This is a genomic window from Bradyrhizobium sp. HKCCYLRH3099, from assembly GCF_051167855.1.
Taxonomy (GTDB): domain Bacteria; phylum Pseudomonadota; class Alphaproteobacteria; order Rhizobiales; family Xanthobacteraceae; genus Bradyrhizobium.
Genome location: NZ_JBNPTW010000003.1, coordinates 170,229 through 227,899 on the forward strand (window position 1 = coordinate 170,229; position 57,671 = coordinate 227,899).

The window sequence follows — 57,671 nt, forward strand, 5'->3', positions numbered from 1 at the left end:
GGAATCCGGCTTCGTGTTCTGCTGCTTCAATCAGGCCTACAAGTTCACGCCCGACGTGTTCGACATCTGGTGCCGGCTGCTTTCTGAGACACCGGACAGCGTGCTGTGGCTGCTCGCCTCGGATCAGGCACAGGGCAATCTGCGCGGCGAGGCGCTACGCCGCGGCGTGTCGCCGGACCGCCTGGTGTTCGCACCAGAGCTCGATCAGGAGGCGCATCTCCGCCGGCTGCAGCTGGCTGATCTGGTGCTGGATACCGCGCCGTACGGCGCGCACACCACGGCGAGCGATGCGCTCTGGGCGGGCGTGCCGATCCTCACCTGCGCGGGGGATACGCTGGCGTCGCGGGTGGCGGGCAGCCTGCTGCATGCGGTCGGCCTGTCCGAGCTGATTGCGTCCGACGAAGCGGATTACGTCGCGGTCGCGCTGACGCTTGCGGCCGAGCCCGACCTGCTGCAGGCAGCCAAGGCGAGGCTTCGGCGCAACCGCCTGGTCGCCCCCTTGTTCGATGCGCCGGCCTTCGCCAGATCGCTCGAGGATCTCTACGCGCAGATGTGGGACCGGCGGCGCCGCGGCGTCGGCCATGCGGCGATCTGGGCCGCCGCGACGCCACGCCAATGACGCTGCCGGTCCGTTACTCCGGCGCCGTTACTCGGGAGCCATTACTCGGGAGCCATGCGGGCTGCGGCGAGCAGGCCGATGAGCACGGTGAGCGCGCCGACGCTCATGGCGTTGATGGAGACCAGCGAGGCGTAGTTGGTTTCGGCGACGCGCATCAAGGGCTCGCCGAGATGGGCGTCGACGACCAGATAGCAGACGAACGGCAATCCCAGCAGCGGCAACGACTGCAGCCGTTCCTCGGGGCGAAACAACAGCGCGCCGAGCAGGGCACAGGGAATGAGGAATAGCTCGACGCCGCTGTGAATGCCGAACAGCTTGACGGAAAACACCGTGTTGCCGGTGCCGGTGAGGACCATCAGGGCGCGGCCGGCGAACGGATCGCGGCGTGCGAGCACGGGCACGCCGGCGAACAGCGGCAACGTCAGGAGCGTGAGCCAGGCGGGCCAGGCCGCGGTGCCGGCGATCGCATGCAGATAGAGCGGATAGAACGGCTGGTTGGAGACGATGACCAGCGCGACCTTGGCGGCAATGTCGGATAGCGGATCGTCAGTCGTCGCATAGGCCTGGACGGCGGCCAGCCAGCGCCGGAACATATCAATCATTCACTCGACCTCGACTCCCCTGATCGATCCTGCTGATCGACCTTGCGCCAGCCGCTCATGAAACGCGCGCATGCGGCGGGCGGATCAGCCGGCGCCGTTCCCGGCGCTGGTCCTTTGGGTCACGCATTCAGCGCCGTGCGGATCATGCGGGCGAGATCGGCACTTTGATAGGGCTTGGTCAAGAGCAGCACGCCGGCATCGAGGCGGCCGTGGTGCACGATGGCGTTTTCCGTATAGCCCGAGGTGTACAGCACCTTGAGGTTCGGCCGCCGCTTGAGCGCCTCGATTGCGAGCTGCCGGCCGTTCATGCCGCCGGGCATGATGATGTCGGTGAACAGCAGGTCGATGCGGACGGGGCTGTCGATCAGCGCCAGCGCCTCGTCGGCCTTGCTGGCGGCGAGCGTGGTGTAGCCGAGCCGCTTGATCTGGGCGATCACATATTCGCGCACCAGGGAGTCGTCTTCCACGATCAGGATGGATTCGTCGCCGCGCTCCATGCCGGCCATGCTGATGTCTGCCAGCGCTGCGTCGGCGTCACGGTTGGCTTGCGGCAGATACAGCTTCACCGAGGTGCCGTGCCCCGGCTCGCTGTAGATCTTGATATGGCCGTTGGACTGCTTGACGAAGCCGTAGACCATGCTCAGCCCGAGGCCCACGCCCTTGCCGACATCCTTGGTGGTGAAGAACGGCTCGAACACCTTGTCCAGCAGGTTGGCCGGAATGCCGACGCCGGTGTCGCTGACCGCGATCATCACGTAGTTGCCGGGGATCACCTCCGGATTCATCCGCGCATAGGCGTCGTCGAGCAGCACGTTCTTGGTTTCGAGCGTGAGCTTGCCGCCCTCGGGCATGGCGTCGCGCGCGTTCAGCGCGAGGTTGAGGATCGCGGTCGAGAGCTGGCTGGGATCGATCATGGCCGGCGCCGAATCGTGCGCCAGCATGGATTCGATCTCGATCTGCTCGCCGAGCGTCCGCCGCAGCAGGCGGGCGGTGTCGACCACCATGCCGTTGATGTCGACGCTGCGCGGCTGCAGCGGCTGGCGCCGCGCGAACGCCAGCAGGTGCTTGGTCAGGTCCGCGCCGCGCGCCGCCGCGGAGTTGATCAGGCTGGTGATTTGCACCAGTTGCGGACGGTCCTTCACGGCCTCGGCGAGGATCTCGATCGTGCCCGTGATCACGGTGAGGATATTGTTGAAATCGTGCGCGACACCGCCGGTGAGCTGGCCGATCGCCTCCATCTTCTGCGCTTGCCGCACCTGCGCCTCGGTGGCCTCGATCTCCTGGAAGCGCTTGACCATCGCTTCCGCGGTGCGGCGCTGCCGCGTCTCCTCCTCGAGCTGGGCGTAGGCCTGCTTCAGGTCGGCGCGGGACGGCATCGTCAGGACCCGCGGCAGCATCAGCAGCAGCGCGGACGCAATGCCGGCGGACATGAAGGCGAGAAAACCCTTGGTTGTCGCCTCCAGCACATAGGCCGGCACCCAGATCGTGAGAACCTCGATCAGCCGTGTCAGGCCGCAGATCGACACCCACAGCGCGAACGCCCAGAAGATGTAGCTGAACTGAAAGTCGCGGCGGCGATAGACGATGTAGGCCAGGACGAAGGCGATGGCGAAGAAGGCGAAGGAAATGAGCAGGTCGGAGACCGCGTTCACCCAGATCAGCTCAGGCGTCCACAGCAGGCACTCACCAATCGGCGTGAGCTTCGACATGTCCCAAATCCCCAAACGTGCGGCCGCGTCGTCCCCGCGATCCGGCAAGTTCCCTTAGCAGATCATCCAATTTCAGTTGAGCACACAAGCGTGCTGACTGCCGCAAATCGTCCGGCCGGTAGGTTCACACCTTGAAGGTGAGCGACGGCGAACCCGTGCACCCGGCCCGACGAGGCCGCCAGGGGTGTTGACGGCGTGTACCGAATGGTACAGTATAGGCTATACGGTACAATGGAGATATCCGATGAGTGTGCTCGCCCCGCCCTTCACCCTGCAGACCGCCACCCAGAAGGTGAGGATGGCCGAGGACGGCTGGAACAGCCGCGACCCTGAGCGGGTGTCGAAGGTCTATACGCCGGACAGCCGCTGGCGGAATCGCGCCGAGTTCGTCAACGGCCGCGCCGAGATCGTTGCCTTCCTCACCCGCAAATGGGCGAAGGAGCTCGACTATCGCCTGATCAAGGAGATCTGGGCCTACACTGACAATCGGATTGCGGTGCGCTTCGCCTATGAGTGGCATGACGACAGCGGCAACTGGTTCCGCTCCTACGGCAACGAGAACTGGGAGTTCGACGGCGAAGGCCTGATGCAACGGCGCTACGCCTGCATCAACGATCTCCCGATCAAGGAGGCTGACCGCAAATTCCACTGGCCGCTCGGACGGCGCCCGGACGATCATCCCGGCCTGTCCGACCTGGGGCTCTGAGCGCGCGCCATGCGGACGCTCAACGAGCGCGCCGATGTCGTGCCGCTGATCGCCGAGGTGTTCCGCGAGTTCGGCTTCGAGGGCACCTCGCTCAGCCGCATCACCGAGAGGACGGGCCTCGGCAAGGGCAGCCTGTATCATTTCTTCCCGGGCGGGAAGGATGAGATGGCGCGCGCCGTGCTGGCGCATGTCGACGGCTGGTTCGAGCGCGAGATCTATGCGCCGCTGCGCGACGGTCCGCCCGACGACGCCGTCGCGCAGATGTGGCGGGGTGTCGACGACTACTTCCGGTCCGGCCGCCGGGTGTGCCTCGTCGGCGCCTTCGCGCTCGACGAGACGCGCGATCGCTTTGCGGCCGACATCGCCAGCTATTTCACGCGCTGGATCGCAAGCTTGCGCGATGCGCTGATGCGCGCCGGCTGGCCGGCCGACCAGGCCGTCGATGGTGCCGAGGAGGTGGTGCTCGGCATTCAGGGGGCCCTGGTGCTGGCCCGCGCGACCGCCGACGAAGCCGTGTTCGGCCGCGCGCTGGCGCGGTTCCGGCACCGCCTGCAACAGCTCCCTCGCTGACCCCCGGGGAACTGCCTCCTCAAGCGGCACCGCGCGGGCTGAAATATCGGCGCGCCGCGCCCGTGAAATCGTGGTTGTGTTGGGCGCAACGTCCCGAGCAGCGGCGACATCGAGGGAGGTCCGGCATGAATGGGTTAGGCGGTCTCAACAAATCCGATCACGGCGTGGTCATCGGCCTGGTGCAGCTCCAGTTGCCGGTCGTCGTGACCAAGGACGATCTCGCGCGGCAGACCGAGAAGATCGTCTGGATGGTCGGCAAGGCCCGACGCAATCTCGGCACCATGGACCTCGTGGTGTTCCCGGAATACTCGCTGCACGGCCTGTCGATGGACACCAATCCGGAGATTATGTGCCGGCTCGACGGGCCGGAGGTCGCGGCATTCAAGCAGGCCTGCATCGACAACAGGATCTGGGGCTGCTTCTCGATCATGGAGTACAACCCGGACGGCAATCCCTATAATTCCGGCCTGATCATCGACGATCACGGCGACATCAAGCTGTACTATCGCAAGCTGCATCCGTGGATTCCGGTCGAGCCGTGGGAGCCCGGCGATCTCGGCATTCCCGTGATCGAGGGGCCGCGCGGCGCCAAGATCGCACTCATCATCTGCCATGACGGCATGTTCCCGGAGATGGCGCGCGAATGCGCCTACAAGGGCGCCGAGATCATGATCCGCACCGCCGGCTATACCGCGCCGATTCGTGAGAGCTGGCGCTTCACCAACCAGGCCAATGCGTTCCAGAACCTGATGGTGACCGCCAATGTCTGCATGTGCGGCTCCGACGGCTCGTTCGATTCCATGGGCGAGGGCATGATCGTCAATTTCGACGGCAGCATTCTCGCGCATGGCACCACCGGCCGCGTCGACGAGATCATCACCGCCGAAGTGCGCCCGGACCTGGTGCGCGAGGCGCGCATCGGCTGGGGCGTCGAGAACAACATCTACCAGCTCTGGCATCGCGGCTATGTCGCGGTGAAGGGCGGTGCGATGGATTGCCCCTACACCTTCATGCAGGACATGGTCGCGGGCACCTACCGGCTGCCGTGGGAAGATCAGGTCAAGATCACCGACGGCACCTCCTGCGGCTTCCCGGCGCCGACCCGCGTGTTCGGCAAGATGGCCAAGGCGGCGGAGTAGAAGGGCCCAGGTCGACTGCACATCGACAATGAGCATGTTGCTGGTGGATTGGGGAACGTCGGCGCGGCGATGTCGGTGTGCTCCCTCTCCCCGTTCTTCACGGGGAGAGGGTTGGGGTGAGGGGCGCCGCGCGCACCACCCATGCGGACAGCCCCTTGCGCGATGCAATGACCCTGTTCGTGTGGGAGGACCTGCGGCTTGACAGGGTGATGATCCGCCAATTATTTTACACTTAAAATAATTGGCGGACAGGTCCATCATGAGTGCATCGGCCAAGGTGATCCCGCGCGACTGGCTCGACTGGCCGTTCTTCGAGCCGAAGCATCGAGCGCTGTGCGAAAGGCTCGACGGCTTCGTCGCCTCCGGCCAGCTCGACGATGTCGATCATGGCGATGTCGACACGGCCTGCCGCAAGATCGTGCGTGCGCTCGGTTCGGCCGGGTTGCTCGACAGCGCCGTGGTGGCGCCCGACGCGGATGCCGGCGCCATCGACTCGCGCGCGATCTGCCTGTCGCGCGAGACGCTCGCTTATGCCGACGGACTCGCCGACTTCGCCTTCGCCATGCAGGGCCTCGGCTCCGGCGCGATCGCGCTCGGCGGTTCGCCGGAGCTGCGCGCCAGCGTGCTGCCCAAGGTGCGCTCGGGTGAATGGCTCGCCGCTTTCGCGCTCTCCGAGAAGGAGGCGGGCTCGGATGTCGCCGCGATGGCCTGCGCCGCGCGGCTCGACGGCGACGCCTATGTGCTGGACGGCGAGAAGACCTGGATCTCCAATGGCGGCATCGCCGACGTCTACACGCTGTTCGCCCGCACCGGCGAGGCGCCCGGCGCGCGCGGCATCTCCGCCTTCGTCGTCTTCCCCGACGATCCCGGCTTCTCCATCGCCGAGCGCATCGAGGTGATCGCGCCGCATCCGCTGGCGACCCTGCGGCTGCAGAACTGCCGCATCCCGGCGAGCCGGCTGCTCGGCGCGCCCGGCGGCGGCTTCAAGCTGGCGATGCAGACGCTCGACATCTTCCGCGCGTCGGTGGCCGCCGCAGCACTCGGCTTCGGCCGCCGCGCGCTCGACGAGTCGCTGGCGCATGCCTCGAGCCGCAAGATGTTCGGTGGCGCGCTGGCCGACCTGCAGATGACGCAGGCGGCGTTCGGCGAGATGGCGACGGAGACCGACGCGGCCGCCTTGCTGACCTATCGCGCGGCCTGGCGGCGCGACGTGCAGAAGCTTGCGACCACGCGCGAGGCCGCGATGGCCAAGCTTGCGGCGACCGAGACCGCACAGCGCGTCATCGATCGTGCCCTGCAGATGTTCGGCGGCCGCGGCGTGCGCAAGGGCGAGATCGTCGAAAGCCTGTACCGGGAGATTCGCGCGCTGCGGATCTACGAGGGTGCAACCGAGGTGCAGAAGCTCATCGTCGCGCGCGAGCTGCAGAAGTCGCGCACAGGGCGCGTGCGCGACTGAGGCTCTGCCGCGGGCCACGCGATCTCTCTGTGCTGCGCCAGATTGCCGCATTCGATCGTTTTCGATCGAACTAATAACGTGCATTGCGCGATCTCATTTGCTGTTTTGCCTCGTGCATCCGGCGTGAATGCACGCGAGCACGCGTATGACCGTCGTTTGGATCACCCGGGAAACTCCGGGGGACCAGGAATTCCCGATTGATTTTAGTGAATCTCTAAGTCCGTCCTCGCAACGATGCCGCCGTCTTGTTCCGGTGGAGAGTTGTTCGTGTCCGAGGACGTGAAGTCGAAAGAGTCCGTAAAACTACCGGCCGACTGCAGTATTTCAGCGATCCGCGAAGTTCACGAGCTGATCCGCGATGCGTTCGGACAGCACGCTGCGCTCGAGATCGATGGCTCCTGCGTCGACCGCGCCGACGTGACGTCGATCCAGCTCCTGATCTCCACCGCCAAGACCGGTCGCGAGCAGGGACGCGCGGTCGCGCTCACCGCGCCGTCCCAGGTGCTGTGCAACGTCATCCGGCGCGCCGGTCTTGCGGACGGCGATCATCATTTCACCAGCCAGATCGAATCGCGCTGATGACCCGCTCTCCGACCTCCCACAGCGGTACGCAGCCATGAGCAGGCCGGATTGGACCGAGTCGTTCCGGCAGGAAGCCGCCGAGCTGCTCGACACGCTCGAAGGAGCGCTGCTGGATCTGTGCGATCAGCCCGATGATCGCGAACTCGTCGACTGCGCCTTCCGTGCCCTGCATACGATCAAGGGCTCGGGCTCGATGTTCGGCTTCGAGCGGGTCGCGGCGTTCACGCATGAATTCGAGACGGCGTTCGACAGGGTGCGCCGGGGAGAGATCACGCCGACGCGCGATCTGATCTCCGTGGCGCTCGCGGCAAAGGACTATATCCGTTCGCTTGTCCAGTCGCCCGACAGCACCGATGACATCATCGGCGACGGCATTCTCGACGATCTCAGGCGCTTCGTGGCGCCGACCGGCGCGCCGGCCGAGACGCAGCCTGCGGCCGTCGCCGCCGTTACAGCCGAGCCTGCAGCACAGGCCGGCTGGCGCCTGCAGCTCGAATTCGAGCACCACATCCTCCGCAACGGCTCCAATCCGCTGCACTTCCTCGACGACCTGAGCAAGCTCGGTCCCTGTTTCGCGGTGGCGCTGACCGATGCCGTTCCGCTGCTCGACGAGCTGCAGCCCGAGGATTGCTATCTCAAATGGGACGTAACGCTGCATTCGACATGCAGCCGCGAGATCATCGACGACATCTTCATGTTCGTCGCCGAGGAGATGAAGCTTACGGCGACGCCGCTGTCGCTCAATGAGTTGCCGCCCGCGGCCGGGTCGACCGTTGCCGCGCCGCCGCTCCAGCCGGCCGCGCCCGAGACACTGACCGAGACACTGACCGAGACGCTGACCGAGGCGCCGGCCGCCGCTGCGACGCCGCGCCAGAGCTCAAGCGAGAGCCAGGATCAGGAGCGCGGCGCGGAGCGGCGCCGTGACGAGCCGAAGCGCAGCGACGCCAGCGGCAATGCGACCGTGCGTGTGCAGGCGCGGCGCCTCGACGAGATGATGGACCGCGTCGGCGAATTGGTGATCGCGCAGGCGCGGCTGAGCCAGCTTGCCGCCACGAGTTCAGACGTCTCGATCAAGCTGATCGCCGAGGAGATCGAGCGCCTCGCCGCGAGCCTGCGCGATACCACGATGGGCGCGCGCATGGTGCCGATCGGCTCGCTGTTCGGCCGTTTCCGCCGCCTGGTCCACGATCTCTCGCGCGATCTCGCCAAGCCGGTCGATTTCGTGACGTCGGGCGAGGACACCGAGCTCGACAAGACCATGATCGAATGTCTCGCCGATCCGCTGGTGCATCTGATCCGCAACGCGATCGACCACGGCATCGAGCAGACGGCCGCGCGCGCCGCCGCCGGCAAGACCGAGAGGGGCCGCATCGAGCTGCACGCCGTGCACTCCGGCGCGCAGGTGCTGGTGACGGTGCGCGACAATGGCGGCGGGCTCAATACCGCGCGCATCCGCGCCAAGGCGGAAGAGCAGGGGCTGATCGCGCCGGGCGCGGCGCTGTCGGACGCCGACATCCACCAGTTCATGTTCCATCCGGGATTCTCGACCGCACAGACCATCTCGGCGCTGTCCGGTCGCGGCGTCGGCATGGACGTGGTCAAGCGCACCATCGAGACGATGCGCGGCACCATCGATCTTGCGACACGGCAGGGCGAGGGCACCACGGTGACGCTGCGCCTGCCGCTGACGCTCGCGATCATCGAAGGCCTCATGATCCGGGTCGGCGACGCCCGCTACATCATTCCGCTGTCGGCGGTCGAGGAATGCGTCGAACTCACCGCCGCCGACCAGCGCGCGCGCGGCCGCCACTTCCTCAACATCCGTGGCGATCTCGTGCCGTATTTGATGTTGCGCGACATCCTGCATGCGCGCGGCGCGCCGGACGACTATCAGAAGACGATCATCGTCTCGACGGGCGAGTCCCGCGTCGGCCTGGTCGCCGACCAGATCATCGGCAGCCACCAGACCGTCATCAAGTCGCTCTCCAAGCTGCACTCCGACGTCACGATCTTCTCCGGCGCGACCATCCTCGGCGACGGCACGGCCGCGCTGATCCTCGACGTGCCGCAACTGGTCGGGCTCGCCCAGACGCATGCCGACAAGCATCATCTCAACGAGGCCGCCTGATGGGACCGCACGCCGAGCAAGCCGCCGCCGCGACGATCGACGCCGCCGTCCAGGTCGTCATGATCGGGCTCGGCGACGAGAAGTTCGCGCTCGATGCCGCGATCGTGCGCGAGATCATCGATCCCGTGCCGGCGACGCAGGTCGCGGGCGCAAGGCCCTTCGTGCCGAGTATCATCAATGTCCGCGGCAACATCGTCCCGCTCGCCGATCTCAGGCTGCGCTTCGGCATGCCGGTGACGGAGGCGTCGGGCGACACCCGCATCGTGGTGATCGAGGTCCTGGTCGAGGACGAGCCGGTCCTGGTCGGCGTCATCGCCGACAAGGTCTACGAGGTCACCGAGATCTTCCACGCCGATACGCAGCAGACGCCGCGCGTCGGCGTGAACTGGAAGCCGGAATTCATCCGCTGCATCACCAAGTGGCGCGACGAGTTCGTCATCGTACCGAACATGGAACGCATTCTGAATTAGTCAGACCAGACTTCCGAGGGGCAATTATGAGATTCACGGTCAAGGCCAAACTGGCGGCATCGTTCGGTGTCGTGATCCTGCTGTCGATGATCGCGGGCGCGGTCGGCTACATGAAGCTGTCGGACACGATCGCGACGACGGAGACCATCGTCGCGGCCGCGGGTCGCCTGGAAAAGGCGATGGAGCTGCAGACGGGGCTGCTGCTTCAGGTCCGCGCCGAGAAGAACGCGCTGCTGACCACGACGGACGCAGAGTTCGACCGCTTCACGGCGGAGATCGCGACGCTGCGCGCGACGATGATCAAGACCAAGGACGAGATTCATGCAGGCGCGACCGAGCAAGGGCGGAAACTCATCGATCAGGTGACGGCCCAATATGCCGGCATGATGGCCGCGCAGGATGAGGGACTGAAGATCGGCCGGACCGATCGCACCAAGGGCGCGGCCCAGTCGATGACGGATGTGCGCAAGGCGGTCGGACAGACTACCACCGCGCTGAACGACTATGTGCACTACGTCCAGGGGCTGATGTCGCAGCGCGCCGAGCAGGCCAGGGCTGACGGCGCCCGCGCCCAGCTGCTGCTGATCAGCCTCCTCGGCGTAGCGCTGCTGCTCGGCGTTTTCGCCGCGCTGTGGATCGCGATCAACATCAGCCGCGGTCTTTCCCGCGCCGTCGGTCTCGCCGAAGCGGTGGCGATCGGCGACCTCAGCCAGACGATCTCGCACAAGAGCAATGACGAGGTCGGCGACCTCATCAATTCGCTCAACACGATGACGACGAATCTGAAAACCATGGCGATGGTGGCCGACGAGATCGCCAACGGCAATCTCGTCATCGAGGCCAAGCGCCAGTCCGACAAGGACACGCTCGGCATGGCGCTGGAGCGCATGGTCGAGAAGCTGCGCCAGATCGTCTCGGAGGCGCTGACCGCGGCGCAGAACGTGTCGGCGGGCAGCCAGGAACTGTCGGCCAGCGCCGAGCAGCTCTCGCAGGGCGCGACCGAGCAGGCGTCGTCGGCCGAGGAGGCATCGTCGTCGATGGAGGAGATGGCGGCGAACGTCAAGCAGAACGCCGAGAACGCCAGCCAGACCGAGAAGATCGCGGCGCAGTCCGCCAAGGATGCGGAGGCCAGCGGCACCGCGGTCGGCCGCGCCGTCGAGGCGATGCAGACCATCGCCGGCAAGATCACGATCGTGCAGGAGATCGCGCGGCAGACCGACCTGCTGGCGCTCAACGCCGCGGTCGAAGCGGCGCGTGCGGGCGAACACGGCAAGGGCTTTGCGGTGGTCGCCTCCGAGGTGCGCAAGCTCGCCGAGCGCAGCCAGGCGGCGGCGACCGAGATCGGCCAGCTGTCGAGCGAGACCCTCAAGGTAGCGCAGGACGCGGGCGGAATGCTGGCGAAGCTGGTGCCGGACATCAAGCGCACCGCCGAGCTCGTGCTCGAGATCACGGTGGCCTGCCGCGAGCAGGACGTCGGCGCGGCGCAGATCAACCAGGCGATCCAGCAGCTCGACCAGGTCGGCCAGCAGAACGCCAGCGCCTCCGAGCAGGTGTCGGCGACATCCGAGGAACTCGCGGCGCAGGCCGATCAGCTGCAGGCGACGATCGCCTTCTTCCGCATCGACCACCGCGCGAGCGACGTCGAGGACGCGCCGATCGACGCGGCCGTGACCCAGTTGCGCAGCAAGGCCGCGAGCATGGCGGCCGCCGATCGCGGCGCCAAGAAGCCGATGCCGAAGGCCAAGCCCGCGCGCGCGGTCAAGGCGGCCGGCGGCGGCGGCTTTTCCTTCAGCCTCGAGGATGGCGAGGACGACCGCGACGAAGACTTCCGGCGTTGAGCCTGACGGCACGGTGGCGCGCGCCGGTCCCCGGCGGCGCCAGGAAGGAGCAGGGCAGAGCATGGCCGACACGTCTCAATATCTCACGCTTGGTCTTGCCGGCGAAACGTTCGGCATCAGCATCCGCAACGTCCGCGAGATCCTCGACATGAGGCCGATCTCGCGGCTGCCGCATGCGCCGCATTTCCTGCTCGGCATGATCGACGTACGCGGCAGCGGCTATCCGATCGTCGACCTCCGGCTCAAGCTCGACCTGCCGAGCGTCGCGGCGACCGAAGCGACGCGGATCATCATCCTCGACGTGCCGGTCGGCAATCGGCTGGTCGGCGTCGGCTTCGTCGCCGATTGCGTGTTCGAGGTCACCGATATCGACGAATCCACCGTCGAGCCGGTCCCCGAGGTCGGCGGCCGCTGGACGTCCGACTACATCTCCGGCATCGGGCGCAAGGGAGACAAGTTCGTCGTGCTGTTCGACCTCGCCAAGCTGATGGCCCATACCGGCCTGCCGGCCGCAGCCAACCCCGGTGGTCATGCCCCAGCCGCAGCTTAACCCTGCCTGGGCGAGCGCCTTTGTCGGCGGAACGCTCTCGGAGCCGCATTTTCGCGCGCTCGCGCAACTGATCGAAGCCCAGGTTGGGATCAAGATTGCACAGGGCAAGCGCTTCATGCTGGAAGGCCGGCTGCTCAAGCGCGTGCGCGCGCTCGGCCTGTCGGACATCAGCGAATATGTCGATGCGCTGTTCGACGGGGACCAGTTCGAGGACGAGCTGATCCACCTGATCGACGTCGTCACCACCAACAAGACCGACTTTTTCCGCGAGCCTGCGCATTTCGATTTCATGCGCCAGATTGCGGTGCCCGAGCTGATCAAGCAGCGCGGCGGCGCCGATCGCGTGCACAAGCTGAAGGTGTGGAGTGCCGCGGCCTCGATGGGGATGGAAGCCTATACGATGGCGATCGTGCTGGACGACATGGTCCGCAGCGGCGCCAAGATCGACTTCCGGATCCTCGGCACCGACATCTCCAATCCGGTGCTGCGCATGGCGCAGAAGGCGATCTACGACATCGAGGCACTGAAGCCCGTGCCGGAGCCGATGGCCAAGCGCTACTTCCTGCGCTCGCGCGAGCCGGCGCGCGCCGAGTGCCGCGTGGTCCCTGAGCTGCGCAGCCGCGTCAGTTTCCAGCGCATGAACCTGATGTCGCCGACCTATCCGGTCGATCGCGACGTCGACATCATCTTCTGCCGCAACGTGCTCATCTATTTCGACAAGCCGACCCAGCGCAAGGTCGTCACCCAGCTGTGCTCGCATCTGCGGCCGGGCGGCTATCTGATGGTCGGTCATTCCGAATCGATGGTTCACAATGTCGTCCCTGGTCTCACGCAGGTCCGACCGACGATCTTCAGGGTCTAGGAGGGGCAAACGCATGATCAGTCAGAAGGTGCGTGTTCTGATCGTCGACGATTCCGCGTCGGTCCGGCAGGTCATGACGACGATCCTCAGTGAGGATCCCGACATCGAGGTCATGGGAGCGGCGGCCGATCCGTTCGCCGCGGCCCGCCGGCTCGAGAAGGAATTGCCCGACGTCATCGTGCTCGACATCGAGATGCCGAAGATGGATGGCCTGACCTTCCTGCGCAAGATCATGGCGCAGCGGCCGATCCCCGTCGTGATCTGCTCGGCTGCAACGGAGAAGGGATCGCAGCTTGCCTTCGAGGCGCTCGAGGCGGGCGCGGTCGACATCGTGCCCAAGCCGCGCGTCGATACGCGCCAATCGCTGGTGGAGGCGTCGGGGCGGCTGCGCGATGCGGTGAAGTCCGCGGCGCGCGCCCGCGTCAAGCAGCGCACCGCGCGCCCCCTGGTCGTCGAGAAGAAGCTGACCGCCGATGCGATGCTGCCGCCGCCGGTGGAGACCCGCGCGCGGCCGAAGACCGAGCGCATCGTCTGCATCGGCGCCTCGACGGGCGGCACCGAGGCGCTCGCCGAGGTGCTCATGGCTCTGCCTGCCGACAGTCCTGGCATCCTGGTGGTGCAACACATGCCGCCCGGCTTCACCCTGGCGTTTGCGCGCCGGCTCGACGGGCTCTGCGCCATCAATGTCAAGGAGGCCGAGGACGGCGAGACCGTGCAGGCCGGCTGCGCCTATATCGCGCCCGGCGCCCGCCACATGCTGCTGCAGCGATCAGGTTTACGCTATCACATCGCGATCAAGGACGGGCCGCCGGTCTCGCGCCACCGTCCTTCGGTCGACGTGCTGTTCCGCTCCGCCGCGCAATATGCCGGCCGCAACGCGCTCGGGGTGATCATGACCGGCATGGGCGACGATGGTGCCCGGGGCCTTCTGGAGATGCGTAAGCTCGGCGCCGCCACGCGCGCGCAGAACGAGGAAAGCTGCGTCGTGTTCGGCATGCCGAAGGAAGCGATCGCCTTGGGCGCCGCCGAGAAGGTCGTGGCGCTCGATCAGATCCCGCGTGAGATCGTGCTGTGGCACCAGGCGGCGCACACGGCCGCGGCGGAGTAGTGCGGCGCCAGCGTCCGTCGATCCGGCTCAGCGCCGTTTCTTAACCGGTCCCCGCGGGGTCGGCTTGGACCGCTCGGGATCGGTGAAGCCGCGCGAGAACTTATCATAGAGATCGTCCAAGGACCGCACACCGAACGCGATGTCGGGCCGCTCGCTGTCCGCGCGCGAGGACGAGCTCTTCGAGGTGATGCGAAAACTCGGCAACTCCGAGAGAGACGACGGGACGGAGCTCTCGCGCACCGTCGGCTTCTTCGTGCTGTCAGACATCGAGGCTCGCCTCTTCGAATATGGTGGCTTCCAGCGCCTTGCGCCGGATCAACCAGCCCAGCACGTCATCATACGCCTCCAGCTCACCTTCCGGAAGGGCCAGCAATGGCCGGCTGTCGGGCGACGGATCGAGCTTTGGCGGCTCCGATGCGATGCTGGTGCTCTCGTTCTGGAACACCAGGAGGTGGCCCTCCTTCCGCTCGGGAGATTGCATGATGATGAGCGCCCAATCCTCCTGCTCCGGCCCGTCGAGCAGGCTTGCCGCCTCGGCGAGCAGGCGGCGCCCGAAGCCGAGCGCCGCCAACGCGGCGAGGAACAACCAGCGTGGTGCATAACCGTCATCCGGCGACGAGAAGCCCAATACGCAGATCCTGCTCCACTGAGCCAGACTCATGTTGGCGAGGTTGCGCTGAAACAGGTTGCCGGGAGACTCCTCTGCCGCGGCGCAGACGATATCGGCATAGCTCGGCGGCTCGACCAGCGATGACGCCGAGATCAGATGCTTGAAGACCCGGTCCCGCCAGACGCTCCAGAGTTGCGGGCGGCGATAGGCTTCGATGGCCGGTGTGCTGTTTGTCAGACCCTGGCTGAGTGTCTTCAGGTTTGCCGACCAATCCTTCACCGACTGGACGTCATCTGTCAGTGCTGGGCCCTGCGGGTCCGCCGGGCGGCCGGTGATCGCATCGAGCATGATGACGAACGTGTCCGACTGCTGAAAGAACGCCTGGAGATCGACATAGCGCGCAACGGCCTTGAGAGCGACGCGGAGCGGCATCAGCTCGGGGCTTCCGGACGGGCGCGCGTCGGCTGACACCTGGCAGGCCAGGCGGAACAGCGCCGCGAGCTTGATGCCGTTCTGTCGGGCAAAGCCGATGACGGCTCCGATCAGCGGAAGATCCTTCGCCATTCCGTCATAGGGCCGGTCGAATTTGCTGGCATCGTCGAGCCGCCGCTTGGCCCGATCGAGTTCGGCTACGTCGACCGTCGCTGGGAGAATCTGCAGCGTGATCAGATCCTGGATGTCCATTCCGTGCGTGCCCAGCGCCGCGGTGAGCGCACTGAGGAATTCCAGTGGATCGTCGATCTGCTTCTTGATCGCCGTCGGCAGTCCTGCAGCGGCGAGCGCACTCCGCAGCTTGTCGCGGACGACGACCTCTTCGCCATACATGTCGTAGATGAACTTGTACTCGCGCGTGTCTCCGATGCGCTCGATCAGGTTCGGCTGCGGGATGATCGCGGCCATGTCCGAGCGGCCATCCTTCGACAGCTCATCCTTCAGCTCGACGCAGTCGCAAACCAGTTCGGCAAAGGCTGCGACGCTGCGATCGATCAGGTCGAGGTCGAGGGGGCCGACGCCGCTGCGAAGCAGGCGCTGCTCGGCGGTTTCGCCTTCGCGTGCCGCCGGAGCTCCGCTCCGTTCGAGCAGGCAATCGACGATCGCGGCCCGGTCGAGCTTGACTTTCGCCTGCTTCTTTTCCCAGGCGCGTGACAACAGGTAGAGGGCGTCGATCGCCAATTGCATGAAGCGCGGCTCCGCCTCGATCCGCTGCCGGATGCCGTCGCGCTTGAGGATCAGTCCGATGGCCAACTGGATGCTGGCCGCGAACGTGTATTCGAGCCGCTTCAGATCCGCAGGCGTCCGCCGCAGCCGTCCGTCGACGTCGCACTGCTCCGCCAGCTCGCGCAGAACCTCGGCCATGTTCAGCTTGGACCGGTGCAGCACGAACAGCCCGAAGATCGCGCGTGCCGCTTCGTCCGGCAGATCCTGCTGCGACGCCGGCACCCAGATGGTGATGGCGCGCAGGAATTCCACGAAACGGTCGGGATGCGGAAGAATGAACAGGAAATGGCTGAAATAGGTGTGCTCGACCGGAAACGCCTCGCGCTCGACCTTGTCCATCAGCGCGTCATAATACTTGCGGTCGGTCAGGAAGCAGAAGCATCCGAAATCGGTCGTCAAATGCTTCAGATTCTTGATCAGGGTCGAAATCGAGGTTGCCGCATCGTCCAGCTTGTCGAGCTCGTCGAGCATGAAGACCGGTGCCAGGCCGGCTTCGCGGACGCGCTCGATCACGACAGGAAGGTCGCGTTCGAGCGATTGCTTGTCGCGATTGCGGACGAAAGTGTAGTCGATCGACCGCTCGGACTTGGCGGTGCGCTTGCTCGTCCAATTCAGCGTCAGCGTGCCGAGCAGCCATGCGCCGAGACCGAGCACGATCGCCGCCGGCGCACCCAGGGTGTCCACGCTCAGCGCGCCGACGCCGGCGCCGACCGCGAGGCCCGCGACCTTGTTGATCGCGTCCTTGAAGACAGCCTCGTTCTTGACGTCGAAGCTGCGCTCGCGCGACTGGCTTTCCTTGTCGGTCTGCGTCGATTTGACCGTGCCAGAGCACACCTCGAAGGCCTGCGCCGCGGTGGCCAGTGCGACGATCTCGCGGATGCCGCGGTCGTTGAGCCCGGCCTTGGCCAGCGCGGCTCCGACGTCGTAAGGCCACAACACGCCGGCATCGACCCGGCCCAGCCGGCGATAGAAGGCGCGGAGCGTGCCCGGGCGGGGAACGTTGTCGAGCTCGAGCGTAAACTGACCGGCGAGCTCCAGATAGTCGGCGACCTGCGCGCGGGGCGTGCCGGCCTGCTCGGCCTGATAGATCTCGTCTCTCGCATGGTTGGTGAAGGACCGCCCGAACTCCGCGGCGAGTGCGCGATAGAGCGCGACCGTGATCTGTTCGAGCGCCGTCACCGTCAGGTCGGGCGCGGCCGGCGCAGGCTGTTCAGGTGCGGCGGGCTCACCGCCGCCCTCCGCCATCTGCGCTCCGCCGGTCGTGATCTCGATCGTGACCTCGGGCTTGGTCTTTGTCTTGCTCTTGGCGCCGGGCTTGGTCTCGGAATTATTCGGCGCGGTGGACTTGTCTGCAGCAGGCGCCGGCCTGGTCGCTGCCGGAAGAAGGCTCGGGCCGTGGAGCTTCACCAACAGCGGCCGCTGCTGATTGAGCATGCGTCCCCGATCGCTGCCCTTGGCGCTGGCCGTCTTGACTGCCTTGTCGATGATCGAACGGTTGAGGTCATCGACCACCTGGCGGACCAGCGAGGTCTTGCCGGCGCCGCGATGGCCTGCGACCAGGAACGAGCGCCCAGGTACTTCGCCCTTCACGTAGCGGGTCAGCTCCCGCATCAGCGTGTCATAGGCGTTCGAGGTGATGAAATGCGCGCGCGCGGGAAACGGCCATTCGCCAAACCATTCGACGGCGCCCTGGTCTTCACGTTCGTTGAGGATGAATGTCACGGGCGCCGCGCCTGGCTCACGTTGTTGATCCCGAACTCACGGCTTCGGCGTTGCCGTGGACTGCGGAGCCGTAGCCGGAGCCGGCTGCGCCGCGACGGCGTTGGTTGTCGTTGGCTTGGTCGCGGTATCGCTGCCGCTCGCGACCTTGGTCTCGGTGGTGGTGCCTTGCGGGCGCGAGATCTGGACGGACACGATCGCGCAGCAGGCAAACAGGAAGGCCGACACGATCAGGCTGGTCGCCGAGGACAGACGCCATCCACCCAGCGCGCTGCCGAGGCCGCCCCAACTGGTCTCGAATTCGATCGCCTCGCCCTGCCGGAACAATGACAGGGCGTTGGCGGCGGCGACCAGGGCCACGCTGCCGAGCATGACGACGAGCACCGCCTGAACGAAGGACAGCTGGCCGGTGCGCGCGGCCGCCGTGGCCATGGTGGCGGTGGCAAAGATCGCGACCGGAAGCCACGCGTTCTGCGCGTCGCCGTTCGGTGTCTGCCGCGACATCAGGATGGCGACGAAGCCGCCGATGCCGCCCACCGACAGCAGGACGAGGACCAGGGCCTGCGCTTCAGCCAGCCACGCGCGCTCACTGAGCAGAGCACAGGCGGCGAACCCCAGCACCATGCCGAACACCGTGGCGGCGATCACCCAGCGGGTGATCAGCCAGGAATCGACCTGCTTGGAGTCGGCTTCAGCAGCCGTGCGGTTTGCGTCCGACATCGAGCCCCCACCAGCGAGCGCCGAGCCTGACGCCGCGCGTCAGCGCTGTCCGGCTTGCAACGGAAGGTAGCGTAGCCGGAATCCGGCCGCCATGGCTATCGTTCCCTGCCTGTTGTTGAGGCGACGGGACCTGGCCCGGCGTGCCGCCGACGGCCTCCGTCATTTGGATGAGGCAAACGAGAAACACTCGGTCTGAAAAATGCCGCGATGCGGCCAGGGTTGAGCTCTCTGTCGTACCGGATCGCGTGGCCGGACCGTAAGATCGGTTCATCATTGGAATGACCCGTCGGACGATCATGCAAAGCCGCTTGCTCTCGGGACTCATCATCGGACTTGCTCTCGCAGTCGCTGCCCCGGCCTTCGCGGCGGACCTGCCGGTCTCCGTCCAGAAGCGAAGAGCGGAGCCGCAGCAGCAGTCGCGGCAGACGAACTCGAAGAGCAAATGGTCCGGCGGGCAGCTCGGCGGCTCCAACGGTGTCAGCTCGGTCAACAACAATTTCGTCGATCCCGGCGCCTATGTTTGCCCGACCGCCTATCCATTCGGCGTGAGCTGTTTCGAGACCCCGTTCTCATTCAACCGTCATCCGCTGAGCTACACGGTCGGACCCTTCTTGGGATACCGCTGGCAGTTCGGAGATACCGTTATCGGCGTCGAGGCCGACTGGTCGTGGAAGCGGGCCGAGAGCTCGGCGTTGCAGGTGCTGCCGACGGTCTGTTTCGACGCCGCCTGTCTCACCAGCCGGTCCGACACCAAGTTCGGGTCGGTCCGGCAGAACTGGGATGCCTCGCTCCGCTTGCGCTACGGCCTGCTGGTAACCCCGGACACGCTGGTCTACGGCACCGCCGGCCTCGCTGTCGGCAACATCTCCGGCTCATTCACCTATGTCGGTGCGCTCACCCAGACGACGATCATCCCCTCGTTCCCGCCCGTCATCACGCCCGGCAGCACGGCAACGGCGTCAGCGAGCTGGTCGGACACGCGGGTCGGCGGCACCGCCGGTGTCGGCGTCGAGACCGCGCTGTGGGACAATTGGAAGGCGCGTATTGAATATCGCTACACCGATTTCGGCAGCTACACCAAGACGGTCGCGGTCAACACCGTCTGCGTCGCGCCGACCGGCTGCAGCGCCCCGTCGAGCAGCGCGACGATCAATCTGCGCGAGTCCTTCCACACCATCCGCGTCGGCATCGGCTTCGACTTCTGACCGCCGCGCCACTGTAAACGTCCGGCATGTCGCATCACGCCGCGCGCGCCACCAGTGCGGGCGCCTATTGCCGGGCGCCTTCTCCGATCAGCGAGAACGGACCCCAGATCGCCGGATGGGCATTGGTTCGTGACGTCCGGTCATCGAGATAAGCGAGCATCGCGCGCCGCAGGGCCTCGGCGCGGCCGAGCGTCGGATCGGCTTTGAGCGCGGCAAAGGTCATCGTGTTCAGCCGCGTCGCCGCCTCGGAATCCACGGGCCAGTGCGAGACCAGCAGCGCGCGCGCTCCCGCGAAGAAGAAGGCGCGGGCCAGACCTGACAGCGCCTGCGCGCCGGGCTTGTCGCCGGCGGCCGTGTTGCAGGCCGACAGCACCACCCAGTCGGCATCGAGTTTGAGCTGCGCCGCCTCGCTCGCCGTCAGCAGGCCATTGTCCTCCTCGGTCGGCTGGGCCGGCAGGCTGAGCAGCAGCGCGGGTTCGGCCAGTCCCTTGATGTCGCCGGCGACGAGGCCGTGGGTGGCGAAATAGACGATGCGAAAATCCGACAGCGGCGCATGCTTGACGGTGGTGACGCTCGCGTCGCGGCGGAGATGAATGTCCGACAGCGCCGCGCCGAGATCGCGCGCCACCGCCTTGAGCTCGTCCGCGGTATCGGGAAGACGCGGCGCGGATGCGAGCGCGGAGCGATCGAGACCCGCGCCCCGCCAATATTCGGTGTAGGCGCGCGCCATTCCCCTGGCGCGCCCGAGATCCCTGCTTTGGCCCGTCGCCTGCTCGTCACTGAAGACGGGGTCGCCGAATCCGATCATCGGCTTCTGGTTCGAGTCCCGGCGGACGAAGGAGCGGAGCGTCTGCAAGCTCCCGACCGACGGCAGCACCGTGATCGCCTGGCGCTTGATCAGCCACGCGGCATCGCGATACGGCGTCGTATCCGGCCCGGGCGTCTTGCTGATGGGCGGCGCCGCCGCCTTGGGTGGCGATTCCGTCACCAGCAGGTGAAACGGCAGCGCGGTCAGCGCGCCCGACGAGACCACCAGCAGATTGCGCTTGGTCCTTACGAGACCGTCGACCGGACCGATCAGCTGGGCGAACATCCGGGAGGCGAGATCGAGGTCGAACGGCTGAGGGTTGTCGATGTCCAGGCCCTTGCGGAATTTGACGATCTCGGCGGCAAGGTCGGCGCCGCCCGTCGGCAGCGTGCGCCAGTCGAAAGCCTCCGCCGTCAGCGCGAAGACGTAGCTCTCCTTGTCGCCGGTCAGAAACAGCAGCAGCGCCTCGTCCGGTCCAAGCAGCTTCTGCGCGCCCTCGACCGCCAGCGGCCTGGGGGCCGACAGCTTCGCATAGTCGGGAAACTGCTGTTGAAGCTGCGCGGCATTGGCGGCCAGCTTGCTTTCGGTGTCGGCAATGCTCTTGCGGATGTCGTCGACGCGCGCCGTCGTCGACGCGCCATCGAGGGTCGACAGCGCCGAGACCAGCGCCCTGTTGCGATCGCGCAGATAGGCCGAGAGATCCTGGTTGGTGCGCACCAGCGCGGCGAGCGCATCATTGCCGGCGGCGAAGCGCGGCCCGAGCTGTTGCAGCGCCGTGCCCGCCGATGACTGGATGCCCCATTGCGCCACCTCGAACGCCTCGCGGCCGCCCGCCTGGCTGGAACTTGCGTCCGCGCGGGCCGCAGCCGCCAATGCGGCCACGTGAGTCACGAAGATGTCGCTGCGCTGCTCGATCAGTCCGCCCGATCCGTCGGCCGGCGGCAGGCCTGGCGACATGTCCTCATCCGCATGCGCCAGAATCCGAGCTGTCGCCTTGCGGGAATAGGCAACCGCCTCGGCTGGCCTGTCCCGCGACAGGCTCAAGGATGCGAGATCGTTGAAGCCGCGCGCCACCTCCGGATGGTTCACGCCGCGCCATTTTTCGTTGATCGCGAGCGCCCGCTTGTACGCCTGCTCCGCGTCGTCATGGCGGCCCTGGTGCTCGAACAGGTGGCCCTGGCTGATCAGCACCGTCGCAAGGAAGCGGTGATCGGGGCCCACCGTCTTGGTCAGGATGGCGAGTGCGCGCTTGAACTGCGCATCCGCTTCGGCATAGCGGCGCAGCCCGTCATAGGCCACGCCGAGCTTGCGCAGCACTTTCGCGGTGTCGGGATGCTCCGCCCCGAGCGTCGTCTCGGCGATCGCCAGCGCGCGCCGGGCGAAGGTCTCGACATCGCCATAGCGCTCCTGGGACTCATAGATCGCGGCGAGATTGTTGAGCACGGTGGCCACGCCGACACTGTTGGCGCCGAACGCCGCCTCGCGGATGACGAGCGCGCGCTTGTAGAGCGCCTCGGCCTCGTCGAACCTGTCCTCGTCCGCATAGACGCTGGCGAGATTGAGCAGCGAGGTGGCAAGCCGCGGATGGTTCGGGCCGAGGGCTTTTTCCCAGATCCCGATGGCCCGGCGGTAGAGGCTTTCTGCCTCCGCATAGCGGCCGATGCGCTCGTCGACATGCGCGAGATTGTTGAGACTGGCGGCGACGTCGGGATGATCAGGGCCGAGCGCCTGCTCGCGGATCGCCAGCGCACGCCTGGTGGCCTTCTCCACCTCCGCAAAGCGGCTCTGGTCCTCATACAGCCGGGTGAGATTGTTGAGAACGAGGGCGACCTGGAGGCTGTTGGGTCCGTTGTTCTTCTCGGCAAGCTCGAGCGCGCGCTGGTACTGCGCCTCCGCCTCCGCATGGCGCGCCTGGCTGGTGTAGACGTCTCCGAGATTGCCGATCAGCCTGACCGCTGCGGGGTCGTTGGGGCCGAGCGACTTGGTCGCGATGTCCAGGGCGCGCTTGTAGAGCGTTTCGGCCTCGCCACTGTTGCCCTGCAGGAGTTGGACGGTGGCGAGGTTGGCCAGCGCCTGCGAGATGCGCGGGTCGGACGGCGGGATGTTCTTTTGCAGGGCATCGAGGACGCGGCCGAACATGCCGGCTGCCGTCGTGTAGTGACCGAGCTCCTGATGCGCACGGGCGAGGTCGTTGAGCGCGACGACATAGGCGATGTTGTTGGTGCCGGCACGTCTGGCCGCGGCCTCGGTCGACTGCGCCTGCGCGAGCGCGCCGGAATAGTTGCCGGCCGCATAGAGTTCCGAGAAGCGCTTCTGCGCCGCTTCGATATCGAGCTTCTGTGCCGCCGCCGGCACCAGCGCGGCCGCCACGAGAAGCCCGATCAGTCCATTCCACCAGCTCGACCGCATCAACACGCATCCACCGACGAGGAGCAGCCGACATCGGCCTTCCGCTCCACTGACATTACCCAAATTTTGAAGCAGATCGCTGCCGAATGCACGCGCTTCTCTCGGCGGCGAAAGCCTCCCATGCCGAGGAGGATCAGCGTGTCATCCGAACGGATGACGCCCGTGCCGATGATCGGCATGCCAATCTTTCTTCCGCTCCATCTTCGCGCCGGAGATGACGCTGCTAGCGGTTCGACCGACGCTGCGATCCGTTCAGGAGGGGCGGCGTGTTCCGCTGCGTGTGATGAAGCGCCGGGCCGACGCAGCCAGCTGACTCGCTGTTCGCGCAAGGAAGGTAGTCGATCTGCGCGACGATGCTGGGCCAGTAATTTGCGGCGGGATCGGTCGGTGGTGTTGGCTTCGGCGGTGCCGGAGGTGCTGCAACAACGGTCCAGACGCCGCTGTTCGTCGCAACGAGAGTATAGTTCGGATTGGTCAGCGATCCCGTCACGTTCAGGGCGTATTGGCCGGCCGCCGTTGTGGCCGTGATCCCGAACGAGTTGCCAAGACCGCTCAGCGCGGCGACTGTGTCGCCATTCTGCAGGCCGGCGGCGGACAGGCCTGGATTGGCTGGCGACACGCCGTAGCGCGATGAGCCGCCGAGCGCGGTCACCGTGAGCGGGGCCGGCGTGATCGCGAAATTGGCGCCGGTGTAGCCGATGCTGTAGTTCGATCCCGCCGACAGGCTGCCCTGACCGATCGCGTAGCTGCCGACGTTCTGGCCGGCGGCGCGGCTCAGCGTCCCCGACAGCACCGCCGAGGTGTCGCCGTTGACCAAACCGCTGACGCCATAAATGAGGGTCGGATCGACCGCGCCGTAGACCTTGCCCTGGCCTGATGTTGCCGTCACCGTGAGTGGCGCGGGCGTGATCGCGAAGTTGGCGCCGGCATAGAGGATGCTGTAGTTCGATCCCGCCGCCAGGCTGCCCTGACCGATCGCGTAGCTGCCGACATTCTGGCCGGCGGCGCGGCTCAGCGTCCCCGACAGCACCGCCGAGGTATCGCCGTTGACGAGGCCGCTGACGCCATAAATGAGGGTCGGATCGACCGCGCCATAGACCTTGCCCTGGCCGGACGTCGCCGTCACCGTGAGCGGCGCTGGCGTGATCGCGAAGTTGGCGCCGGCATAGAAGATGCTGTAGTTCGATCCCGCCGCCAGGCTGCCCTGACCGATCGCGTAGCTGCCGACATTCTGGCCGGCGGCGCGGCTCAGCGTCCCCGACAGCACCGCCGAGGTATCGCCGTTGACGAGGCCGCTGACGCCATAAATGAGGGTCGGATCGACCGCGCCGTAGACCTTGCCCTGGCCTGATGTTGCCGTCACCGTGAGCGGCGCTGGCGTGATCGCGAAGTTGGCGCCGGCATAGCCGATGCTGTAGTTCGATCCCGCCGACAGGCTGCCCTGACCGATCGCGTAGCTGCCGACGTTTTCGCCGGCGGCGCGGCTCAGCGTCCCCGACAGCACCGCCGCGGTGTCGCCGTTGACGAAGCCACTGACGCCATAAATGAGGGTCGGATCGACCGTGCCGTAGACCTTGCCTTGGCCTGATGTCGCCGTGACGGTCAGCGTCGCCGGCGTCACAGTGAGACTGCCGGCACTGTTGTAGTTCAAGGCATAGCCCGATGTCGCCGCGAGCGATCCCGCGGCGACGCTGATGCCATAGGGGCCGCCCGATACGCCGGCGCCTGCCGCCGAGCCCGACGATGTCACGGCGGGATTGCCGCTATAGGACGAAGCCGCGTTGTCGCCGAGAAAGACGTTGGCGACGGCGGACTGGTAGCCCGAGACGGTGTAGGCCGACGCGACAATTGCGGTGGCGTCGACGCCGTAGGTCTTGGTCGTGCTGCTCGAGGCGAAGGTCAGCGTCGGCTGATAGGCGAAGAGATAGCGGTTACCCGCGGCGCCGACGCTGCCGGGAGGCTGGCTGCCATAGGTCGCGTTCCAGATCGCGGTGTTGTTGCTGTTGAGGCTGCCGAACGTATCGCTGCCGGGAGCGCTGGAATAGATCAGCCAACGCCCCGACGACGCCGTCACGGCGCCGCTGCCGGAATTGTTGATGAACTGATTTGCGGCCGCGAGCACGGGGCTTGCCGAACTCACGGTGGCGCCGCTCCCGAGCGTAAGATTGCCGCTGGACACCAGTGAGATCGCAGTGCCGGAAGCCGACGAGGTCAATGCGGCGTGGCTGGCGACGCTGAGATTGGCGCCACCCGTCGTCGTCACGGCGACCTGGCCTGTGGAGGCGATCGAGCCCAGTGCAAGCGCCACCGCATCGCTGAAGCCGAAGGCCCCGATCGTTCCGGACGTCATGACCGTGCCGACCGCATTGCTGCCCGACAGGTTGATCGTGCCGGCGCCGGAATGGGACAGCGTCGCCGCCGTGATCGAGCCGGTCCCAGACAGGGTCGCGCCCGACCCGACGCTGGTCGTCGCGGTTGACGAGCCGACATTCCAGGAGCCGCTCAGATTGAGCGTTCCCGCGCTCACCGCGGTGGTGCCGGTATAGGTGTTGGCCCCGGCCAGTGTCAGCGTCGAGCTCGTGCTGGTGTTCTTGGTGACGCCTCCCGCACCGGAGATCGCGCCCGAAAGGGTTTGCGCCGCGCTGGAGGAATATTGCAGATTCGCGCCTGAGCTGATCGAGATGTTGCCGCCATAGCTGCCCGAGCCGAGCGAGCCGGCCGAGCCGATCTGCAACTGGCCGGCGGCGATCGCGGTCGCGCCGCTGTAGGTGTTGGTCCCGGACAGCGTCAGGGTGCCGGTCCCGTTCTGTGTCAGCGCCACCGTCCCGCTGCCGTTCTGGATCACGCCGGAGAACGTCGTCGACGCGTTGTTGCCGCCGCTGGTGAGCGTGACGGCCGACGCCGTGCTGTCGGTGACCGTGCCCGTGCCCGCGAGCGAGCCGATCGTGCTGGAATAGCCGGCGAGATCGAGAAAGGACGAGGCGCCGATGGTGACGGCGGAATTGCTGCCGAAGGCCGAGCCCGAGCCGGCCTGCAGCGTGCCGGCCGTCACCTGCGTCGTCCCGGTGTAGGAATTCGTCCCGGATAGCGTCAGCGTTGACGCTGTACTGGTGTCCTTGATGATCGAGCCCGCCCCGGACATGTTGCCCGATAGCGTCTGCGCGGCGCTGGAGGAATATTGCAGGCTTGCGCCGCTGCCGATCGAGATCGCACCGGCATAGGCGCCCGAGCCGAGCGAGCCGGAGCCGCCCACCTGCAAGGTGCCGGCCGAGATCGTGGTCGCTCCGCTGTATGTGTTGGTCCCGGACAGCGTGAGCGTGCCCGATCCAAGCTTGGTCACGGTGCCGGAGCCGGCCAGGGCCGTGGCATAGCTGACGTTCTGGCCGTTGGTGTCGATGATCCAGTTCTGTCCTGCGTTGAAGCGACCGGAATAGTCGACCTGGTTGGCTGCGCTGTATTGCAGCGTGCCGCCGGTGAAGCTGACCACGCCGGATGGTCCGAGCGCCGTGCTGCTGCCGGCATTGACGGTGCCGGCGACGAGATTGGTGCCACCGGTGTAGCTGTTGCCGCCCGACAGGGTGAGCGTCGAGCTTGCGCTGGTATCCTTGGTCACGGTGCCGCCGCCGCTGATCGCTCCCGACAGGGTCTGAGCAGCGCTGGAGGAATATCGAAACAGCGCGCCGCTCGCGAGCGCGAGGCTGCCTGCATAGGCGCCGGAGCCCAGCGATCCCGCGCCACCGATTTGCAGGGTCCCGGCGTTGACCGTGGTTGCTCCGCTATAGGTATTGGTGCCGGTCAGGATGAGCGTCGTCGACGCGCTGGTGTCCTTGGTCAGGGTGCCGGAGCCTGACACCACGCCGGAGAGCGTCTGTGCCGAGCTGGAGGAGTATTCGAAATTGGCGCCGCTCGCGATCGCGATGCCGCCGGCATAGGTTCCCGACCCGAGCGAGCCGGCGGAGCCGATCTGCAGCGTGCCGGCCGAGATGATCGTGTTGCCGGTGTAGCTGCTGGTTCCGGTCAGGGTCAACGTGTTGGCGCCCAGCTTCACCAGTCCGAGCGCGTTGCTGCCCCCATTGGTGTTGGCAATGGCATTGGCGTAGCTGACGCTGCCGCTCGCCGTGTCCAGGCCGAGGAACGCGCCGTTCTTGAAGCCGCCTGACGCCGTGCCGAGACTGCTGATGCTCTGGACATCCGACGACGTGAACTGGCCGGCGCCGCCATAGGCGAGCGCGAGCGTCGCGCCGGAGCCGACGATGATGTTGGACGCGGTCCAGTTCGACGGCGTGTTGTTGTAGAGCGAGACCTCGTTGCCGAATTCCAGCGTGCCCGCCGTGACCGTCGTGGTGCCGCTGTAGGTGTTGGTGCCGGTCAGCGTCAGGGTCGAGGAGTTGGTGTCCTTCAGAACGCTGCCGGAGCCGGAGATGGAGCCGGATAGCGTCTGCGCCGCGCTCGACGAATATTGGAAGGTCGTACCGGACGACGTGGCGATGCTGCCGGCATAGTTTCCCGAACCGAGCGAGCCGGACCCGCCGATCTGCAGCGTGCCGGCCGAGACCGTGGTCGTGCCGCCATAGGTGTTGGTGCCGGACAGCGTCAGGGTCGAGGACGAGCTGGTGTCCTTGGTGACGGCGCCCGCGCCGGAAACGACGCCCGAAAGCGTCTGCGCTGCGCTCGAGGAGTAGTCGAACAGGCTGCCGGACGCGATCGAGATGTTGCCCGCGTAGGACCCCGCACCGAGTGAGCCGCTGCTGCTCACCTGCAGCTTGCCGTCCGAGATCGTCGTGTTGCCGCTGTAGGTGTTGGTGCCTGTGAGGACCAGGGTCGACGACGATGTGTCCTTGGTCAGGTTGCCACCGCCGGAGATCACGCCGGACAGGGTCTGCGCTGTGCTCGACGAGTATTGCAGGGCGGCTCCCGAGCCGATCGCGACGTTTCCGGCATAGGTGCCCGAGCCCAGCGAACCGGACGAACCGATCTGCAACGTCCCTCCGCTCACCGTCGTGTTGCCGGTATAGGTGTTGGTTCCGGTCAGCGTCAGCGTGTTGGTGCCGAGCTTCACCAGCCCGAGTGCGTTGTTGCCCCCATTCGTGTTGGCGATCGCATTGGAATAGCTGGCGCTGCCGCTCGAAGTATTGAGCCCGAGGAACGCGCCGTTCGCGAAGCCGCCGCTGCCGGTGCCGAGAGCGCTGAGGCTGTGCACGTCGGACGAGGTGAACTGACCGCTGCCGGCATAGGCCAGCCCCAGCGTGGCGCCTGAGCCCACGATGATCTTGCTGGCGGTCCAGTCGGCCTGATTGTTGTTGTAGAGCGAGACCTCGTTGCCGAACTCCAGCGTGCCCGCCGTGACCGTCGTGGTACCGCTGTAGGTATTGGTCCCGGTCAGATTCAGGGTCGACGAGTTGGTATCCTTCAGGACCCTGCCGGAGCCGGAGATGGAGCCGGACAGCGTCTGCGCCGCGCTCGACGAGTATTGCAGGGTCGTACCGGACGACGTGGCGATGCTGCCGGCGTAGCTGCCGTTGCCGAGCGATCCGCTGCCGCCGATCTGCAGCGTGCCGGCATTGAGTGTCGTTGCGCCGCTATAGGTGTTGGTGCCGGTCAGCGTCAGCGTCGCGTTCGAGGTGTCCTTGGTCAGCGCCCCGGCGCCGGAGATCACGCCCGAGAGGGTCTGCGCGGCGCTCGATGAATATTGCAGCATCGTCCCGCTCGCGAGCGCCAGACTGCCGGAATAGCTGCCCGCACCCAGCGATCCGCCGCCACCGATCTGCAGCGTGCCGGCATTCAGCGTCGTTGCGCCGCTGTAGGTATTGGTGCCGGTCAGCGTCAGCGTCGAGTTCGCGGTGTCCTTGGTCAGCGCCCCGGCGCCGGAGATCACGCCCGAGAGGGTTTGCGCAGTGCTCGAGGAGTATTCGAACGTCGTACCCAATGCCGCCGAGATGTTGCCGGCATACGTTCCGGAGCCGAGCGATCCGGCGGATGCAATCTGCAGCGTTCCACCGCTGATCGTCGTTGCGCCGCCATAGGTGTTGGAGCCCGAGAGCGTCAGCGTGTTGCTGCCCAGCTTCACCACGCCCAGCGTGTTGTTGCCGGAATTGGTGTTGGCGATCGCATTGCCGTAGGTGGCGTTCCCGCTCGTCGTGTCGAGCCCGAGGAACGCGCCGCTTTTGAAGCCGCCGCTGGAGGTGCCGAGGCCGCTGATGGTCTGCACGTCCGATGACGTGAACTGCCCGCTGCCACCATAGGCCAACGCCAGCGTCGCGCCGGAGCCGACGATGATGTTCGTCGCCGTCCAGCTCGAAGCCGTGTTGTTGTAGAGCGACAGCTCCGTGCCGAACGCCAGTGTGCCGGCAGTCACGGTGGTCGGGCCGGAATAGGTGTTGGTGCCGGTCAGCGTCAGTGTCGAGGCGGTGCTGCCATCCTTGGTCAGTGCGCCCGCGCCCGAGATCGTCCCCGACAGGGTCTGTGCGGCGCTGGAGGAATATTGCAGCAGGGCGCCGCTCGCGAGTGCGAGGCTGCCGGCATAGTTTCCCGACCCGAGCGAGCCGGTGCCGCCGATCTGCAGCGTGCCGGCATTGACGGTGGTCGCGCCGGAATAGGTGTTGGTGCCGGTCAGCGTCAGAGTCGAGGTGGCGCTGGTGTCCTTGGTCAGCGCGCCCGCGCCCGAGATCGTCCCGGACAGGGTCTGTGCGGCGCTGGAGGAATATTGCAGCAGGGCGCCGCTCGCGAGTGCGAGGCTGCCGGCGTAGTTTCCCGACCCGAGCGCGCCGGAGCCGCCGATCTGCAGCGTGCCGGCATTGACGGTGGTCGCGCCGGAATAGGTGTTGGTGCCGGTCAGCGTCAGTGTCGAGGTGGTGCTGCCGTCCTTGGTCAGCGCGCCCGCGCCTGAGATCGTCCCCGACAGGGTCTGTGCGGCGCTGGAGGAATATTGCAGCAGGGCGCCGCTCGCGAGCGCGAGGCTGCCGGCATAGTTGCCCGACCCGAGCGAGCCGGAGCCGCCGATCTGCAGCGTGCCGGAATTGACGGTGGTCGCGCCGGAATAGGTGTTGGTCCCCGACAGCGTGAGGCTTCCCGGACCATTGAATGTCAGGCCTCCGCCGCCCGAGATCGTACCGGACAATGTGCCCGAGCCGCCGGCGGCGACGTTGAGGACCAGGGAGCCGGCATGGTTGATGCCGCCGCTCCCGGAAATCCCACTGGTGCCATTCGCAGTGAGCGTGAGGCCGCTCGACGCGCCCGAAGCGGTGACGCCCGCATTGAGCATGATGCCGTTGGCCGCGTTCAAGGTCAGGGTCGTGTTGGCGCTCCAGCTCAGCGGATTAGAGACGGTGATGTTGCCCGCTTCCGATCCGCCCGCGCCGGTCGATACCGTGACGTTCGCCGTCGCCAGCGCGGTCTGCAGTGTCGAGGTGTTGATGTTGGCGCCGCTCGCGGTGGCGGCCCAGCCGGAGGCGCCCGTGTCCGCGCCGGTGGAAATCGTGACGTTGTAGGGATCGAGCAGCAGCGTCCCGGCACGGCCATGCGCCGACAGCAGGTTCGTGGTGCCGTCGTAGATGAGACCGCCACCGGAGACCTCGGCATTGCCGCCATTGCCGGTCGTGCCGAAGGCTCGCGCCGAGATGGTGCCGAAGAATTCGGTGAGATCCGTCGACCACAGCGTGATCCGACCGCCATCCCCGGCGCGGCCCGCGTCGGCCGTGATCGTCGATGCCGCATCGACGAAAACGGTCTTCGCGGTGGTCAGGCCGGGAATCGCCGCTCCGCCCGGGTTGCCGCCGATGGTGACCGAGCCCCCGCCCTTTGCGCCGGACACGTCGATCGCGGCCCCGCGCAGATTGATCTTCGCGGCACCGATCGTCACGTTGCCGCCGTGGCCGCGCCGGCTGCCTGACGCTGCAAGCTTGCCGCTGACCGTCACCGCGCCGCCTGCGCCGTCGATGAAGATATTGCCGGAGCGCCCCCTGACGGTGGTTGCGCGGATTCGTCCGGAGACGTTGACGATTTCGTGGAAGGCCTGCTGCGCGGTCGCGGCGCGGATTTCGACCGTGCCGCCCACCGCGCGGATGTTGCCGGATACGTCGATCAGCGCCTTGCCGTCAGCGGTAGCAGCGCTGGTGGGGGCGACGACCTGCAGGAAGCCGTCGCCGGTCGGGTTCAGCGTGATTTTCTCGCCGGCGCCGAGGCCGACCGAGCCGAGCGGAACGTTGATCGTACCGCTGTTCGACACCCTGCCGCCGAGCAGACCGACGAAGGATCCTGGCGCGCCCGCGATCGTGCCGGCATTGTTGACCGCGGCCGACGCTCCCTTGCCGCTGAAGCTCAGCGCGCCCGACATGAAATCGCTGTCGCGGATGTCCAGCGTCGATGCGACGAAGCCGCCGCCGACCTCGACCGATCCGGTCGGCGTGATCGCGATGCCGTTCGGATTGACCAGGAACACCTGCCCATTGGCGGTGACGCGTCCTGCAATGGACGTCGGAGCTTGTCCGGTGACGCGGTTGAGGATGGATGAGTTCGCGCCCGGCTGCACGAAATTCACCGTGGCGCCGCTTCCGACCGAGAAGCTGTCCCAATTGACGACCGCCCTGTCGGAGGACTGCCTGACGGTCATGGAATTCATCGAGGGCGCGGTGATGCTGACCTGGCCGGAGGCCACCGATCCGCCCCGTGGCAGCACGGCTTGCGCCTGCGCGCGTCCGGACAGCGCCAGCACGGACGTGCAGCCGAGCAGGGCGATTCGCACGCTCGCCAGGATGCGGCTTGGATCCTTCGTACGCATTCAGAACACCGACGCGGCCACAATGTTGGTGCGCCATCCCGCCTTCACGCCGGCGAGGTCGGTGAAGCCTCGGGCCAGCTCCAGCGTCAGACTGCCGGTCGGGCCGCCCGCCCTGGACTCCAGGCCCGTGCGGACCCCAAGACCGAAGGACTCGGCGGTGAAGCTCGGTTGCTCCACGGCGGTCGCCTGCGCCAGCCAGCCGTGGCCGACGGCCCCGAACAGATAGGGGGAGACCCCCGCATTGATGCCGCCCCACGTCACGCGGAACGGCCGCGTCAATTCGCTGCGCAGGACGATGCCCTGGTCGGCGGTGAAGGTGCCGGACGCAAAGGCCGACATCTGATCGCTGCCGTCGAGCGAGATCTGCTCCGGGCGCATCTGAGGCGTCCCGCCCGTGAACTGTCCCGAGGCCATCACATCGAAACGCAGCCCGAGTGCCAGGGGCTGGACGAAGCGCGCACTTGCCGAGACCTTGGTGAAGTCAGGGGCGGCGCCCTGTCGTGACAAGGGAATGCCGGACGCCGCAGCATCGCGGGACGAGCGGCCACCGAGCCCCTTCGACGCCGACGCGGTCAGCTGCCAATTCGCGCCCCACGGCAGGACGCCGGCATAGTCGGTGCCGCCTCGCAGCACGGCGTAGTGATCGTGATTGAGCCGCGTCGCGAAGTCTGGCGCCGACAGTTGCTGATCGATCATTTCGAACGCCGCGTTGATGTAGAGCGAGGCGTTACGCGTCAGGTCGATCGGCTCGCGGACGCGGACCACATAGCGCTCGAAGCTGCCGAGCGATGCCGGGAGACCCGATGCGGCCGCCGTGCGCGTGACGGAGCGGGTGTATTCGGGATTGAGCGAGAACCCGTCGGAGCCGATGGGCACGACGAGGCCGCCGCCATAGATCGAGAGGGGTGATCTCCCGTCGACGCCGAGATCGATATTGGCCGCTGCCCCGGCAGTCGCATAGATCTGTTCGCCGGCTCCGAACACGCTGTTGAGGCTGAACGTCGCGCGCGATTGCCAGGTCCCGAGCGTATGCGACAGCCGATCATCGAAGCCGAGCGAGCCCGAGATCGGCTGATAATCGCCTTCGAGCACGAGACGAACGCCGCCATCGCTCCGGCCGCGGTCGAGCGTGCTCGTCAGCCTGAGGCCGGGCACGTCGCCGGCGACGAGCAGCGCGCGCTCCAGTGCGTCGAGCCTGAGGCGGCGCCGCCCGATGAGGACCGCGCTGCGCTCGCTCACCACGCGGCGCACGCGAGCATCGACGCCTTCAACGTCGACGCTCTCGATGAAGCCGTCGACGACCACGAAGCGAAGCCGGCCGTGATTGACCAGGTGTTGCGGCGGAACGATCACGCGCGCCAATGGGAAGCCGCTCGCGACATAGCTGCGTTCCAGTGCGGCAGCCGTTGCATAGATCTCGGCGAGGCTGACAGGCCGGCCGATGATGCGCTCCGAGACGGCCGTGGTGACCGGTGCGAGCTCGGCGAACTCGTCGTCGACGACGAAGCTATCGATGATCACGGTCAGGTTGGTGCTGCCGGCGGGCGCCGTGATCGCAGACGGTCCTGGTACGATCAGAGACGGGGACCTCGGCGCAGCATCCGGCCGGAGAGTCTCGGGGGTTACCTGGCTTGGCTGAGGGATCTGTGCGACCGCGGGCTGCGTGAACAGCGCCGAGAGGCCGATCCCCGCGCCAAGACAGACAATGTCTGCCAGAGCAGCAAGGACTCCCAAGCGCCTCGTCACCATCACGCCACCCGCAATCACGACTGCAAAACCGAATTGATCGACCGGAAACGTGAAAGATCATGGTTAACGATCAGGGATACGCGCCCTCCGTCGAATTACGGAGAACTGCGGAGAATCGCGGGATTGCTGCTTCCGGCGGTTCGGTCGAAGGCTGGCGCCGGACGAGCGGACGCCGCACGCACGCACAAACGAACTCGCCCCGGCGCAGCGCCCGAGCGGCTCTTGCTCAATTGCCCGAAACCCCGTCGAGATGATCGACAACGGCGCTCGGGCGCGGTCCTCGGTGCAGGCTCTTCTCGGCAAGCGGCCCTTCAACGTTGCCGCTGTCGCGTAAGCCAATCAGACGGCGCGGATCATCCGGACCTTCCGAACACGGGCGGAATCGATCGTCTTCCTGATCCAGTGGCCGTTGCCAAGGTCGCGTGTCGTGGACAGCAGTGACCGAAAAACGATCCGACCGGCGGAGGTCGTCGCAGGGCAAGGTGCAACAAACAGGCGGTGACGTGGCTGTGACGGACTGGGCTTCGTGGCTGATCAGAAGCTGCGAGCGCTTGGCTGAAAAACCAGTCAATATAACTGGTTAGCGCTGGCGCACCCGACACGATTCGAACGTGTGACCTTTGCCTTCGGAGGGCAACGCTCTATCCAGCTGAGCTACGGGTGCGTGCGGGACGGTTTAGCCGATTGCCCGGTGGTCGGCAACGCCCTTGAAGGGGCCGCCGGCCCCGGCTTGCCCGCTCCGGCTTCAGGCCGGGACGATGGTCTTGCCGATCGGCCACAGTGCGAGGCCGGCGAGCTTCAGATGCGCCCAGGCGAACGGCAGGCCGATGATCGTGACCGCCAGGGCGATCGCGGTGAGCAGGTGGCCCAAAGCGAGCCACCAGCCGGCCAGAACGAACCAGATGATGTTCCCGAGCAGGCCGAGCAGCCCGGTGCCGACATCCTCGATCCCCGTCAGTTCGTCGCGCCGGACCGCGCGCGAGCCGAACGGCAACAGCGTATAGGCGGCGATGTTGAAGGCGGCGCGCGCCCAGGGCAGGCCGACGATGGTGATGGCCATGACGACCGCGGCGACCAGCCAGCCAAACGCCATATAGGCGCCGCCGAGCACGATCCAGAGCACGTTGAGCAGCAGGGAAACGGGTTGCATGGGCCACCTGACGAGGTTCCGATGCGACCTATATAGGGTGTTGCCGGCGCCGGCCAACGGTGCTGGCAGCGGGAGCCGCGTGAGGCGGTTTGGCGCAGAACGCTTCTTGCGCGCTCCGCGGGCCGGGCAGGTTGCGCGGAGGCGCCGGTCAGCCCGCGGCTTGCAGATCCTCCGCCGCATCTGCCGGCGCGAACAGCTTGCGGAGCTCGGCGGCGGGCTTGGGCGCGCTGAACAGGTAGCCCTGCATCTCGGTGCAGCCGAGCTGGCGCAGGGCCGTCTGCTGGGCACCGGTCTCGACGCCCTCGGCCGTCGTGGTCATGTTGCTGGCGCTGGCGATGCTGACGACCGCCTGAACGATCGCCGACGAGCTGCCCGCATTGATGTCGCTGACGAAGCAGCGGTCGATCTTGATCTTGTCGAACGGGAACCGCTTCAGATAGCTCAGCGAGGAATAGCCCGTGCCGAAATCGTCGAGCGCGATGCGCACGCCCATGTCGTGCAGCTGATGCAGGATGCCGAGCGCGGCGTCGTCGTCGCTGATCAGCACAGCCTCGGTGATCTCGATCTCCAACCGCTGCGGAGCGAGGCCGGCGGCCGAGAGCGCGCCGGCGATCCGCAACGCCAGTGTCGGCGATTTCAGCTGAACGGGCGACACGTTCACGGCGAGCCGGATGTCCTCGGGCCAATGCGCGGCCTCGGCGCAGGCGGTGCGCAGCACCCAGTCGCCGATCTCGTTGATGAGCCCGGTATCCTCGGCCAGCGGGATGAAATCGAGCGGCGGCACCATGCCGCGCTCCGGATGGCGCCAGCGCAACAGCGCCTCGCAGCCCGTCATGACGTTCTCGCTGAAGCCCAGCAGCGGCTGGTAGTGCAGCTCGAACTGGTCCTGCGTGATCGCCTCGCGCAGGTCCTGCTGCAGCTGCAGGCGGGCGCGGGCGCTTTCGTCCATCGCCGGCTCGAAGAAGCGGAAGGTGTGGCGGCCGCCGGCCTTGGCGGCGTACATCGCGAGATCCGCGTTCTTCGTCAACTGGTCCCGTTCAATGCCGTCCTGCGGCGCCAGCGCGATGCCGATGCTGGCATCAGTCGACAATTGATGGCCGAGGCAGCGATAGGGCTTGCGGATCGCCTCCAGGATCGCGCTGACGGTGATGACGACCTCGTCGCGGTCCGCGGCGGCCGTGAGCAGCACGGCGAACTCGTCGCCGCCGAGGCGGGCGACCATGTCTTCCGGCGCGAGGCAGCCCTCGATGCGCCGCGCGATGGTCTTCAGCAGCTCATCGCCGACGTGGTGGCCGAGCGAATCATTGATGCCCTTGAACTCGTCGACATCGATGTAGAGCAGGGCGAAGAAGGTGCCGTGCCGGGCGCGTTCGAGCTCCTGACCGATCCGCTCCTGGAACAGCACGCGGTTGGGCAGCTCCGTCAGCGCATCGAAATGCGCGAGATGGGCGATCTTCTCGTCCGCCAGGCGCTGCTCGGTGATGTCCTCGATCACGTTGATCAGATAGCGCGGCCGATCCGCCTCGTCGGCGATGGCGATGCGGCGGGACGTGATATAGCGCAGTCCGAGCGCCGGGGTCTGCCAGGGGTGCTCGGCGAGTAACAGGCCGTCCGCATGCTCGAGGGCGCGATCGTCGTCGGCTGTGACCTTCTCGGCGGACGTCTTCGGCATCAGGTCGAACACCGTTCGGCCCACGATCTGTTCGCGCGGTAGTCCGAAGCCCTTCTCGGTCGATCGGTTGACCAGGAGGTAGCGGCGGTCGCGCACGTCCTTGACCAGGATGTGGGACGGAATGTGATCGATGATCTCGCGCAGGAACGCGTAGTTCCGGTCGCGCTCCTGCTCCAGCCTGCGATGCTTGCTGATGTCCTCGATCGTGGTCACCCAGCCGCCCGATGCCAGCGGCTTGTCGATGACGTTGAAGAAGCGGCCAGAGGCGCCTTCGACGACCATCTGACGTGTTGCGCCCGTGCCCGCCCTGTCGATGAGATCCGTGCAGAAATCGGTCACGTCTCCGTTGAATGAGCCCCGCGCCTTGCAGTGAGCGACGACCTCGCTGAGATGCAGACCGGGTTCGATCACGGCGGTGGACAGGCCGAGCAGGTCGATGAAGCGTTGATTGAACATCACGACGCAGGCATTGGCGTCGAACGAGATCAGGCCCTGCGTCATGTTGTCGAGCGCCGTCTCGACGCGCTGCTTCTCATTCTCGAGCTGCTGCGTCGCGGCGCGGTTCTGGCGGACGATCTGGCGGATCATCAGGCTGAACATGACGGCGATGGTCATGGCCGCGAGCGTCGCCGCGCCGACCAGCAGGACCATCTGCGACCGCCAGTCCGCCAGCGCGTCGTCGACGGTCTTGGTCACGGTCATCGTGAGCGGGAAGCGGCCGACCTTGGCGCCGGCCATGATCTTGTCGAGATTGTCGAAGGGGCTCTTGAGGACGTTGGTATGCACGCGGCCGTCGGCGACCGCGCCATAGAGGTCGCCAGTCGCGACCTTCTGACCCATCGCGGATGCGATGTGCGGGTAGCGCGCCAGCACCGTGCCATCGGCGTGGAAGAGGGTGATCGCGGAGTTGTTTCCCAGCGCGATCGATTCCATGAACGTCTCGTAGGCGCGCGGGTCGACGCGGCGCGTCAGCAGGCCCAGGAATTCACCATTGGCGTTGCTCAGGCGGTGCGCCACGATGGTGGCCCAGCCGCCGGTGACACGGCTGATGACCGGCGTGATGGTGAAGCCGTCCCGTGGGGTACCGGCTTGAAGATCCTTGAAGTAGGGGCGGTCGCTGATGTTGATCGGTGGCATCGGATCATGCGACGACCAGTTGACGAAGTTACCGTCAGCGCCGATGAGCGTCAGATCGCCCATGTAGGACAGGCCGTTGACCTGCGACTGCAGCATCGCCTGGATATCGGGTTGCGACATCCGGGCCCGGAACGCCTCCGGCGAGCCGATCGATCCGAGCTGCATGCGACGGATGACATGCGACACCGCCGTCTCGGCGTCTTCGAATTGCTGCGCGAAATGCCGGCTCAGCAGCAGCACCGTATTCTCAAGTTCGCGCTCGCTGTTGCCGACGGCCTTCGATCGGAAGCCGTTCGCCATCACGATCGTGCCGATGACGATGGCCGCGATCAGGAGCGTGCCGCAGGCGACCAGCCATGGCAGCGGGCCGCGCCAGAGCGACGTGTCACCCCGTTCCGGCTCCGTCGCGCCGGCCCCTGACGTGTCTGCTGCGCCCTGCATGTATAGATCGATCCGGCAAAAATGGCTTACGACAAGCATGCTTGATAGCAAGGCACTGGTACCGGAGCGGTTAGGAAACGCGGTTATCCGGGGCTTAAGGCGAGCGTGAAAGGTCGCCGAAAACGGTAGCTTTGGCACGCGAATACCGTGTCGGTACTGCCGTGCCGCCGCGGTTGCGCGAATTGTTAAGATTAATCTCAGGCGCGGTGCTGCGCGCCCGGCTTGGAGCGCAGACGGCCGACCACGCCGGTCGGGAAGAAGTAGACGCTGGCGATGAACAGCAGCCCGAGCCACAGCAGCCAGCGGTCGGGATGCAACAGGCCGGGCAGCAGCGGCAGTCCGGCGTCGGCCGCGGCGGTCGATGCGACGCCCATCAGCGCCTGAAGGTAATTCTGGGCGAGGATGAAGATCGCAGCGCCGATGATCGCGCCATAGATCGTGCCCATGCCGCCGATCACGACCATCAGGAGGATGTCGAGCATGATCGAGAACGACAGCGACGTATCCGGGCCGGCATAGCGCAGCCACAGCGCGTTCAGCATGCCCGCACAGGCCGCAATCATCGCGGCGATGCAGTTGGCGTAGGTCAGATGGAAGACGGTGCGAAAGCCGAGCGCCTCCGCCCGGAAACGGTTTTCCCGGATCGCCTGCAGCACGCGGCCGAACGGCGAATTGACCACGCGCAGCAGTGCGAGGATCATCAGCGCACAGGCCACCAGCACGAGGTAGTAGGTCAGGATGCGTCCGTTGATCGGGAAGCCGAACCATTCCTTGCCGATGAAGACGGTGCCTGGCCGCAGCAGCTCGGGCAGCTGAAAGCTGCGACCATCCTCGCCGCCCGTCAGCCACGACAATTGCGACGCCAGCACCAGGAAGGCCGAGGCGACCGCAAGCGTAATCATCGCAAAGAAGATGGCCTCGACCCGCAGCGAGAACAGGCCGATCGCGAGCGCCAGCAGCAGGGCGAGCGGCAGTCCCGCGGCCACCGCGACGGCAACCGATGTCCAGTTCGGCCCGAGTCCATAGAGCGCGATCGCGATCGCATAGGAGCCGATGCCATAGAACATCGTGTGCGCGAACGACACCGAGCCGGTGTAGCCGAGCAGCAGATCGTAGGACGCCACCAGCGCCGCGAAGATGCAGATCTTGGCGGCCACGTTCAGCGCCTTGGCGCCGGGGAAGAGGAAGGGCGTCGCCAGCAGCGCCAGCACAATGACGATGAGCAGGATGGACAGTGCGCGGCTGCGCGGCGGATCGCCGGAGAGGATCATCATCGGCTGGTCACCGCATAGAGGCCGCGCGGCCGCCACATCAGCACGGCGACCATCAGCAGGATGTTGGAGACGAGGGCGAGCTTGGGCACCAGGAAGCCGCCGTAATTGGCGACCATTGCGACCAGGATCGCGCCGATGAAGCAGCCGGTGATCGAGCCGAGGCCGCCGATGATGACGACGATGAACACGAGCACCGTAAGCTCGTCACCGATCGAGGCATGGACCTGCTCGCGATAGAGGCCCCACATCACGCCGCCGAGGCCGGCGAGCGCCGAGCCGGTCATGAACACGCCGAGGAACAGGCGGCGGATGCGATAGCCGAGCGCCTCGACCATCTCGCGGTTCTCGACGCCGGCGCGGATCAGCAGGCCGATCTTGGTGCGGTTCAGCACCAGCTCGATGGCGACGAAGATCACGAGGCCGATGAGCAGCGCGAGCAGCCGGTATTTCGAGATCGCGACGTCGCCGAGGATGAAGGAGCCGCGTAGCGCCGTCGGCAGCGGCATCGGAATGATCTGCGGGCCGAACAGCGCGTACAGCGTCTGCTCGGCGACGATCAGGCCGCCGGTGGTCATCAGGATCTGCTTGAGGTGCTGGCCATAGACCGGCAGCACCAGCACGCGCTCGACGACCAGGCCCAGCGCGCCGGTCACGCCCATCGACAGCAGGACGGCCGGAACGAGCACGGCGAGGTTGGTCAGCAGCGAATCCGCCTGCGCCCAGCTCGCCAGCGGCAACAGCACCAGCGTCGCGGCATAGGCGCCGACCGCGATGAAGGCGCCGTGGCCGAAGTTCAGCACGTCCATCAGGCCGAACACCAGGGTCAGGCCGGAGGCCATGATGAAGATCATCATGCCCATCGCTAAGCTCGCGACCGTCAGGGTGATCCAGGAACTCGTCGAGCCGATGAGCGGAATCATCATCAGCGCCAGGGCGACCGGCAGCAGCAGGGGCGCGATGTCGCGCTTCGGCTTCGGCAGCGCGTCGGTTGCGGCGATCTCGCTCATTGGTGCGCCTCCAGGCTCAGGCCGAGCAGGCGCTCCTGCAGCGGGACGTCGGCCGCCAGCGCGGCCATCTCGCCGCGATGGACGATGGTGCCGTTGTCCATCACCAGCACCTGGTCGCCGAGCTCGCGCGCGGCGTGGAAGTTCTGCTCGACCAGAAGGATGGTGGCGCCGCCGCGCTTGATCTCCTTGAGGCACTCGATCAGCGACATCACGATCGCCGGCGCCAGTCCCTTGGTCGGCTCGTCGATCAGGAGCAGCTTGCGCGGCTCGACGATCGCGCGCGCGATCGACAGCATCTGCTTCTGTCCGCCGGAGAGACTGCCGGCACGCGACAGCCAGAACTTCTTCAGGGCGGGGAAGAAGCCGAAGATCCAGGCGAGCTGGGCATCGTCGAGCGGACCGTTGCGTGCCGCCAGCACCAGGTTTTCCTTCACGGTCAGGTCGGAGAACACCGCCATGCTCTCCGGCACATAGCCGACGCCGCGCTGGGCGATGTCGGGCGTCGAAAGCTTCTCGATTGGCTCGCCTGCCAGCGAAATCGTGCCCGTCCTGGCCTGCCACAGGCCCATGATGGTGCGCAGTGTCGTGGTCTTGCCGGCGCCATTGCGCCCGAGCAGCATCGTGGTCTGGCCTTCCGGCACCTCGAAGTCGACGCCCTGCAGGATGTGATAGCGGCCGATATAGGTCTCGACATCAGCGAGCTTCAGCATTGCGCTCATGCCGCGCTCCGCGGGGCAACGCCGAGATAGGCTTCCTGCACGATCGGCGAGGCGATCACTTCGGCTGGCGGCCCGTCGGCGACGAGCTGGCCGTTATGCAGCACGATGATGCGGTCGGCGAGCGACCGCACCACGTCCATCTTGTGCTCGACCAGGAGGATAATCCGGCTCTTGTCCTGCTTGAGCCTGGCGATCAGGTCGAGCACGACCGGAACCTCGTCGATGCTCATGCCGGCGGTCGGCTCGTCGAACATGATGACCTTTGGCTCCAGCGCCATCATCAACGCGACCTCGAGCTTGCGCTGATCGCCATGCGACAGGGTGGTCGCAGTGACGCCGCGGCGGCTGCCGAGCGCGACCTGGTCGAGGATCGCATCGGCGCGTGCGATCAGGTCGCGGCGCGCCATCCAGGGACGCAGCAGGTCGTAGTGGGTCCCGCTCTGTGCCTGGACGGCGAGGCGGACGTTCTCCTCGACGCTGAGATTGGGGAACAGATTGGTGAGCTGGAACGCGCGTCCCAATCCGGCGCGGGTGCGCAGCGGCGCGGACAGGCCGGTGATGTCACGGCCGTCGAACAGGATGGAGCCGGACGATGCACGCAGCTGGCCGGAGATCAGGTTGAAATAGGTGGTCTTGCCGGCGCCGTTGGGGCCGACGATGGCGGTGAGCTCGCCGGGGCGGAAACTGCAGCTGACGTTGTTGACCGCGACATGGCCGCCGAAGCGGATGGTCAGGTCGCGGGTTTCGAGAGTGAGGGGCATGGCGTCGGCTGCAGGGGCTTCCAAAGTGGACGTGCCCGGCGCGAGGGCCGGGCACGGATTCAGGATCTCAGCGCTTGTTGCGGATCGGGATGTCCATCTCCTCGATCTTGATCTCGCGCACGGGCTCGTTGACGGCCCAGGCGAGGTTCGGATCGACCTTGACCCGGAAGTGATACATGCTTTGCAGCGCCTGGTGATCCTCTTTGCGGAAGATCATCTTGCCCTTCGGCGTGTCGAATTCCATGCCCTCCATCGCCGCGATCAGCTTCTCCGTGTCGGTCGACTTCGCCTTGGTCACGGCGGTGACGACGGCCATCGCTGCTGAGAAGCCGCCGACCGTGAACAGGTCTGGCGGCGCGTTGAAGCGCTTCTGGTGCTCGGCCAGCAGCCAGTCGTTCACGGGGTTCTTGGGAATGTCATAGTAATAATACGTCGCGCCTTCCATGCCCGGCAGCTGCTTGTAGGCCGCGAGCGCCGCGAGGATGTTACCACCGGAGGAAATCTCGATGCCGTAACGCTTCGGGTCCATGTCCTGCAGCTTGCCGAGCGGATTGCCGCCGCCGGCCCAGAGCACCCAGATGAATTTGCGGCCGGGCTTGTCCTTCAGCGCGTCGAACAGACGCTGGCCGACTGCCGTGAAATCGGTGGTGTTGGTCGGCGCGTATTCTTCCGCCGCCAGCGTCGCACCGGTCTTGGCCAGCGCCTCTTTGAACGCCGCGATGCCGTCGCGGCCGAAGGCATAATCCTGCGCCAAGGTGGCGACCGTCACGCCGGGCTTGCCGATCGCGACCGCGTTGGAGATCGCGTCCTGCGAGGAGTTGCGGCCGGTGCGGAAGATGTAGCGATTCCACTTCTCGCCGGTGATCTGGTCGGCCACCGCCGGCTCGACGATCAGGATCTTCTTGTTCTCCTCGGCGACCGGCAGGTCGGCGAGTGCTGCGGCCGAGGACGTCGTGCCGATCGCGATGTCGGCGCCGTCATCCTGATAGGCCTCCGCGAGCGCGGCCTTCGACAGGTCCGGCTTGCCCTGGTCGTCCTTGGTGATGATGACGATCTTGCGACCGTCGATCATGTTGGTGCCCTTGGTCGCGTATTCGAAGCCCAGGCGGAGGCCTGCTTCGGTCTGCTTGGCGTAGGCTTCGAGCGGGCCGGTCTTGCCGTAGATGAGAGCGATTTTCAGATCGTCGGCCTGGGCCGCGGTGGCCAGCAGGGCTGCACTCAGTGATAAAGCAATGCCTTTGAACAATTGTGACGTCTTCACGAGCCTTCCTCCCAGCTACCGGCGGCTGTTGTCTGCAACTGATAGTGTGCAGGCGCGGGCCGGGTCAAGGCGCTTTGGCGGGCAGTCCGGAAGCCCTCATACTTTGTGCTGATCGTCTCCTCGCTCGAAACGATGTCAGCGCCGATAGCGGCTGCTGCGTGCGTAAGCCTGGCGATTTTCCTGCACAGGGCGACTGGCGAGGCTGATGCGCGCTTCGCTTGCAAGCGGCGCGGCAGGCTTGAGCTCTTCCAGAAAGATCGGGCGCGAGAAGTAGTAGCCCTGGGCATAGCGGATCTTGGTGGCCGCCTGCAGATAGGCGAGCTCCTCGAAGGACTCGATGCCCTCGGCGATCACCGTCATGCCGAGCGCCTCGCTGAGCGACTCGATCGCACGCAGGATGCCCTGGCTGCGCGGCCGCTTGTGAATGTCCGTGATGAAGGAGCGGTCGATCTTGATCTCGTCGGCGGTGATGTCGGCCAGCGCCGACAACGACGAATAGCCGATGCCGAAATCGTCGATCGAGATGCCGACGCCGATCTCGCGCAACAGCGGCACAATCTCGTCCTGGAAATGGCTCCGCGTCACGAAGGCGTCCTCGGTCACCTCGATCATGAACCGCTTCGGAAATCCGGTGGCCTCGATCGCCCGCGCGAAGGGCTGCATGAAATCCGGGTTCGAGGCCTGCTTGGCCGCGACATTGATGCTGATGGTCGCGTCGGGGCCGAAGGTGTCGTTGATCAGGTCGATCGACTTGACGATCTCGCCGAGCACGAGATGCGCCAGCTCGTCGATCAGGCCGAGCTCGACGGCGAGATTGATGAATGCGCCCGGCGCCTGGATCACGCCTTCATTGTCGCGCAGCCGAACCAGGGCCTCGATGCCCTTGATCTCCTCGGTGCGGATGTCGACCTTGGCCTGGAATGCGCAGCAGAAGCGCTTTTCGAGGATGGCGAGCCGCAGCGACTGCTCGACCTTCATGCGCGCCAGCGCCTCGTGCTCCATGGCGCTCGAGAAAAACGCCAGCGCGCCCTTGCCGCTGTTCTTGACGCGATACATCGCCAGGTCCGCGTTCTGGCGCAGCACGTCGTAGCTGGCGCCATGCTCGGGAAACAGGCTGACGCCGACCGAGGCCGCCGCGAACACTTCGGCGCCGTCGATGAAGAACGGCGCACTCAGCCGGTGCAGCAGGCCCTGCAGGAATTCGGCGACCTCCTCGGCGCGCTCGATCGGATGCAGCAGCAGCAGGAACTCGTCGCCGCTGATGCGCGACAGCAGGTCGGTCTCGCGCAGATCGCGGCTGATGCGCTTGGCGAACTCGACCAGCAAGGTATCGCCGGTGGCATGGCCGTAATAGTCGTTGATGTATTTGAAGTTGTCGAGATCGAGGAAGGCGAGCGCAAAGCGTCCCTCGACGCGGCCGCGCCGGACCAGATGGTCGGCGCGATGCTCGACGACGCGGCGCATCGGCAGGCCGGTCAGCTCGTCATAATAGGCGGCGCGGAACAGCTGGTCCTCAAACTCCTTCTGCTCGCTGATGTCGGCCGAGCTCGAGATCAGCACGTGCTGGTCGCCGATGCGGACGGGCCGGTGCGCCGTCAGCAGGGTCTGCGCGCCGCGCTCGCCGGGGACCTTCTCCTCGGTGATCACGGTGCGCCCCCGGCCGAGGATCTCGCGGCAGGCGGACCGCCTGTTGTCGAGATGCGGTGCCGCCACGCCGTCGACGCTGTTGGCGGCGGCGCCGAGCTGAACGGCGGCGGTGTCGTTAACCAGAAGGAAGCGACCGTGCTGGTCCTGCACCGTGACGCCCGACGGCAGCTGGCTGAGAATGCTGCGCAGGAAGCGCAATTCGGCCTCGGTCGAAGCCGTCCCGTCCTTGGCGTCGGGCGAAAAGTTGAAACGGTCGCTGCTGTACATGCGCCGATTGTGCAAAGTTCCCGCTTCATTTTAGTTAAGCGCTACGTAGAAACACGGAATGCGCGCACCAACTGCCGGGAATTGCGCGACTTTGTGCCCCGTCGTCGTTAACGGATCCTCAACGCCGCTGCAGACGCGCGCGCGGCTATGCGGCGAAAGTCGGAGGCGAGGCCGGCTCCTGCTCAGCTCGCCGGCACGCGACACTGCATCGTGCAGTGAATGCCGGTCTTGAGAAACGTCGTCTCGGTCTTGCCGTCGAACGCCGACAATGCCGCCTTCAGCAGCTTGCTGCCGAATCCCGGCTTACCCACTTGATCGATCGGCGGGCCCTCGGCTTCGTCCCAGGTCAGCTTGAGGCGGTCGTCCTGCATCGTCCAGGCCACCTGCAGGAAGCCGCGCGGCGAAGCGAAGGCGCCGTACTTGCCGGCATTGGTCGCCAGCTCGTGAAAGATCAGCGCAAGGCTCACGGCGAGCTTGGCCGGCAGGAACAGCCGCTCGCCATTCAGCTCGAAGCGCACATGGCCATAGGGCCCGAGCTCCGACATCAGGAGATCCTTGAGGTCGCAGCCCTGGCCATCGGCGCGCGCGATCAGATCGTCGGCGGTGGCCAGCGCGCGGATGCGCTGGTCGATGCGCCCCCACACCTCCGGCTGATCGTGCAGCACCTGATGCAGCACGGCGTGAATGGTGGAGGTCTTGTTCTTGAGCCGGTGATGCAGCTCGTCGACCAGGAGCTTGCGATACTGCTCCTCCTCGGTGAGGCGCCGCGCGATCTCGCGCTGTTTGCCGGCGAGGTTGCGATAATGCGTGACGCCCCAGATCACCAGGCCCGAGACGGCGAGATACATCGCCATCAGCGCAAGCCGTGCCGCATCGACCGGGCCGCCGCCGAAATCGAGCCCAAGCCCGAGCGCCGCGCCGAGGATCGCTGTCGCTATACCGACACCCGAGCCGCCCATCGCGGTGGCGAAGAACACCGCAGGCGTATAGGGCGTGAAGTACACGTCGGGTCGCAGATGCGCCATGCCGTAGCGGAACGCGGTGGCGAGCACGAGGCACATCGCCGCAAACGCACAGCTCCAGGCGAGGGATGGCTGCAGCTCGCCGAGCCAGGTCCGCTTGATGTCGTCGATGAGTCGCGTCATGGACATCCATCAGCCTGATGCGCGCAACCAAATTAAGGCGAGCGTGGCGGTAATTTGTCCGGTTGAAGGAAGCCGCCCGTCTTGTGTTGCAATTGATCTCACCGGATGATGGTTCCGCGTGGGAACTTCGGCGCGTCAAGCGACGATCGACAACAAGCATTGCACAGGGAAGGATCGAGCGATGGGACGGTTGGACGGCAAGGTTGCGGTGATCACGGGCGCGACCAGCGGCATCGGCTTGCGGACCGCGGAAGTCTTCGTCGCCGAAGGCGCCAAGGTCGTCATCGCCGGACGGCGCAGTGCCGAAGGCGAGGCGCTGGCAAGCCGTCTCGGCGCGACTTGCGTGTTCCGGCAGACCGACGTCACGGTCGACGAGCAGATGCGCGCGCTGATCGATCTCGCCGTCGATCGCTTCGGCCGGCTCGACTGCCTGTTCAACAACGCCGGCGGTCCGGCGCAGACCGGCGGCATCGAAGGCCTCGATGCCGGCCGGTTCGACCAGGCGATGGCGGTGCTGGTGCGTAGCGTCATGCTGGGCATGAAATACGCCGCGCCTCACATGAAGCGGCAGGGTGCGGGCAGCATCATCAACAACGGCTCGATCGCGGGACGGCTCGCGGGCTATTCGACCTCGGTGGTGTACAGCACGGCGAAGGCCGCCGTGATTCATCTGACGAAATGCGTCGCGATGGAGCTCGGCGAATCCGGCGTGCGCGTCAACTCGATCTCGCCCGGCCTGATCGCGACCGGCATCTTCGGCAAGGCGCTCGGCCTGTCGACGGAGGCGGCCGAGAAGACGCCGGAGACGGTCCGCACCGCCTATGCCACCGCGCAGCCGATCCCGCGCGCTGGCGTGACCGACGACATCGCCCACGCGGCGGTGTTTCTCGCCAGCGACGAATCGAGCTTCATCAACGGCCATGATCTCGTCGTCGACGGCGGCATCACCGGCGGTCGCAACTGGAGCCAGCAGCAGCAGGGCTATGCGGCCATGCGCAAGCTGCTGGGGGATGCGGTGGAGTAGGACGCGGCCTCTTCGAGTGTCGTCCGCGTGTTGATTGCGACGTCGCTCTCTCGACGTCGTCATGGCCGGGCTTGTTCCGCCTGCGCGGCCGAAGCCGCTTCGGCGCGGCGAAGGCCCGGCCATCCATGTCGTTCAGCGTACTGGGAAAGACGTGGATGCCCGGGTCAAGCCCGGGCATGACGAGTAACTAATTGGCGGCGCTCCTCTTGGCCATGCGTTGAGCTTGTGCAGATTGGCCACGCTGGATCACGCCGCCGCCGACTCACACCGCCTTCAATTGCACCTTCAGCCCGTCGCGCGGCTTCGGGATCGGCCACACCTGCCAGTTGGGCCGGTAGCCCGGCGCGAACGACACTTCGACATTGGCCAGGAAGTGCCGCGCGAAGCACTTCACCTGCATGTAGGCGAAGTGCAGGCCGAGGCACATATGCGCGCCGCCGCCGAACGGCACCCAGGCAAAGCGGTGACGGCCGCGCTGCGCCTCGTCGGTGAAGTGCATCGGATCGAACCGCTCGGGATCGGGCCAGATCTCCGGCATGTGGTGGGTGTACATCGGATTGATGCCGACGCCGGTGCCGGCGGGAATCGCAAAGCCCTTGAAGGTGAAGTCCCTGACAGCACGGCGCGGCAGCGAGGGCACCGGCGGCATCAGCCGCAGCGTCTCCTGGAACGCCATCTCCGTCAGCTTCATCTTCTCCAGATGCTCTGAGCTCATCGGATCGCCCGCGGCGAGGCCGAGGCTTGCGACCTCGTCGCGCAGCCGCTGCTGCCATTCGGGGTGGGCGGCGAGCTGAGCGACGAAGGAGGTGATCGACGAGGTCAGCGTGTCGTGCGCGGCCATCATCAGGAAGCTCATGTGGTCAACGATGTCCTGCGTCGACAGCAGCGCGCCTTGATCGTCGGTCGCCCGGCAGAGATGCGAGAACAGATCGTCGCCGTCGCCCTTGGCCCGCCGCAGCGGAATCTGCTCGGAGAAATAGGCCACGATGCGCTGGCGGCCCTTGACCCCGCGCGCCATCTGCGTGCCCGGCAGCGGCTTGCGGATCGGCGCGACGGACGCCGCAACCATGTCGACGAAGGCGCGGTTGATCGCGTCGACCTCCGGCCCGATTCCGGTGCCGAGAAAGGATGTCGCGGCGAGATCCAGCGTGAGCTGCTTGATCGCCGGATAGAACAGCATCTCGCCCGGCGCCTGCTTCCACTGCGCGATGCGCGCGGCGATGCCGCGGTCGAGCCCGGCGAGGTAGGATTTCATCGGCCCGGCCTTGAAGGCAACCGACAGCGCCTTGCGGTGCATCCGGTGCTCCTCGAAATCGAGCAGCATCAGGCCGCGCGGGAACAGCAGATTGAGGATGCGGCCCCAGCCATGCGCCGAGGAGAACAGCTTGGTCTGGTCGAACAGCACGAGCTCGTTGGCCTCGGGGCCGAGCAGCACGACATTGACGTCGCCGAACATGTTGCTGCGATAGACCGGACCGAATTTCCGCGCGTTGCGCTCGACATGCCCCTTGGGATCGGCGAGCACCTCGAAGGTCTTGCCGATGATCGGCCAGCCCTCGTCGCCGGGAATATGGGTCAGCGTGTTGCGCCGGGGCGCGTTCAGCATGAAGGCGTCAGAGGCCACGTTCTGCATCGACATCGCGGAGCTCCATTTCGTGAAAGAGGCGGACGCGCGCATTGGACACCCGGTTGGCCTGTGGCGCGCCTGCGTCGTTGCCGGCATTGAAAGGTGGTTGCTGTCCTGATGCAAGACGCTGCGATCACACATCGCCCATCACTTGTGCTGCATCGCAAACGATCGCGATCTCGCGGCGCGTTGATACGCCCGAGGGATGGAATATGCCGCCCATCTTCAAAGAGAGGGCGCGGGGAATGCCGGGCGCTGGCCGCACCCATGTCTTTTGGCAAATTGGCCCGCCTGCAACAAAAAGAAGCAGGCGGCAGTCACGACAGGTTCAGCCGAGATCACCCGGCATTCCCCGCGCGATGGTTTTCACGCTTATGTCGCGATCTCCCCGGTGTCCGGCTTGTTAGCCACCGTCGCCCTCCGGATCATCATCACCAGAGAGCTTGGCGCCGGCATCGGGGCGCCAGGACCACGCGTCTTCACGTCCGCAAGCCTGCCGTTCGTCGGCGAGCACAAGGCCCGCTGCGGCAAGCTCGCAGCCACCGCATCCCACCCCGCGTGTCGTGACGATCGCGATGCGCCCCTCTCATCGGGACGGGATGGCGTGACGATAGGCATTATTCTGAAAAACGGAAGACGAATTTTTTTGCGCGGAGGACTGGACAGGGGTGATGCGATTGAGCGGGCTGACGAAATGAGATTTTCGGCGCACGCGTCGAACGGCGTTCACAGGTGCGTCGACAGGCGAGCGGGATGCCGTGTCGCGCTTCCGAAGGCGCTTCGCTGGTCCTGATTCGCCCGTCGGGCGTAGCGGTCGCCGGCAGCCTTACACGGGCGAACGACCCGAGGCATCGGTGATCATCAGCGACGCGATGCCGTCTCGCTGTTTGAAGATGCCGTCTCGCTTTTTGAATACGCCGCCCGCTCCGACGCAAATGCAATCATCCGGCCGACTTGTTGATCTTCTTCACCTTGGCGTCGGTTGCCTCGATCGAGGCCGCCAGCTCCAGGATCGCCTTGGCCAAGAGGTCGGCGGCCTCCTTGGGATCCTGCGATCGTTCGGCGCGCAGAGCATAATTCTTGGCTGAGGAGAGTGACATTGGCGACCTTTCCCACGACAAAGCCCGCCGGGCCGAGACGGCGGGCTGCCTGACGCATCCGATGCGCGAGCGGTCCATGGCAGATCGTGCGCGATCGGCCGCGAGCATGGCAGGACAGGGTTAAGAAAATCCTGGTGACACCGATCGCCGATGTCTGCCACGCGGCTGCCGGCGCTTCCAGATTCAGACGTCAGACTGCGACCAAGTGTTGGCAAGTCGTAGGTTGATTTCGCCGCGCGTAGGGTCGGCAAAGGCGAGCCGCTGATCTCTCCACGGACTCGCCTACGGTGGCGCCGTGCCCGCCATCTTGCTGATGAGTTCGCCGATCTATGGTGCGCACGCGGCCGCCTGCGGCGGCTGCTTTGCTTAGCCCTAAATTCGACGTCAGAACTTGTAGGCGAGGCCGACCGTCGCCGTATGGGTTCGCGTCGTCACATGCGCGGTGAAGCGGTCGTCGAAGCCGACACCGACGCCGCCGGCGACGAAGACGGGCTGGGTCCAGGTGCCAAAGTCGGCGTAGCGATAGTCGGCACGCACGACCCAGTGGCCGCCGATCATGTGCTCGACGCCACCGCCCACGGTCCAGCCGACCCGGGTCGAGGCGAAGGTGTCGTTGTGTGGAATGCCGAGGCAGAACGCGTTGCCGGGAACGACGGTGCAACTGGCGCTCAGCTCAACGCGCTGCCACGCCACGCCGCCGCTGCCGTAGATCAGCGTATCAGGCGCGACCAGATAGCCGAGCCGGGCGCGCAAACTGCCGTCCCAGGTGTCCTTCACGGAGCCTGCCGGCAGCCCGACCAGCGGCGCGCCGAAGAACAGCCCGGCGGTTCCTGGCAGGGCATTTGCCGTCTTGTTGTTGTCGGCCCAGCCGAAGTCGCCCTCAACGCCGGCGACCCATGACGGCGCGAACTGCCAATTGACGCCGAGATAGCCGCCGAACCGGGCCGCGACGCTGTCCATCGCGCCGCTGGTGCCGGCCGTCGGCACGAATACGCCGGCAAAGTTCGGGGCGATGTCGCTGGTGCGCCAGTCATTGTCCGCCCAGCGGGCGCCAACCGACACGCCGGCGTAGACGCCGGTCCATGACGGCGCGGCCACGACTGGCGGCGCCTTGACCGGCAGGTCGGCCGCCAGCGCAGATCCTGCGAGCGCGGTCGCCGCCAGCGCAGCCGCAATGCCCGCCACTACAGATTTCGCCATCACTTCCCCCGGTATCCGACGTCGATTTGACACCTGTGGCACACCATCGGCAGTTGCAGCCGGCGCCGCAATCGCAGCGCGCGCGGCCCAGCGAAAAAGTTCGCGGTGTTGCGAGCCCGACACGCCGCCGGGGGCTTGCCCGGGACGACATCCGATGTGAGGAGACGGCGTTGAACGTCACTGGCTGACGGAGGATTTCAAGATGTTGGCCTCGATGCGACGGCTGTGGGGAGCGTTGAAGCGGCAACACGCGGTCGAGGCCGATGTCGGAGCGAACCGCCCTGGCCGACGGTGGCGCGTTCGTGCGGTTCGTGACGACGGCCGAAGCGTCGAGCTTCAAAACCAGGGAATCTTCGATGAACTCGTCGTCGACGATTGGCTCCACCTCGAGCAGATGGACGACCATGCCTGGTGGCTTCAGGTCGGCGATGTCGGGATATGGGTGAGCGTCAAGGCGGGGGAGCCTCCGGTGGTCGACGTCGAGCGCGGGGCATACGGCGACATTCGCGGCGAGACGCGGACCTGGAACGCGCAGGCGTTCAAGGACGGGCTTCGCTGAGGGAATCGTTTTCCCGTCGAAACAGTGTTAACTCCACGGACGGTGTATCAAGTCGGCGCGACGGCGGGCGTTGTTCGTCCGTGGCCTCTACGCCAATTCATCCATGCCGATCATCCGAGATCGGCCCATGATCAGCGCCGAGGCTGCTGCCGATCGCGTGAAGCAGATCATCTCCAAGGCCGCGATCGACTTGGCCTCGGCGCCGATTGTCGGGGTCCGTAGATCTACGGAGACCAATCTTTACCTCGCGGCCACCGCTGTTCTCTAGAGACGGCCAGACCGGGACGTCTGGCCAACAGCGAGGGCAGGACCATGAGCAATCAGTTGCTGGTGATCGAGGATGCCGAGGTGCATCTCTCGATCTTGCGCAAGATCGCCGCGCAATGCGGCTATGAAGCGACCTGCGTGACCTCGGTCGAGGCCGCCGCCGCCGAGCTGCGTGAGAAGACATTCGACTGCATCACGCTGGACCTGTCGTTGGGCGACCGCTGCGGCGCCGACATCCTGCTGCTGCTCAATGAACTGAAGATCCGGACCCCCGTGATCTTCATCAGCGGCGCCGAGGACGGCACCCGCGAGGAACACGTCCGGCTCGCCACCGTGCTCGGCCTGGTCGTCTATCCGCAATTCCAGAAGCCGGTCGACCTGCCGGCGCTGCGCGAGACCTTGAAGCAGATCGCGACGCTCGCCGAGTGCGAGCGGCTGGTCGCCGCGGTGAGGTAGTCACGCCGCTCTACGCAACCGCGCTGCTTGCCCACCCCGACCACCGTCATTCCGGGGCAAGGCCGCAGGCCTTGAACCCGGAATCTCGATGTTGGCTTGCGAGTGTTTCGACCATCTCGAGATTCCGGGTTCAAGCGCCAACGCGCTTCCGCGCATTGACGATTGCCCCGGAATGACGGGGATGATGCGAGCGCAGACGCGGCTTGCTGCTACCCTCGTCGCTTCGCCGCTTCCTGCAGGTCCGGCGCATTCACTGCGGGAATCGCGACGCGGCCCGGCCCCGTCTGCGACAGCGCCGCGGCGGCCTTGTCGTTGTCCATGATCTTGGCCATGACGGCCTGGCCGGCGCGTTCGAAGATCGCGCGGTTCTCGATGACGAATTTTTGCGAGCGGCGCAGGCCGTCGATGTAGCCGTTGATCTCCGGCACGACGTAGCGCGCGACCATGTCCCAGCTCCGCCGCGTGTTCTCCGGATTGGCCCAGTCGTGCACGAAGCCGATGATGGTGCCGACGCCGCCCGACACCTGCATCAGGTTCTTGATCGTCTTGACGAGATCGTCGGGCGTGCCGATCGTCGAGGCCGCGCCCTCGACGAAGGCGGTCTTGTCGACGGCTTCATCGGGCGAGGAGAAGGCCTTCAGGCCCGGCCGCATCAATGTGCCGACATTATACTCGTTGTGCCAGCGCATCAGCCCGGCGCCGGCTTCGCGGCGTGCCTGCTCGCGGGTCTCGGCGATGTGCCAGGACAACAGCACGCGCCAATTGGCGCGGCTCACCGTGGTGCCGTGCTTCTTCGCCGCGTCCTCGGCGAACTCCCATTGCTGCGGCAGCGCCATCAGGCCCTGCGTCGACATCGAGCCGAGCGAGATGATGCCGATGCCGTATTTGCCGGCGAGCGTCATGCCCGACGGCGAGATCTGCGAGGCCACGACGAACGGCATCTCCTCCTGCAAGGGCAGGATCTGCAACGCCGCGTCGTTCATCGTGAACCAGTCGCTCTTGGCGGTGACGCGCTCGCCATTGAACAGGCGTCGGATGACCGCGATCGCCTCGTCCTGGCGGTCGCGTTGCGTCATCGGATCGATGCCCAGGGTATGCGCATCGGAGGCGAGCGCACCGGGACCGGAGCCGAAGATGGCGCGGCCGCCGGTCATGTGGTCGAGCTGCACCATGCGCTGCGCGACGTTGAACGGATGATGATAGGGCAACGAGATGACACCGGTGCCGAGCCTGATGCGCTTGGTGCGCTCGCCGGCCGCGGCGAGGAACATCTCGGGCGAGGCAATCATCTCCCAGCCGCTCGAATGATGCTCGCCGCACCAGAACTCGTCATAGCCGAGCTCGTCGAGCTGCGACACAAGGTCGAGGTCGCGGCGGAATTGCAGCATCGGATGCTCGCCGATCGGATGATGCGGAGCGAGGAATGCACCGAATTTGAGCCGCGCCATTTTGTTTTCTCCCGAATGGAATGTCGTTGTTGCTTGACCGTCAGGCTAATTGGCGCGCCGTGCGCAGGCAATCACGTTGCTGCTCAATCGGCGGCGGTGCATGCCTGCCATTTGATGTTTACTCATCGGCCATCCGCACGCAGACTTCGGATCGAGATTGCGATTCGCGAAAGGGGCTTTCCGCACAGTCAGCGGCTCGAAGCAGTTGCGCGAGCGTCACCGCTCATCCTCATGGCGATTCCGAGCATGTCTGGTTCGCATTTTGGTGAGCCTTGCGTGAAGCGCCGCGTCGGCGTGGCATTTTGATCGCAGCAACACCGAAATTCGCAATCAAATTACCGGCGTCCGCGTTTGCGCGGGCTTTTTCTTTTGCACTGCAGCAACCATCTGGGTGATGGTGGAGTTTGATCTGCTGAACTGAAGACGTGACTGCCCCAAGATCTGACTGCCAAGATCTGACTGCCAAGATCTGACTGCCAAGATTTGACTGCCAAGACCTGACTGCCAAGGAGCTGCCGTTGTCCCTCGCTGAAAATGTTGAGTATTTGCGACGGCTGCGCGAGCTGAAGGGCATCACGGGGTTCGGTGATCTCCAGCGTCCGGCTCGGCCGACGCCGGAATGTCCGCTGGTCGAGGTCGAGAGCTTCGGCAGCAATCCGGGCCGGCTGAAGATGTTCGCCTATGTGCCGGCGCAGCGCCAGCCGCTGCTGCCGCTCGTGGTCGTGCTGCATGGCTGCGGACAGGGCGCGGCCGACTATGATCTCGGCGCCGGCTGGTCGACGCTGGCGAAGCATTTCGGCTTCGCGCTCTTGATGCCCGAGCAGCAGCGCGTCAACAATCCGCAGCGCTGCTTCAACTGGTTTCAGTCCGAGGATATCGCGCGCGGCCAGGGCGAGGTGGCGTCGATCCGCGAGATGATCGCGCGGATGGTGGCCGATTGCGCCATCGACGAGCGGCGGATCTTCGTCACCGGACTTTCGGCTGGCGGTGCGATGACGATGGCGATGCTGTCGGCGCATCCGGAACTGTTCGCGGCCGGCGCCGTCATCGCGGGCCTGCCGTTCGGCACCGCGCGCAACATGCGCGACGCCATCCTGCAGATGCGGATGCCGCCGGCGCGGCCCGCAGGCGAACTCGGCGACCTCGTGCGCCGCGCCTCGAACCATCATGGCAAATGGCCAAAACTCTCGGTGTGGCACGGCACCGCCGACTACACCGTGCATCCGGGCAATGCGGGCGAGATCGTCAAGCAATGGCTCGATCTGCATCATCTGCCGCTGGCGCCGATGGCGGCCAACGATGTCAATGGCTATCCGCATGAGCAGTGGTGGAATGCCGACGGCGAGACGATGGTCGAATCCTACACCATCACCAACATGGCACACGGCACGCCGATCGGAATCGCCGCCAACGACAAGCGCTACGGCAAGGCCGGGCCGTTCCTGCTCGAGGCCGGCATCTCGTCGTCCTATCTGATCGCGAAGTTCTTCGGCGTGACCGACTGGATCCGGCAGCCGAAGCCGGCGGTGACCTCGCCGAGCACCAAGCTCATTCCCGAGGTGTCGCCGATCGCAGCATTGCCGGTGCTGACCAAGATGCTGCGCCGTCCGGAAGATGCTCAGGCAGCCGAGCCGGCGGAATCCAAGGCAGCGCCCGAGGCCGTCAAGCCAGCCAAGCCCGCGCGCGCCAAGTCGAACCGCGTGGCGAGGCCGCCGAAGCGCAAGGTGGAGCCTTCCACCGGAGCGCCAGGCGAGATCAAGCCGCTCAGCGCAACGCCGGCCGACGCCCCAGCCGACGTGAAGCCGCTCGTTGCCAAGCCAACGGTGGCCAAGGCCGTCGACATGACGCCGGCCGATCCGCCGGTCATCGCGGTGAAGGCACCGCCGATTCCCACGGCGCCATCCCCGCAGGCGAAGCCCCGTCGCGTCATCGACGTTGCCGCCGTGATCGACCGCGCGCTGAAGGCCGCGGGGTTGAAATAAGCGGTTGTTGCGAGCGCCTTCGCCCCTCGCAGAAGGAGGCCGGTGTACGCAAACATCTCGAAGCGGCAGCCGTTCACTTCAAGGCACGGACGGTGTGCTCCCTCTCCCCGTCCTTCACGGGGCCGCGACGAGCTTTGCTCGCGCTGAGAGGGTTGGGGTGAGGGGCAGCCACACCCACCGACCCCGCGGAGAGTCCCCCTCACCCGGATTGCATCTTTCGATGCAATCCGACCTCTCCCCGCCCTAGCGAAGCTTCGCTTCGCCCTGGCGGGGCGAGGTAACGTCCGTCGCAGCGGATGAGTGCTTACGCTAGCCCGTTCGGGAGAGGTGAAGCGCCAACGATTGGCGGAATGAACTCGCTCGAGTTTACGCCATCCCGGTGAGGAACGGGTTGGTCATCCGCTCCTGGCCGAAGCTCGAGCCGGCGCCGTGGCCGCAGATGAAGCCGACGTCGTCGCCGAGCGGCAGCAGCTTGTCCTTGATCGAGCTGATCAGCGTCTCATGGCTGCCGCCGGGCAGGTCGGTGCGGCCGACCGAGCCGTTGAACAACACGTCGCCGACATGGGCGAAACGCATCTGCTTGTTGAAGAACACGACGCTGCCGGGCGAATGGCCGGGGCAATGCAGGATGTCGAAGACGAGCTCGCCGATCTCGACGGTGTCGCCTTCCGCGAGCCAGCGGTCCGGCGTCACGTCGCGCACGCCCGTGATGCCGAAACGCTTGCCGCTCTCGACGACGTTGTCGAGCAGGAACTTGTCGGCGATATGAGGGCCCTCGATCGGCACCTTCAGCTGTTCGCGCAGATCGGCGGCGCCGCCGACGTGATCGATGTGGCCATGGGTCAGCCAGATCTTCTCGACGGTGACCTTGGCCTGCGCGATCGCCGCCTGGATGTTCGGCACGTCGCCGCCGGGATCGATCACGATCGCCTTCTTCGTGGCCTCGCACCACAGGATGGTGCAGTTCTGCTCGAATGGCGTGACGGGCACGATCATCGCGCCGGCCTTCGCCTTGGTCTGGTTCTGTTCGCTCATGCCGCCAGCATGCCGATTTTTCGCAATGCGCCAAGCGAAAAAGTCTCGCGGCGGACGGCGCGGGACCGCCTTGTGAACCCGCCGCCTGTTCCTGCGTTGGGCCGCACGGTTGCAAGCAGAAAGCGGTTCGAGATGGCGGAGCAGGGCATCTGGTGGCGCGAGGGGATTTTCTACCAGATCTATCCGCGCTCGTTCCAGGACAGCGACGGCGACGGGGTCGGCGACCTCACCGGCATCATCCACCGCCTGCCCTATCTGATGACGCTCGGCGTCGATGCGATCTGGCTGTCGCCGATCTTCACCTCGCCGATGGCCGATTTCGGCTACGACATCGCCGACTACACCGGCATCGATCCGCTGTTCGGCACGATGGAGGATTTCGAAGCGCTGGTGAAGGCCGCGCATGAGGGCGGGCTGAAACTGATCCTCGACCTCGTGCCGAACCACACCTCCGATCAGCACCCGTGGTTTCTGCAGGCCCGGCAGTCGCGCGACGATCCGCATCGCGACTGGTACATCTGGCGCGATCCGGCTGCGGATGGCGGCCCGCCGAACAACTGGCTGTCGGAATTCGGCGGCAGCGCCTGGCAGTTCGATTCCAAGACGGGGCAGTACTACTATCACGCCTTCCTGGCGCAGCAGCCGGACCTGAACTGGCGCAATCCGGCGGTGCGTGCGGCGATCTACAATGTGATGCGGTTCTGGCTGCGCAAGGGCGTCGACGGCTTTCGCGTCGATGTGATCTGGCACCTGATCAAGGACGCCGCGTTTCGCGACAACCCCGCCAATCCCGACTATCACGGCGGCCGGCCGCCGCATGAGCAGATCATCTCGCGCTACTCCGCCGATCAGCCGGAGGTGCACGAGGTCGTGGCCGAGATGCGCGCCGTCATCGACGAATTCGAGGACCGCGTGCTGATCGGCGAGATCTACCTGCCG

Annotated in this window: 43 protein-coding genes and 1 tRNA gene (2 of these 44 cut by a window edge); 20 read left to right on the forward strand and 24 right to left on the reverse strand. The window is 66.1% G+C overall.

Annotated elements, in window-relative coordinates; translation table 11 throughout:
- On the forward strand, positions 1-619 hold the 3' portion of the coding sequence (locus ACQR1Y_RS09105) for a UDP-N-acetylglucosamine-peptide N-acetylglucosaminyltransferase (protein WP_434876240.1). It extends 752 nt beyond the left edge of the window; 619 of the gene's 1,371 nt are visible here — the last part of the coding sequence; its start codon lies off the left edge, out of view; it ends in the stop codon at positions 617-619.
- A 41-nt stretch (positions 620-660) separates the two neighbouring features.
- Here ACQR1Y_RS09105 and ACQR1Y_RS09110 read toward each other — a convergent pair whose 3' ends face one another.
- Both ACQR1Y_RS09110 and ACQR1Y_RS09115 read right to left on the reverse strand, forming a co-directional pair.
- On the reverse strand, positions 661-1,221 hold the full coding sequence (locus tag ACQR1Y_RS09110; protein WP_434876239.1) for a hypothetical protein: 561 nt from the start codon (positions 1,219-1,221) through the stop codon (positions 661-663).
- Positions 1,222-1,340: 119 nt separating this feature from the next.
- Complete coding sequence (locus ACQR1Y_RS09115) at positions 1,341-2,930, reverse strand: ATP-binding protein (RefSeq protein ID WP_434876238.1); 1,590 nt, start codon at positions 2,928-2,930, stop codon at positions 1,341-1,343.
- 244 nt (positions 2,931-3,174) lie between these two features.
- Between ACQR1Y_RS09115 and ACQR1Y_RS09120 the strand changes: the two genes are divergently transcribed.
- The 11 genes from ACQR1Y_RS09120 (at position 3,175) to ACQR1Y_RS09170 (ending at position 14,339) form a co-directional block, all read left to right on the forward strand.
- Positions 3,175-3,636 carry a DUF1348 family protein gene (locus ACQR1Y_RS09120; RefSeq protein WP_434876237.1) on the forward strand — a complete coding sequence of 154 codons (462 nt, stop codon included), beginning with the start codon at positions 3,175-3,177 and terminating at the stop codon, positions 3,634-3,636.
- 9 nt (positions 3,637-3,645) lie between these two features.
- Positions 3,646-4,206 (forward strand): TetR/AcrR family transcriptional regulator, encoded by a 561-nt coding sequence (locus tag ACQR1Y_RS09125; RefSeq protein WP_434876236.1) that lies wholly within the window; start codon positions 3,646-3,648, stop codon positions 4,204-4,206.
- Positions 4,207-4,331: 125 nt separating this feature from the next.
- The gene (locus ACQR1Y_RS09130; RefSeq protein WP_434876235.1) at positions 4,332-5,345 is read left to right on the forward strand and encodes a formamidase; all 1,014 of its coding nucleotides are present in this window, start codon (positions 4,332-4,334) and stop codon (positions 5,343-5,345) included.
- A 259-nt stretch (positions 5,346-5,604) separates the two neighbouring features.
- Complete coding sequence (locus ACQR1Y_RS09135; RefSeq protein ID WP_434876234.1) at positions 5,605-6,801, forward strand: acyl-CoA dehydrogenase family protein; 1,197 nt, start codon at positions 5,605-5,607, stop codon at positions 6,799-6,801.
- 234 nt (positions 6,802-7,035) lie between these two features.
- On the forward strand, positions 7,036-7,380 hold the full coding sequence (locus ACQR1Y_RS09140; protein WP_434858156.1) for an STAS domain-containing protein: 345 nt from the start codon (positions 7,036-7,038) through the stop codon (positions 7,378-7,380).
- A 37-nt stretch (positions 7,381-7,417) separates the two neighbouring features.
- On the forward strand, positions 7,418-9,511 hold the full coding sequence (locus tag ACQR1Y_RS09145) for a chemotaxis protein CheA (protein WP_434876233.1): 2,094 nt from the start codon (positions 7,418-7,420) through the stop codon (positions 9,509-9,511).
- Positions 9,511-9,981 carry a chemotaxis protein CheW gene (locus ACQR1Y_RS09150; protein WP_434876232.1) on the forward strand — a complete coding sequence of 157 codons (471 nt, stop codon included), beginning with the start codon at positions 9,511-9,513 and terminating at the stop codon, positions 9,979-9,981. The genes ACQR1Y_RS09145 and ACQR1Y_RS09150 overlap by 1 nt, the downstream gene beginning before the upstream one ends.
- Before the next feature lie 26 nt (positions 9,982-10,007).
- A complete protein-coding gene (locus ACQR1Y_RS09155) occupies positions 10,008-11,819 on the forward strand; it encodes a methyl-accepting chemotaxis protein (protein ID WP_434876231.1) in 1,812 nt (603 codons plus the stop codon).
- Positions 11,820-11,880: 61 nt separating this feature from the next.
- A complete protein-coding gene (locus ACQR1Y_RS09160) occupies positions 11,881-12,369 on the forward strand; it encodes a chemotaxis protein CheW (RefSeq protein WP_434858160.1) in 489 nt (162 codons plus the stop codon).
- The gene (locus ACQR1Y_RS09165; protein ID WP_434876339.1) at positions 12,350-13,231 is read left to right on the forward strand and encodes a CheR family methyltransferase; all 882 of its coding nucleotides are present in this window, start codon (positions 12,350-12,352) and stop codon (positions 13,229-13,231) included. The genes ACQR1Y_RS09160 and ACQR1Y_RS09165 overlap by 20 nt, the downstream gene beginning before the upstream one ends.
- A gap of 13 nt (positions 13,232-13,244) precedes the next feature.
- Positions 13,245-14,339 (forward strand): protein-glutamate methylesterase/protein-glutamine glutaminase, encoded by a 1,095-nt coding sequence (locus ACQR1Y_RS09170; RefSeq protein WP_434876230.1) that lies wholly within the window; start codon positions 13,245-13,247, stop codon positions 14,337-14,339.
- A gap of 27 nt (positions 14,340-14,366) precedes the next feature.
- Here ACQR1Y_RS09170 and ACQR1Y_RS09175 read toward each other — a convergent pair whose 3' ends face one another.
- Genes ACQR1Y_RS09175 through ACQR1Y_RS09185 form a run of 3 tightly spaced genes read right to left on the reverse strand, consistent with a single transcriptional unit; the run spans position 14,367 to position 18,606 of the window.
- Positions 14,367-14,606, reverse strand: a complete 240-nt coding sequence (locus tag ACQR1Y_RS09175; RefSeq protein WP_434876229.1) for a hypothetical protein — start codon at positions 14,604-14,606, stop codon at positions 14,367-14,369.
- Positions 14,599-17,889, reverse strand: a complete 3,291-nt coding sequence (locus ACQR1Y_RS09180) for a hypothetical protein (protein ID WP_434876228.1) — start codon at positions 17,887-17,889, stop codon at positions 14,599-14,601. Before ACQR1Y_RS09180 ends, ACQR1Y_RS09175 begins: the two co-directional genes overlap by 8 nt.
- 36 nt (positions 17,890-17,925) lie before the next feature.
- Positions 17,926-18,606 (reverse strand): hypothetical protein, encoded by a 681-nt coding sequence (locus ACQR1Y_RS09185; RefSeq protein WP_434876227.1) that lies wholly within the window; start codon positions 18,604-18,606, stop codon positions 17,926-17,928.
- A 308-nt stretch (positions 18,607-18,914) separates the two neighbouring features.
- Between ACQR1Y_RS09185 and ACQR1Y_RS09190 the strand changes: the two genes are divergently transcribed.
- On the forward strand, positions 18,915-19,811 hold the full coding sequence (locus tag ACQR1Y_RS09190) for an outer membrane protein (RefSeq protein WP_434858165.1): 897 nt from the start codon (positions 18,915-18,917) through the stop codon (positions 19,809-19,811).
- A gap of 64 nt (positions 19,812-19,875) precedes the next feature.
- On the opposite strand, the gene ACQR1Y_RS09195 is transcribed toward ACQR1Y_RS09190, so the two are convergent.
- From ACQR1Y_RS09195 to ACQR1Y_RS09260, 14 genes are all read right to left on the reverse strand, one after another.
- Positions 19,876-23,028 (reverse strand): tetratricopeptide repeat protein, encoded by a 3,153-nt coding sequence (locus ACQR1Y_RS09195; protein ID WP_434876226.1) that lies wholly within the window; start codon positions 23,026-23,028, stop codon positions 19,876-19,878.
- On the reverse strand, positions 23,028-23,207 hold the full coding sequence (locus tag ACQR1Y_RS09200) for a hypothetical protein (protein ID WP_434876225.1): 180 nt from the start codon (positions 23,205-23,207) through the stop codon (positions 23,028-23,030). The genes ACQR1Y_RS09195 and ACQR1Y_RS09200 overlap by 1 nt, the downstream gene beginning before the upstream one ends.
- A 44-nt stretch (positions 23,208-23,251) precedes the next feature.
- On the reverse strand, positions 23,252-31,804 hold the full coding sequence (locus ACQR1Y_RS09205; RefSeq protein WP_434876224.1) for an autotransporter-associated beta strand repeat-containing protein: 8,553 nt from the start codon (positions 31,802-31,804) through the stop codon (positions 23,252-23,254).
- Entirely contained in the window at positions 31,805-33,325 is a 1,521-nt protein-coding gene (locus tag ACQR1Y_RS09210; protein ID WP_434876223.1) for a ShlB/FhaC/HecB family hemolysin secretion/activation protein, read from the reverse strand.
- Between the two features lie 815 nt (positions 33,326-34,140).
- Positions 34,141-34,217: transfer RNA gene (locus ACQR1Y_RS09215), tRNA-Arg, on the reverse strand.
- 81 nt (positions 34,218-34,298) lie between these two features.
- On the reverse strand, positions 34,299-34,703 hold the full coding sequence (locus ACQR1Y_RS09220; RefSeq protein WP_434858170.1) for a YccF domain-containing protein: 405 nt from the start codon (positions 34,701-34,703) through the stop codon (positions 34,299-34,301).
- A 148-nt stretch (positions 34,704-34,851) separates the two neighbouring features.
- Positions 34,852-37,953, reverse strand: a complete 3,102-nt coding sequence (locus ACQR1Y_RS09225; RefSeq protein WP_434876338.1) for a bifunctional diguanylate cyclase/phosphodiesterase — start codon at positions 37,951-37,953, stop codon at positions 34,852-34,854.
- Between the two features lie 197 nt (positions 37,954-38,150).
- The gene (locus ACQR1Y_RS09230) at positions 38,151-39,227 is read right to left on the reverse strand and encodes a branched-chain amino acid ABC transporter permease (protein WP_434876222.1); all 1,077 of its coding nucleotides are present in this window, start codon (positions 39,225-39,227) and stop codon (positions 38,151-38,153) included.
- Entirely contained in the window at positions 39,224-40,234 is a 1,011-nt protein-coding gene (locus ACQR1Y_RS09235) for a branched-chain amino acid ABC transporter permease (RefSeq protein ID WP_434876221.1), read from the reverse strand. Before ACQR1Y_RS09235 ends, ACQR1Y_RS09230 begins: the two co-directional genes overlap by 4 nt.
- Positions 40,231-40,953 carry an ABC transporter ATP-binding protein gene (locus tag ACQR1Y_RS09240; protein WP_434876220.1) on the reverse strand — a complete coding sequence of 241 codons (723 nt, stop codon included), beginning with the start codon at positions 40,951-40,953 and terminating at the stop codon, positions 40,231-40,233. Before ACQR1Y_RS09240 ends, ACQR1Y_RS09235 begins: the two co-directional genes overlap by 4 nt.
- On the reverse strand, positions 40,950-41,714 hold the full coding sequence (locus ACQR1Y_RS09245; protein ID WP_434876219.1) for an ABC transporter ATP-binding protein: 765 nt from the start codon (positions 41,712-41,714) through the stop codon (positions 40,950-40,952). The genes ACQR1Y_RS09240 and ACQR1Y_RS09245 overlap by 4 nt, the downstream gene beginning before the upstream one ends.
- A gap of 67 nt (positions 41,715-41,781) precedes the next feature.
- Entirely contained in the window at positions 41,782-42,975 is a 1,194-nt protein-coding gene (locus ACQR1Y_RS09250) for a substrate-binding domain-containing protein (protein ID WP_434858176.1), read from the reverse strand.
- A gap of 135 nt (positions 42,976-43,110) precedes the next feature.
- Positions 43,111-44,889, reverse strand: a complete 1,779-nt coding sequence (locus tag ACQR1Y_RS09255; protein WP_434876218.1) for a putative bifunctional diguanylate cyclase/phosphodiesterase — start codon at positions 44,887-44,889, stop codon at positions 43,111-43,113.
- Between the two features lie 182 nt (positions 44,890-45,071).
- A complete protein-coding gene (locus ACQR1Y_RS09260) occupies positions 45,072-46,040 on the reverse strand; it encodes a sensor histidine kinase (protein ID WP_434876217.1) in 969 nt (322 codons plus the stop codon).
- 175 nt (positions 46,041-46,215) lie between these two features.
- Here ACQR1Y_RS09260 and ACQR1Y_RS09265 point away from each other — a divergent pair, with 175 nt between their 5' ends.
- Positions 46,216-47,058 (forward strand): SDR family NAD(P)-dependent oxidoreductase, encoded by an 843-nt coding sequence (locus ACQR1Y_RS09265; protein WP_434876216.1) that lies wholly within the window; start codon positions 46,216-46,218, stop codon positions 47,056-47,058.
- Between the two features lie 262 nt (positions 47,059-47,320).
- Here the strand turns inward: ACQR1Y_RS09265 and ACQR1Y_RS09270 are convergent, their stop codons facing one another.
- Positions 47,321-48,697, reverse strand: coding sequence for a cytochrome P450 (locus ACQR1Y_RS09270; RefSeq protein ID WP_434876215.1), 1,377 nt, complete (start codon positions 48,695-48,697; stop codon positions 47,321-47,323).
- Positions 48,698-48,890: 193 nt separating this feature from the next.
- Between ACQR1Y_RS09270 and ACQR1Y_RS09275 the strand changes: the two genes are divergently transcribed.
- Positions 48,891-49,478, forward strand: coding sequence for a hypothetical protein (locus tag ACQR1Y_RS09275; protein ID WP_434876214.1), 588 nt, complete (start codon positions 48,891-48,893; stop codon positions 49,476-49,478).
- A gap of 148 nt (positions 49,479-49,626) precedes the next feature.
- On the opposite strand, the gene ACQR1Y_RS09280 is transcribed toward ACQR1Y_RS09275, so the two are convergent.
- Positions 49,627-49,785 carry a hypothetical protein gene (locus tag ACQR1Y_RS09280; RefSeq protein ID WP_011923716.1) on the reverse strand — a complete coding sequence of 53 codons (159 nt, stop codon included), beginning with the start codon at positions 49,783-49,785 and terminating at the stop codon, positions 49,627-49,629.
- A gap of 384 nt (positions 49,786-50,169) precedes the next feature.
- A complete protein-coding gene (locus ACQR1Y_RS09285; protein WP_434858182.1) occupies positions 50,170-50,985 on the reverse strand; it encodes an outer membrane protein in 816 nt (271 codons plus the stop codon).
- A gap of 202 nt (positions 50,986-51,187) precedes the next feature.
- Between ACQR1Y_RS09285 and ACQR1Y_RS09290 the strand changes: the two genes are divergently transcribed.
- The 3 genes from ACQR1Y_RS09290 (at position 51,188) to ACQR1Y_RS09300 (ending at position 52,267) form a co-directional block, all read left to right on the forward strand.
- On the forward strand, positions 51,188-51,544 hold the full coding sequence (locus tag ACQR1Y_RS09290) for a hypothetical protein (RefSeq protein ID WP_434858183.1): 357 nt from the start codon (positions 51,188-51,190) through the stop codon (positions 51,542-51,544).
- A 127-nt stretch (positions 51,545-51,671) separates the two neighbouring features.
- Positions 51,672-51,812, forward strand: coding sequence for a hypothetical protein (locus ACQR1Y_RS09295; protein ID WP_434858184.1), 141 nt, complete (start codon positions 51,672-51,674; stop codon positions 51,810-51,812).
- A gap of 44 nt (positions 51,813-51,856) precedes the next feature.
- Positions 51,857-52,267, forward strand: a complete 411-nt coding sequence (locus ACQR1Y_RS09300) for a response regulator (protein ID WP_434858185.1) — start codon at positions 51,857-51,859, stop codon at positions 52,265-52,267.
- A 209-nt stretch (positions 52,268-52,476) separates the two neighbouring features.
- On the opposite strand, the gene ACQR1Y_RS09305 is transcribed toward ACQR1Y_RS09300, so the two are convergent.
- Positions 52,477-53,715 (reverse strand): LLM class flavin-dependent oxidoreductase, encoded by a 1,239-nt coding sequence (locus ACQR1Y_RS09305; RefSeq protein ID WP_434876213.1) that lies wholly within the window; start codon positions 53,713-53,715, stop codon positions 52,477-52,479.
- 518 nt (positions 53,716-54,233) lie between these two features.
- Here ACQR1Y_RS09305 and ACQR1Y_RS09310 point away from each other — a divergent pair.
- Positions 54,234-55,697, forward strand: a complete 1,464-nt coding sequence (locus ACQR1Y_RS09310) for an extracellular catalytic domain type 1 short-chain-length polyhydroxyalkanoate depolymerase (protein WP_434876212.1) — start codon at positions 54,234-54,236, stop codon at positions 55,695-55,697.
- 366 nt (positions 55,698-56,063) lie between these two features.
- Here ACQR1Y_RS09310 and ACQR1Y_RS09315 read toward each other — a convergent pair whose 3' ends face one another.
- Positions 56,064-56,732, reverse strand: a complete 669-nt coding sequence (locus ACQR1Y_RS09315; protein WP_434876211.1) for an MBL fold metallo-hydrolase — start codon at positions 56,730-56,732, stop codon at positions 56,064-56,066.
- Between the two features lie 132 nt (positions 56,733-56,864).
- Here ACQR1Y_RS09315 and ACQR1Y_RS09320 point away from each other — a divergent pair, with 132 nt between their 5' ends.
- Positions 56,865-57,671, forward strand: partial view of an alpha-amylase family glycosyl hydrolase gene (locus ACQR1Y_RS09320; protein WP_434876210.1) — the 5' portion only. It continues 792 nt past the right edge of the window; only the first 807 of its 1,599 coding nucleotides appear in the window; the start codon lies at positions 56,865-56,867; its stop codon lies off the right edge, out of view.

Excerpts from the sequence above, each read along its gene's own strand:
- ACQR1Y_RS09110 (WP_434876239.1), bottom strand. The coding sequence starts at position 1,221 with ATGATTGATATGTTCCGGCGCTGGCTGGCCGCCGTCCAGGCCTATGCG.
- ACQR1Y_RS09115 (WP_434876238.1), bottom strand. The coding sequence starts at position 2,930 with ATGTCGAAGCTCACGCCGATTGGTGAGTGCCTGCTGTGGACGCCTGAG.
- ACQR1Y_RS09120 (WP_434876237.1), top strand. The coding sequence starts at position 3,175 with ATGAGTGTGCTCGCCCCGCCCTTCACCCTGCAGACCGCCACCCAGAAG.
- ACQR1Y_RS09125 (WP_434876236.1), top strand. The coding sequence starts at position 3,646 with ATGCGGACGCTCAACGAGCGCGCCGATGTCGTGCCGCTGATCGCCGAG.
- ACQR1Y_RS09130 (WP_434876235.1), top strand. The coding sequence starts at position 4,332 with ATGAATGGGTTAGGCGGTCTCAACAAATCCGATCACGGCGTGGTCATC.
- ACQR1Y_RS09135 (WP_434876234.1), top strand. The coding sequence starts at position 5,605 with ATGAGTGCATCGGCCAAGGTGATCCCGCGCGACTGGCTCGACTGGCCG.
- ACQR1Y_RS09140 (WP_434858156.1), top strand. The coding sequence starts at position 7,036 with ATGCCGCCGTCTTGTTCCGGTGGAGAGTTGTTCGTGTCCGAGGACGTG.
- ACQR1Y_RS09145 (WP_434876233.1), top strand. The coding sequence starts at position 7,418 with ATGAGCAGGCCGGATTGGACCGAGTCGTTCCGGCAGGAAGCCGCCGAG.
- ACQR1Y_RS09150 (WP_434876232.1), top strand. The coding sequence starts at position 9,511 with ATGGGACCGCACGCCGAGCAAGCCGCCGCCGCGACGATCGACGCCGCC.
- ACQR1Y_RS09155 (WP_434876231.1), top strand. The coding sequence starts at position 10,008 with ATGAGATTCACGGTCAAGGCCAAACTGGCGGCATCGTTCGGTGTCGTG.
- ACQR1Y_RS09160 (WP_434858160.1), top strand. The coding sequence starts at position 11,881 with ATGGCCGACACGTCTCAATATCTCACGCTTGGTCTTGCCGGCGAAACG.
- ACQR1Y_RS09165 (WP_434876339.1), top strand. The coding sequence starts at position 12,350 with ATGCCCCAGCCGCAGCTTAACCCTGCCTGGGCGAGCGCCTTTGTCGGC.
- ACQR1Y_RS09170 (WP_434876230.1), top strand. The coding sequence starts at position 13,245 with ATGATCAGTCAGAAGGTGCGTGTTCTGATCGTCGACGATTCCGCGTCG.
- ACQR1Y_RS09175 (WP_434876229.1), bottom strand. The coding sequence starts at position 14,606 with ATGTCTGACAGCACGAAGAAGCCGACGGTGCGCGAGAGCTCCGTCCCG.
- ACQR1Y_RS09185 (WP_434876227.1), bottom strand. The coding sequence starts at position 18,606 with ATGTCGGACGCAAACCGCACGGCTGCTGAAGCCGACTCCAAGCAGGTC.
- ACQR1Y_RS09195 (WP_434876226.1), bottom strand. The coding sequence starts at position 23,028 with ATGCGGTCGAGCTGGTGGAATGGACTGATCGGGCTTCTCGTGGCGGCC.
- ACQR1Y_RS09200 (WP_434876225.1), bottom strand. The coding sequence starts at position 23,207 with ATGCCGATCATCGGCACGGGCGTCATCCGTTCGGATGACACGCTGATC.
- ACQR1Y_RS09205 (WP_434876224.1), bottom strand. The coding sequence starts at position 31,804 with ATGCGTACGAAGGATCCAAGCCGCATCCTGGCGAGCGTGCGAATCGCC.
- ACQR1Y_RS09220 (WP_434858170.1), bottom strand. The coding sequence starts at position 34,703 with ATGCAACCCGTTTCCCTGCTGCTCAACGTGCTCTGGATCGTGCTCGGC.
- ACQR1Y_RS09225 (WP_434876338.1), bottom strand. The coding sequence starts at position 37,953 with ATGCAGGGCGCAGCAGACACGTCAGGGGCCGGCGCGACGGAGCCGGAA.
- ACQR1Y_RS09230 (WP_434876222.1), bottom strand. The coding sequence starts at position 39,227 with ATGATGATCCTCTCCGGCGATCCGCCGCGCAGCCGCGCACTGTCCATC.
- ACQR1Y_RS09235 (WP_434876221.1), bottom strand. The coding sequence starts at position 40,234 with ATGAGCGAGATCGCCGCAACCGACGCGCTGCCGAAGCCGAAGCGCGAC.
- ACQR1Y_RS09240 (WP_434876220.1), bottom strand. The coding sequence starts at position 40,953 with ATGAGCGCAATGCTGAAGCTCGCTGATGTCGAGACCTATATCGGCCGC.
- ACQR1Y_RS09245 (WP_434876219.1), bottom strand. The coding sequence starts at position 41,714 with ATGCCCCTCACTCTCGAAACCCGCGACCTGACCATCCGCTTCGGCGGC.
- ACQR1Y_RS09255 (WP_434876218.1), bottom strand. The coding sequence starts at position 44,889 with ATGTACAGCAGCGACCGTTTCAACTTTTCGCCCGACGCCAAGGACGGG.
- ACQR1Y_RS09260 (WP_434876217.1), bottom strand. The coding sequence starts at position 46,040 with ATGTCCATGACGCGACTCATCGACGACATCAAGCGGACCTGGCTCGGC.
- ACQR1Y_RS09265 (WP_434876216.1), top strand. The coding sequence starts at position 46,216 with ATGGGACGGTTGGACGGCAAGGTTGCGGTGATCACGGGCGCGACCAGC.
- ACQR1Y_RS09270 (WP_434876215.1), bottom strand. The coding sequence starts at position 48,697 with ATGTCGATGCAGAACGTGGCCTCTGACGCCTTCATGCTGAACGCGCCC.
- ACQR1Y_RS09275 (WP_434876214.1), top strand. The coding sequence starts at position 48,891 with ATGGAATATGCCGCCCATCTTCAAAGAGAGGGCGCGGGGAATGCCGGG.
- ACQR1Y_RS09280 (WP_011923716.1), bottom strand. The coding sequence starts at position 49,785 with ATGTCACTCTCCTCAGCCAAGAATTATGCTCTGCGCGCCGAACGATCG.
- ACQR1Y_RS09285 (WP_434858182.1), bottom strand. The coding sequence starts at position 50,985 with ATGGCGAAATCTGTAGTGGCGGGCATTGCGGCTGCGCTGGCGGCGACC.
- ACQR1Y_RS09290 (WP_434858183.1), top strand. The coding sequence starts at position 51,188 with ATGTTGGCCTCGATGCGACGGCTGTGGGGAGCGTTGAAGCGGCAACAC.
- ACQR1Y_RS09295 (WP_434858184.1), top strand. The coding sequence starts at position 51,672 with ATGATCAGCGCCGAGGCTGCTGCCGATCGCGTGAAGCAGATCATCTCC.
- ACQR1Y_RS09300 (WP_434858185.1), top strand. The coding sequence starts at position 51,857 with ATGAGCAATCAGTTGCTGGTGATCGAGGATGCCGAGGTGCATCTCTCG.
- ACQR1Y_RS09305 (WP_434876213.1), bottom strand. The coding sequence starts at position 53,715 with ATGGCGCGGCTCAAATTCGGTGCATTCCTCGCTCCGCATCATCCGATC.
- ACQR1Y_RS09315 (WP_434876211.1), bottom strand. The coding sequence starts at position 56,732 with ATGAGCGAACAGAACCAGACCAAGGCGAAGGCCGGCGCGATGATCGTG.